This is a genomic window from Pseudoalteromonas sp. Z1A2 (assembly GCF_011378755.1).
Taxonomy (GTDB): domain Bacteria; phylum Pseudomonadota; class Gammaproteobacteria; order Enterobacterales; family Alteromonadaceae; genus Pseudoalteromonas; species Pseudoalteromonas distincta.
The window spans coordinates 12,462-70,132 of the sequence record NZ_WTKX01000003.1; the positions used below are offsets into that span (position 1 = coordinate 12,462).

Below are 57,671 nucleotides of genomic sequence, written 5' to 3' on the forward strand. Positions count from 1 at the left end.
CCCAAAACAAGTTATGCACTTACAATTTGAATCCAGGTTAAAAAAAACCAACTATTATTTGTTTTATTAATATACAACAAGATTACTATTTATTCAGAATACACATGTAAATAATTTATTACAATTTTATTGTGAATTAATTAATTTAATTATTACTCGCATTTAGGCTGTATTTGTTATTTCCAAAATAAAGCATATGCGGCTATTTCAACCTTCTTCAGCGCATAACATCTGTTTTAAAATCATCCAAAAACACACAAAAAACCATACTAAAATCACATTTCAGTCTAATTGCTAACACTTAAGTTACATGATATTAATGTCGTCGCTTGTTATATCAATCCGCTTAAATATGGGATTTATTTAACAATTTAAAAAGGATTGGTATAGAGCAACTAAATTTATAACATATCAACAAGGACTTAAGGATGAAGCAATCAACTGCATTTACACCTAGCTTAATTGCAGGTGCTACAATCGCACTTTCAGCAGGTTTTACAACAACAACTTACGCTGCTGAAGAAGCTAAAAAAGTAGAGCGCATTGAAGTAACTGGCTCACGAATCAAACGTTCAGATATCGAAGGACCTTCTCCGGTTCAATCAATCGCAAGAGCTGATATTGAGAACATGGGTTATGACAACCTACAACAACTCCTCGAAAGAATGCCTGTCGCGGGTAGCGGTACTTTCTCAACACGTGGTAACAACCAAGACTCAACTGCAAATGGGTCTGCTGCTGTTAGTTTACGTGGCTTAGGTGCTGATGCTACGCTCGTACTAATCAATGGCCGTCGTGTATCTATTAGTGCATTTGCCGAAGGTATCACAAACTCATTTGTAGATATTAACAGTATCCCAGTTTCTGCCATTGAGCGAATCGATATACTAAAAGATGGTGCTTCAGCTATCTACGGCTCAGACGCAGTGGCGGGTGTGGTAAACGTAATCTTGAAAAAAGACATTGACGGTGTTGAAGTTAATTTGGGCTACGGTGGTACTGATGGTCCCAATTATGAAGAAACAACAGCAAGTTTAGTATGGGGTACTACTAGCGAGAAAAGTAGCGCGTCAGTTATTATCGATTACTTTAAAAATACATCTCTTTCTTCTGATGAAATGGGCAGCTTAGGTACAGCAAATCAATCACCTTATGGTGGTGAAGATTTTCGCTCATCTCGTGGCTTCCCTGGATATTTTTATGTAGACGGTGTTAAAACAATTGATCCGGCTTGTCCTGCTGAAAATGCAACTTCAAGCGGCAGTTGTTTATTTGATTACGGCCCCTACGGTTATATCGCACCAGCGTCTGAACGCGTGGGTGCTATTTCTCAATTTGAATATAACTTTGATAATGGCATTACGGGCTTTTTAGAAATGGCAGTACAGCACAATACGTCTGTTGCGGCCGGAGCCCCTACTCCACTTGATGAAGATGCAGGCTTAACTGTCCCAGCTAGCCACCCTAACAATCCATTTGGTGAAGACATTCAAATTGGTCGTTACCGTACAGTTGATGCTGGCGCACGCCAATGGGATATTGAATCAGATACTCTTCGCTTTGTTGCAGGGCTTAGAGGTGAGTTTAATGACTGGAGCTGGGAAACCGCTGTACAAAAAGGCCGAAGTAAATCTTTGCAAACAGGTGATAGAACACAAGGTTGGGTGCGTACTGATTTCTTACAACAAGAAATTGATGCAGGAAACTACAATCCATTTGGTGGCACATACAACGACCCTGCTGTAATTGATCGTATTACAACAAGCTTAGTGCGTCGTGGTGAGTCTCACATGACTTCCTTTGATGCAAACATTACAGGTGAAGCATTTAGTTTTGGCGATGATGTAGTAATGATGGCTGCAGGTATTGAGTACCGTGAAGAAGACGTTAATGACATTCCAGATGATCAATTTCAACGTGGTTTAATATTTGGCACAGAGTCTGTATCTGCATCTGCAGATCGTGAACAATACGCAGCCTATGTCGAGTTTTCTATCCCTCTTGCTGATAATTTAGAGCTACAACTTGCTGGCCGTTACGATGACTACAGTGACTTCGGTACAACAACAAACCCTAAAGTAGCTCTTCGCTGGGCGCCTACTGATGAAATCACAGTGCGTGGCTCTTGGGCACAAGGCTTTAGAGCGCCTTCTTTGGCACAAGTTGGTTTAGGTCCATCTCAAGAAAGCCAATTCTTTGTAGATACATACCGATGTGAAGCAACGGGCCTTGATTGTGATGCACTTGATTACAACATTGAATTTGCTGGTAACCCTGACCTTGAAGCTGAAGAATCAGAATCATGGAATGTCGGCTTTATTTGGGCGCCTTCTGCTGAGTTTGGTTTAAGTGTCGATGTGTGGAGCATCACTCAAGATAACAAAATTGATGAGCAAGAGTTTGGTCCAATTTATAACTCTGAGTGTAATAACCAAGATAGTACTGTATGTGTGCGCTTAACACCTACAGGTGGCGATAGCTTAGGAACAATTCAAAAAATTTACAGCACATTTGAAAACGTTTCTTCGCAAGAAGTATCTGGGGTCGATGTTTCAGCTAACTACAATCACTCACTTGATGACTTAGGTTTATTGAAATTTAATTTAGAATGGGCATACCAAGATAAATTTGAAAAAGATGGCCGCGATTACACCGGTGAGTATGGCTATCCAGAGCACCGCTGGATTTTCTCTACAAACTGGGAAATTGGCGAGTTTAATACAAACGTAAACATCAGTTATGTAGGTGAGTTTGAAGATACCCCAGATATTGATTTTGACGGTAATTTAGACTTTGATAGCAATACATCACGTATGGTTGATTCGCAAACATTGGTAGATTTACAAACATCTTATCGTGTTACTGACTCAACTAAAGTATCGCTAGGTGTAAATAACTTATTTGATGAAGAGCCACCATTTGCAATTGGTGATGGCGACGCTGATCTATACGGTTATGCTTCAGGTGTACACAATCCTAGAGGCCGATACTTCTATACTAAAGTTAGCTTCTCGTTTTAACTTTGCGAGCTTATTTTAAAGTGAGCTAACGCTACAAATAAAAAAACCGCCAATTGGCGGTTTTTTTTATTTAAAACTAAGGGCTAAATTATAGCTCGCCTTCGTTTTCAGATAAGAACTTAGCAACGCCTTCAGGGCTTGCGTCCATACCTTTTTTACCTTCAGTCCAACCAGCAGGACATACTTCACCGTGCTCAGTATGGAACGCTAGCGCGTCAACCATGCGAAGCATTTCGTCTATGTTACGACCTAGTGGTAAATCGTTCACTACTTGGTGACGTACGTTACCTTCTTCATCAATTAAGAAAGAACCACGGAACGCAACACCCGCTTCAGGATGCTCAACGTCGTATGCTTTACAAATTTCGTGTTTAACGTCTGCAACTAGTGCGTATTGAACTTTACCAATACCGCCGTCTGCTACAGCAGTGTTACGCCATGCGTTATGTGAGAATTGTGAATCGATAGAAACACCAATTACTTCTACGCCACGCTTTTGAAACTCTTCAAAACGCTTATCAAATGCAATAAGTTCAGAAGGACATACAAACGTGAAATCTAGTGGGTAAAAGAAGATAACTGCTTTTTTACCTTTAATTGTTTCATGAAGGTTATAGCTATCTACAATTTCACCGTTACCAAGAACAGCTGCAGCGGTAAAGTCTGGTGCCTGGCGGCCTACTAATACACCCATTTTATTCTCCAAATATTTTGAGTTTGTTTTCAATTGCTTTCGCAATGCTGGTACTTATATGGGCGCTAAAAATTAAAAACCAATAGCGCATACATATAATTAATTGGCATTCTAAAGTTATTCACTACAAAAGAACAATCGCATTTAACGATGTGAGCAATCGAAAATAACGAACACTTGCAACTTGCGCTAATATGCTTAAATAATAGGTCTAATTTAAAGTGTAAGTTGCGTTGTAACTAAGTAGAAATTTTAAAAATATCGAAGTGGTTTATGCATTAAACTTTTTAGAATTTCATATACGGTGGCGCTAAATTTTACAGATATAAAAAAACCTGCAAATGCAGGTTTCTCGCTTAGACTTAGTCCATTATATCTGAGGGCATATCACCACGGATTTTTTGCCAAATCTCACCCGTTTGATGACCGTATTTACGCATCATAGAAATAGCACCATCATGCTCTTTCTTTTCTGCCAAAATGGTTAAATCTTTATAAAACTGACGAGCAAGTTCACGAGTTCCAGCATCAGAGAAGTAATGACAACCAATCTTTGAATAAAAGCCTCTAAAGCCGTTAAGTATTAATACATAAATACGGTTATTACCCGCAACGGCTAATTCGTGATGCACTTTATAATCATAGTCAGCAAATGCTTGAGCGGTGTCTTCTAGCTCATGGCTTTGTGATAAAATTTCAATCACGCGTTCAGGATTTAACTTAATTGCAGCACGTGTATAAATAGCACTAATATTAGTACGTGCAGATAAAAGCTGATCTGTCAGCTCTGGCATCTTGTCTTCATCTAAGCGCGCTAATGTTTCAAGAATGTTTAAGCCAGACGTTTCCCAAAAGTTATTTACTTTTGTAGGTTTACCATGCTGAATTGTTAGCCAACCATCACGTGCTAAACGCTGTAATACTTCTCTCAAGGTTGTTCTTGTAACACCAATTAACTCTGAAAGTTCTCGCTCGGCAGGTAAAATTGAACCTGGAGGGAAATCGCCGTTCCAAATGGACTCAACTATATATTCTTCAGCAAATCCTGCTGGGCTTTTCGCTTTAAAAATTCTCATCCAGTTCCCATTCGAATTAATCAACACTCATCGTTTTACACGAATAACTGACTGATTGTACCAGACGAAGCACAACTAACAAGTAAAGTAATATATATTAATAAAGCAAATGGGTAGAAATTTAAAATTAATAAATAATTAAATTTGGGTCTCTCTAATTTAGCTACAATGCATGAATATCTAGAGTAATATTCATTGTAGGTACATTGTTATTATGGAGATATTTTTATTTACGCAGCGCCTGAGCTTAATTAACTTATCCCGCACTTGCCATAAGAAAAAGTACAAAAAAGTGCAACCATAAAAAATTCTTTAGATGATGCATCACCTTAGTATAAGTAAGCAATATAACTGAGCTTATGTATCGATGGGAAAATAATAGAACGTCATTTAACCTTTGCTAAGGCTGAATTGAGTAGTCATTAATTTCATCTTATAAAAAGCGACTTCGGTAGCTTTTTTTTCCTTTTTGTTGCTGCATACTTTATCCTACGTCATAATCTAACGTCCTATTAAAACGCGGAATTTTTATGAACTGGCTTGCACAATTACCTACCCAACGAACCCCGTGGCTTTTATTTACAGCTATCGTTTTTTTACTTGAAGTTACCGCTCTTTTCTTTCAATACAAAATGGGGTTAGCGCCTTGCATAATGTGTATATATCAACGCACTGCAGTATTGGGGTTATTAGGCGCAGGGATTGTAGGCTCAAGTAAACCACAAAGTAAAACTGTGCGTATGATAGCGTATGTTATTTGGGGAATATCGAGTGTTTGGGGATACTTAATTGCTCGCGAACATATTGATATGCAGACCACCACAGACCCTTTTGCATTTAGCTGCGAGTTTGAACCAAATTTCCCATCATTTATGCCACTACATGAATGGATACCTAGCTTTTTTCAAGCTACCGGGGATTGTGGAAATATAGATTGGCAGTTTGTTGGCATGAGCATGCCTGCTTGGATGGAAGTGATATTTGGGATTTTCTCACTAACGCTATTTATTATAATTATTGCCCGTTTATCAATTAAAAAGTCGATTTGATATGTTTACATTTTTTTCAAGCCAATTAGACCAGCTTAAGCATTTAAAAGTACGCCAGCGTCAAGACGTAATTGCGCTTGCATTAAGTCAGCTATCGCCAACTGATAAAGTTCTATTGCGTATTATAAAGTTGCTATTACTTAGCCCACTATTTTTAATATTCACTGTATTTAAAGGTTGGATATTAATACCATTTTTGATATTTGGCGGATTGTGCTATCCACTATTAACTACACCTATTGAAATTAACTTTGCTAAAAAGCACTTAAGCGATGCGCTAAAACAATTTAATCAGGGCGCCTAGCACCCTGATTACTTTTTAGAAATATTAAAGTGAAAGTTTCCCCTCTAATTTAGCTAAAAGTTTTTTGCCAATCCCTTTAACTTGCGATAAATCACTAACGCTTTTAAATTCGCCATTTTCTTCACGATAATCCACAATTGCCTGCGCTTTTTTCTTACCTATACCAGGTAACTTAGCAAGCATCTCTGCATCAGCATTATTTATACTAATTGTCTCAGCTTGAGGCATTTGCTTAGTTACTTCTGATAATTGTGCATACGCGGTAGTCGCGGGTAGTAAACATAATAAACTTATGATGAGTAAATTTTTTAACGTTTTCATTAAACTTGCCCTTATTCTTCTTTTCTTAATTTTGAGTATTGCTCAGGAAATCAATAAATAAGGAACTGTAAAGTTCATCACTTAAAGTGTACCTAAACGCATTACCACTATGATCCGAAATCCTGAAAATGCAGCTGGTACAACAAAGTGATTGCTTAACTAAAGTAAAGTTACCGTTTTTTGTCAAATTTAAGACACCTAAAAATTAATACTTCGCGCTTGCAAATTTACTTACAAACCATTACTGTACATAAAAACAGTAATCTAATGGTTTTTTAAAAACCACGGTGCCAAGCAATTTTGCAGGAGAAATCATGGCTGTTGTTGTTAAATATGTTGTAGAACGAAACGGAGTCGAGCGTATGACGTTTACTACCAAAAAAGAAGCGGATGCTTATGACAAGATGCTCGATATAGCAGAATCACTTGAGCTGATGCTAGAAAAGGTAGACGTACCGCTTAGTGAGCAACAAATTGAATCACTTGCTTTAGAAATAGCGAAAAGCAAAGATGATTTTATGACCATATTAAAAGGTGGCAAAGATCCAGCTGTTACCAAAGCGCCAGCAAAAAGTAAAAAGTCAGATAACGTTGCATCAATTGAAGATAACAACGATAAAAAAGTAAGTTAATTCATAGAATGCTCCCTCCTCGAACGGGACAAACTAAATAAAAAAGGGAGCAACTAAGTTGCTCCCTTTTTTATTATACCAATTCGCTTAATTAAATGATCTCTTTGAGGGTGGAAAAACGTGTTGATAGCTAGGCAAAAATTCGATATTTAGTTGTTCTAAATGAGAATTTTTTAACGCCGGTAGCAACACGTTTAGCCCCGCAAAATGATTAAGTATTATTGCGGATTGGTATTAATTACTACTCATTTTAAAATAAATAGTAATTGCTAATTAAAGCTCTTTTTCTACTTCATCAAATAAAGCAGTGATGTTTTGCTCAGGCTCTTTTGTTACTAAGCTAACAACAACAATTGCAATACTCGCTAAAATAAAGCCCGGTACTATTTCGTACATAAAGCTACTTAAGCTTTCACCATTGATAGTAAATGGTCCATATATCCAAATTAGCACAGTAAATGCGCCTACTAACATACCAGCTAACGCACCAGCAAAGTTCATGCGTTTCCAATAAAGGCTAAACAATACAAGAGGTCCAAACGCAGCACCAAAGCCAGCCCACGCATTACTTACTAGGTCTAAAATAGAGCTATCTCTATCGTAAGCTAAATAAATAGCGAACATAGCAACTACGGCAACACTAATACGGCCAACAGCAACTAGCTCTTTATCACTGGCATCTTTACGTAAGAATGTTTTATAGAAATCTTCTGTTAATGAACTTGAACTAACCAATAATTGAGATGAGATAGTACTCATAATCGCAGCCAAAATTGCAGCAAGTAAAAAGCCAGCAATAAGTGGGTGGAACAGCAACTCAGAAAGAATTAAGAAAATTGTTTCAGGGTCTTCAACTACAATGTTGTTCTCATAAGTATAAGCTGCACCAAATATACCAGTACCAACAGCACCAATGGCAGCAACAATCATCCATGTCATACCAATACGGCGTGCTTTAGGCATATCTTTAACACTACGTACCGACATAAAACGAACAATGATATGTGGTTGGCCAAAATAACCTAAACCCCAAGCCATTGCAGAAATAATACCTAATGCAGAACCTGCACCAATCCAGTTAAGCATATCTGGATTTACGCTATTTAAAGTTGATTCTAAAGGTTGTTCAAGCAAAGAGTATGCAACCGTTGGTACTAGAATAAGTGCAATGAACATAATACAACCTTGCACAAAGTCAGTTAAGCTTACAGCTAAAAAACCACCAAACAAGGTATATAAAACAACTACGCCCGTTGTAATGTATAAACCCATTTCATAAGTTAAACCAAATGAGCTTTCAAACAATTTACCACCAGCGACAACACCAGATGAAGTATAAAGAGTAAAGAAAACAATAATTACCACAGCTGATACAACACGTAATAGGTTGGATTTATCATTGAAGCGATTTGAAAAGTAGTCTGGGATGGTTATAGAGTCATTTGCTTTTTCAGTGTAAACACGTAATCTCGGTGCAACTAACAGATAATTTAACCAAGCACCAATCACCAAGCCAATTGCTATCCATGTACTACTAAAACCAGTAACAAACATCGCACCAGGTAGGCCCATTAAAATCCAGCCACTCATATCAGATGCACCTGCAGACAGTGCAGCTACACTTGGAGATAGATTTCGTCCACCTAACATGTAACCAGATACATCGTCAGTAGATTGCTTATATGCATATAGTCCGATACCTAACATTACAATAAAATATAATGCTAGTGAAATAATCATTCCTGTTTCCAAATTAGCCTCCGCATAATTATTAATAATAGGCTTTAATCCAAATAATGACTCTTAAAATTTTATAGTTAAGACACTATTGGGGTAAAAACCATTCTCGCTGACTATATCATGCTTGATAATAAAATCTCCAACTTGTTGCCCTCACCTGATACAAAAATACTCATGTTGAATAATTTTAAAGCGAATTGGTGAAATATAATAAATTAAATACTAGAAAGACCTTAATTTTTAATGATAATTTATTAATCTAGCAAATATACGTAATGCTATTTTGAGTCTTTTGCCATATATTATTACAATAACTAATTAGATTACTCTTACGGAACTGTTTATGTATTTTTACGCTGCACGCCAACCTATTTTAGACAGAGATAAAAAGCTCATCGGATATGAACTTTTATTTCGCGATGGCGTTGATAACGTATTTCCCGATATAGACGGTGACGAGGCAACTACACGACTAATTGAAGGTAGTCAGTTTAATTTCGGCTTAGAAGATTTAACCGACAATAAACCCGCCTATATAAATTTCACCCTAGAAACGCTATCAAAGGGCTACCCAACACTACTGGGCAAAGATACTGTAGTTGTAGAAATCCTTGAAACTGTGCAACCTGGGAAGCGATTATTAGCCATAGTGAAAGATCTAAAAGATAAAGGTTACACTATTGCTCTTGATGACTATATTCATCAGCCTGTTTGGCGCCACTTTTATCCATTTATTGATATTATTAAAATAGACTTTTTAGCATCTGATATAGATACAATAAAAACGGTTCTTAATGATTTAAAACTGCACTCGCATATTAAGTTACTTGCCGAAAAAGTAGAAACCTATGAAATTTACCAACAAGCTCTAGAGCTTGGTTTTGATTATTTCCAAGGATTTTTCTTCTCCAAACCGGAAATGGTACAAAGTAAGGCTCTACCGCCTTCAGAAATGGCATTAGCTGAATTACTTTACGAAACATCAAGCGTTGATATGGATCTTAAAAAAATCACTGATGTGTTTGAGCGTGATGTAAACCTATCTTACAAATTACTTAGGTATTCAAATTCTGCTGCCTTTGCAAGGCGTGCTGAAATAAGTACCATTAAGCAAGCCCTTATAGTGCTTGGCGCTAACGAAATTAAAAAACTATTATCATTATTATTTGCAGCGCAAGTATCAGCAGATAAACCTATAGAGCTAATTAGGCTATCGCTTACGCGCGCTCGTTTTGGTGAGTTACTCGCTATATCCCATGGACAATTTAAAGATACCGGCATGGCATTTTTAACCGGTATGATGTCTCTTATGGATGCTATTTTAGATGAGAGTATGGAAAGCGTTATGAAAAAGCTTCCACTTTCGAATGACATAAAAGCAGCCTTATTAAACGATGAAGGCTTGCTGGCAAAATATTTAAACTTAGTTAAGTATTATGAACAAGCTAACTGGTCAGCCGCAAACGAATTAACGAAAGAGCTAAACCTAGGTGAAAAAGTTCCTGATGCCTATCATGAAGCACTGACTTGGGTTAATGAGCAAATGCAGTTAGTAGTTAACGAAAAATAAGTAACCCGAACTCTGGTTAAGATATTTACTAATTTATTGAATTATAATGATATCTAAGTTTATTTTTCTCTAGCCAAAGTTCAGATTATATAAACAGTCAATAAAAACGCCAGCATTTAGCTGGCGTTTTTATCATTGGCTTCAATTATAAACTTTCTAAAAAGTCTTCATCAAAATCAGCTGGCTCTTCTTTTATAGGTGGGTTGCCATCGTACAGCTCATAAATTTGACGCTGGAAGTAAATATCTTTTACAAATAAGTACGGATCAAGTGAATCATTTAATAGCCCTTCTTGTGGTATTAAAGCTGCACGCGCCTCAACTGCTTTTAAAACAAATACTAAAATAGTTTGTGGAGTCGTTAGCGCAACTTCAGGTAATACAAAGTTATCGACTACATCACCGGTCAGGTTACGTGCTGTTGTTGGCCCCATACCTGGTAGCATTAAATAGGCGCCATCACCTACGCCCCATACACCCAACGTTTGTCCAAAGTCTTCATCGACTATTTCAAGACCTAGTGAGCTTGCAACATCAAAGATACCAAACAGACCGACAGTAGAGTTAACTAAAAAGCGTGCTAAGCTCACACTTGCATTACCCGGTTTACCTTGCAAACCCGCATTGATCATATCTACAGGTGCGGTGATATTACCTGTAAAATTAACAATACCGTTTCTTACCGGTACAGGCGTTACTTCAACATAACCTACAGCAACTGGGCGCAATAAATAAGCATCCAGTACATCCATATTAAAGTCATATAATGGACGATTAATACTTTGCAGCGGATCTCTGTCATCTACTTTGCTTTGAGGTACTTGAGCACAGCCGGCTAGTATCAATAAACATAAAAAAGTAAAACTGTGTTTTAACATCTAACGTCCTTAAGGTATTAATGTATCAATTTGAAGTTGGTAGTCACTTACACTTTCACGCTTTAACGCCTGTGAATGACCTTCTAGCTCACCAGAGCTTGGCATAACAGAGTCATCGATAGAAATACGCGCCGAAATAATAATATTTTCTGCACTAGATAAGTTAAGCCCTGCAACCATTGCACTACTATCACTCAACTCAACTGTAATTGGAAATGAATATTTAGTCAGCTTAACAGCAGCTAATGGCATAGGTGAGCCAGTTGCAGCTTTTGCAAATATAAACAAAATACCGTCTTTTGGCTGTTTATCAATAAGCTCTTTTGCAATGTCGACTGTAACTGCAATAGCACCCGTTGTAGTAGTAACTGGCATAACTGAGCCTTCACTTTGCATTTGTTGCTCAATATCAGCAATACGTTCGGAGATCATGTTATAACGTGAATCATTTTTTTCCATGCTCGCCAATAAAACTTCAAATGCAGTTTTAGCTTGCGGCCAATCTTTACGTTCATACGCTATCAGGGCTAGTAACGAAATAGCATCTAAATTAGTAGGCTCAACGTTTAGCACTTTTGAAAGCATACCTGCCGCGCGAGTCATATTAGCTTCGCTACCTTCAAGTAATAAAACCTGACTGTAACTAATAAGAACCTGCATATTATCAGGGTTCATACGTAGTGCTTTATCAAATGACTGCTGCGCCATGTCAAATTCATTAAGCGACATAGCCACTCGACCAAGTAGCATCCAAGCAACTTCATCATCGCCAGAGCGGCTAAGTTTAGTACGAAGCGCCAATGCAAAAGCCTGCAGCTCATTTTGACTAAGCGGCTCACCTTTTTGCATTACAGCACGCTCGCCATAATCAGCTAAATTATCCATTGCGTCATGCCAAGCCGAAATTTGCTGCTGACTGCCTGTAAAACTATAAAAAATCCCTGTAAGCGCAAGAACAAATGCACCGCCTGTTAAAGCAAAAATACGATTATTACCTTTGCTGTTAAGTGATTTCTCTGGTGATAGCTCGTTCAATAAGCGACGTTTTAATTCAACAATTGATTCTGCGTGATTTACGCTATCAATGCGTTGATTATCTAAATCAGTTTGCAAATCGACTAAACGCTGCTCATAAATACTAATTAATTCAGCATTGGCGTTATGAGTAATCGTTTGAACACGCTCTTTTTTTAAAAAAGGTATCATAACAAAGCTAAGAGCAACCAGTGTGAGTAAGGCAAAACACGCCCACATTAAAATCATTTAGCTTTGCTCCTGACGTTTATTTTGTTCAATTAGCTTCGCTAGCAGCATTTCATCGTCGCTGCTCCATGTTTGTTTTACTGATGCTTTTCGTTGGCGAATAACAATAAAACCAAAGCCAACAATTACAATTAACACAGGTAGTACCCACAGCACTAAAGTCGCTGGTGTAACAGGTGGGTCGTAATGAACAAAATAGCCAAAGCGGTCAATCATATAATCAATCACTTCGTCTTTACTTTTACCTTCTTTAACCAATACGAGTACTTTATCGCGCAAGTCTTTAGCAACAACAGCGTCGGAGTCCGCAATGTTTTGATTTTGACACTTAGGGCAACGTAGCTCTTTGGTTAACTCTTCAAACAATATTGCTTGTTTGTTGTTATCAAATTGATAGCGATCTTGCTGTGCAAACGCACCCATGCTTACAAAAAGGCTAAGCGTAAGTAGTAACCACTTCATTATTTAAGCTCCTGCATAATTGGCGCAAATTTAGCTCGCCATACTCGCGGATTTATATCACCGGTGTGATGTAACAAAATAGTGCCGTTTTTATCGACTAAAAAAGTTTCTGGCGCACCCGACACGCCTAAATCCAACGACAAAGTACGGTGTAAATCTAAAATATTAAATTGGTAAGGGTCACCTGCACGTTGCAGCATATCAGTGACTTCGCTGCGAAGTGATTGCATATCAAACGGGCCATCAAAATCAGAGTCGTAACCTTGTACGTAATATAGTCCAATAATTTTAACGCCTTGCTCACGTAACTTAGTTAAATAACCAAGTTCGACTAAACATGTTGGGCACCACGTACCCCATACATTTAATAAGTAAACTTCACCTTTTAACGACTCGTTGGTCCACTGCTTATTGTCTTGCATTAAATCAGGTAAATTAAACGCTGGCATTTCTTGACCTATCCGCCCTGTTTGAATTTCACGAGGGTTGGCAAAAAGACCTTGGTATAAAAATACACACACAAAAGCAAACACTAAAAGCGGCGCAATAGCTAAAATTTTACGGTTCATAAAACACTCTCCGGTACATCTTTACGGGCTGTTTTAGCTGATGTACGGTAACGTTTATCAAACAAAATCATGAAACCTGCAAATGACATAAGCACGCCACCAATCCATATCCAGCGTACAAATGGTTTATGATAAATGCGAAGTGACCATGCATCACCACTTAATTGCTCACCTAATGCTAAATATAAATCACGTTTAAAACCGGCATCTATTGCCGCCTCAGTCATAAACTGCATACCAATGTCATATTTACGTTTTTCGGCGTGTAAACGTGTTACTAGCTCATTATTTTTAAGCACAGATACAACGCCCGCATGACCGCTGTAGTTTGGCCCACGAATAGTTTTAACGCCATCAAAGCGATATTCATACTCATTAAGCTGTGCTATTTCACCCGGTTTCATCGATACATCACGCTCTACTGAATAAGCCGAGGTAAGTGTTACGCCCGCAATAATAAATGCAATACCAATATGCCCAAGTACCATAGCCCAGTAACTTACAGTAAAGCGTTTTAAGCCTTCTTTTAAGCTCCCGTGCACAGCTGCTTTGGTGTAAATATCAATCCCTGTTGATATTGCAATCCAAACCGCCAGTGTTGTCGCTAATAACGTAAGTGGTTTTACTAAATCGTAACTTGAGAATAACCAAGCGCAGGTAATCACAACACTTGCTAATACGCCCATTAATATTTTGTTTTGCAAAAAAGCCCACTTGTTTTGCTTCCAACGTAAAAGTGGTCCGATCCCCATCAAAATAGCAAACGGTACTAAAATTATTGCAAACATCTTATTAAAAAACGGTTCGCCAATAGAAATGCTACCTAAGCCCATTTCTTTATGAACCATTGGCAACAATGTACCTAACATAACAATTAATGTAGCAACAACTAAAAATATATTATTGAGCCATAAGGCCACTTCGCGCGATACCAGCTTGTATCGTCCTTCACTGTGAACTTGTGACACACGCATTGCATATAACGCCAAGCCACCACCGACCACTATGCCTAAAAAGGCGAGTATAAATAAGCCTCTATCGGGGTCTGTAGCAAACGCATGTACCGATACAATAATACCCGAGCGTACAATAAACGTACCTAGCAAACTTAAAGAGAATGCTGCAATTGCGAGTAATACGGTCCATGATTTAAATATACCGCGCTTTTCTGTCACACTTAATGAATGCAGTAATGCGGTTGCAACAAGCCAAGGCATAAGCGCTGCGTTTTCTACTGGATCCCAAAACCACCAGCCGCCCCAGCCTAGTTCTGAATACGCCCACCAGCTACCAATAGTAAGACCTAAACCTAAGAAACCCCACGCAGTCATCGTCCACGGGCGTGACCATTTAGCCCATGTGTTATCAAGTTTACCTGTTAACAATGCAGCTATAGCAAAAGAGAAAGCAACCGACAGCCCCACATAACCCATGTACAGTAATGGTGGATGAATAATCATACCTGGATCTTGAAGCAGCGGATTCAAGTCACGCCCTTCTACCGGAAAATAAGGAAGTAGGCGCTCAAACGGGCTTGAAAGCAGTAAGGTGTACATCATAAAACCTACACCTAAAAAGCCAAGTACACCCAGTACGCGAGCACGTAATACCCAAGGTAATGATTTAGAACGCGCTGCTACAGCAGCAGTCCAACCCGCTTGCATTACTAACCATAATAAAATAGCACCTTCATGACCGCCCCACGTAGAGGTGATTTTATAGTACCAAGGCAGCGTACTACTTGAATGATACGCTACGTAAGATACGGTAAAGTCGTCTGTTAAACTTGCATAAATAAGTGCAGCAAAAGAGATTAGTACAAAAGCAAACTGGCCTATTGCTAAAGATGGAGCCGCACGCATTAACCGAAGATTACCAGTATGCGCGCCCCAAAGAGGAAAAATACACAGTAAAACGCTTAGCACCATGGCAAGCGTTAAAGAAAAATAACCAATTTCTGGGATCATAGCTAATTACCACTATCTAAGTTGTATTTTGGTTTTTCGTGCTTAATACCTTTAACTGCCTCTGCAACTTCTGCTGGCATATATTCTTCGTCATGCTTTGCTAGCACTTCAAATGCTTCAATAACATTAGGCTCGACTAATACGCCCTGCGCTACAATGCCTTGCCCCTCACGAAACAAGTCTGGCAATATGCCTTGATAACGCACAGTCACTAATGGACCTGTATCTATTAGCTTAAAGCTTACTTGTAAGCTTTGTTCATTACGCTCAACCGTGCCTGGCACAACCATGCCGCCAATACGTAACTTTTGACCTATATGTGGTTTTTCTTTGTTAGGGCCTTTGCCATCAATTAATTCGCTTGGCGTATAAAAAAGATTAATATTTTCTTGCAGTGCATAAAGCACTAAACCAATTGACCCACCAATACCAAACAGTACGGCAATAATTACCAATAGTCGCTTTTTACGTCTTGGATTCATGAGATTTGTTCCTGCTTAGCTTTTTTAATTCGCGCTTCACGTATTATTTGTTGCTCCACTGAAGCCATAATACGTTTGGTGTCTCTCAAAGAGTTCACTAAAATACCGAGTAAAATAAGTGCGCATGTACCAAAAGAAAGCCAGACATAAAATCCATAACCTCCCATTGCAATAAAATCAGAAAAAGAGTCAAACTGCATAATTACCCCTTATTTAACAACGAGCGAACCCACGGTCGGTGCTTTTCTCGTTGCAAAATTTCATTTTTAAGACGAATTAAAGTCACTGTTCCAACAAAAGCAGCAAAGGCTAAAATATTAACCATAAGAGGCCAAAACATACTTGGATCTATTGCTTTTGTATCTAGCTTTGTAATGCTTGCACCTTGGTGTAACGTATTCCACCACTCAACAGAGTAATGAATAATAGGTAAATTAATTACGCCAACAATTGCTAAAATAGAAGCCGCACGCCCTGCTGACTTCTTATCTTCAAATGCATGGTAAAGCGAAAGCACGCCAAGATATAAAAATAATAAAATAAGTTCAGACGTTAAACGCGCATCCCATACCCACCAAGCACCCCACATAGGTTTACCCCATGCAGCGCCAGTAATAAGCGCTATAGCAGTAATACATGCACCAACAGGCGCAATAGCAATAACAGCAAGCTCGGCATTTCGTAGCTGCCATACAAGTGCAACGATAGCGGCAATCGCCATTGATGAGTAAGCCCCCATAGATAAAATGGCAGAAGGCACATGAATAAAGATGATACGGTAGCTGTCTTTTTGTTGGTAATCGGCAGGTGCAAAACCAAGCCCCCATACCCATCCAACAATCATACTAACTACGGTAACTACGGCAAAATATGGCAGTAACGTATTGCATAACTGGTATGCACGCTCTGCTTTAGCATAGGGATGTAACCACTTCCACATTAACTTACACTCACTTTTAAAGCTGACGATATGGCAATTGGTGCGCTAATAATAGCAATAAGTAACATTGCACCAAGGATGGCAAGCTGCCCACTATAATCCAGTGACATTGTACTGGTATCGATAGCCGACGTTGCAAAAATCAAAACAGGAATATACAAAGGCAGTACGAGTAAACTCATCAAAATACCCCCTTTTTGTAATCCTACAGTAAGCCCTGCGCCTATTGCGCCAATAAAGCTCAATAGTGGAGTGCCTAATAATAATGTTAAAACAGTTGCTGTTAACGCCGTACTTTCTAGGTTTAACAACAATGCAAATAGCGGGGTCATTAATACAAGCGGTAAACCTGTTACCACCCAATGAGCAGCCACTTTAGCAAGTACGGTTAGCGATAATGGATAAGAGGATGCAATTAACTGCTCCAACGAGCCATCGTTAAAATCATCCCTAAACAACTTATCTAAACCCAACATGGTAGAGAGTAATGCGGCAACCCAAATAATACCTGGCGCCATTCTCGCAAGTAGACTGGGCTCAGGCCCTATTGCTAACGGAAATAATGAAATTACAATTAAGAAGAATAAAATAGGATTTACAATTTCGGCGCGCTGGCGAAACGCAAGTTTTACATCTTTGGTAAATACCGCACTAAATAGCAACCAATAAGAGTGTTGACGAGTCATTAGTGGCGATACTCCAGTGTAACCGTTTGTAAGTTACTAAAGTGGGTCGTTAAGTCTTGGTGGGTCGTTAATAAAATGGCACCACCGCTTTGTAAGTGTTCAGTAAATCGCTGCTGTAAAAAGGCGACACCGCTTTTATCAAGCGCGGTAAATGGCTCATCAAGTACCCATAATTTAGCATCACTTAACCAAAGCCTAACAAGCGCTACACGTCTTTGTTGTCCAGCAGATAACATTCTAACGGGTACATCTTCGAGTCCAACAAGGCCAAGTTGCGCTAAAATAGGATATAAATCAGGCTCATTTATGTAGCCATTAATTTGTAACCAGTGGCGAACATTTTCAACTGCACTAAGCTGAGTACTTACACCTGTTTTATGCCCTATAAAAAGCAGCTCTCTGGCATACTCTTCATAGTACTTAGATATAGGTTGATCTTGGAACAGAACAGACCCTTCATCAGGCACAGAAAAGCCAGCAATAATACGCAATAGCGATGTTTTACCAGCCCCATTAGGACCCGCTAATTGCATGATTTGACCGCTATTAAGGCTAAAATTAAGATCCGCAAACAAACAACGATCTTGCTTGATGCAGGTGACGGACTTAATGTGTAACAAGATGACGATTCTCTCTGCCAAAAATTAGGCGTTAGTCTACCATAATGATAGGGTAATACGAATATTGCTTTATAATCGATTAACAAAAACTTGATTTAAAATAATGAATACACCAACGCAAATAACATTATCTAACTCATTGGTTATCAATCAATCTGCTCACAGCCAGACCAATGAGTTACCACAGTTACCTAGTGAGGTACTTGCGGCTAAAAACATCCAATTTTCGAAAGACTCGATTACGCTTGATGTATTTATTGATAAGCATTGGCAAACATTAAGGCTTGGCACTACAAGCGCACCACAAAACCTGCAAAAAATAGTCAGTGCTAACATACAAATCAGCCCTGATGGTAAGCAGCTCAACATATCGCCAAACAGTACAACCTTTACTTTAAATCAGCCGGTACAATTGCAGCGCTTGTTAAATTATGTAAGCACGGGCACTGAGGTACAAAGCCAACCAATGGATGTACAAGTTGCTGTATCCCCTTCTCCCAAGTTAGTTATTGATAAACTCAACGCAAGTATTGCCATAAATAAAGACGTAGCCCAGTTACTTACAACAGAACAGCCTTTAAAAGTAGTTGTTAGTACGACTAATAAAGGCGCGCAGATTAATGTTATTAACCGCTTTGCTGATACGGTTCACTCGCAACCACTTAGCCAAACTAAACTTACTAATTTGCTCGCGGCCTTATTACCCAGTGCGCAACTTCAAGCAACACCAAAACTGGCTATTTTAACTCATCCTCAAAAGTCAGGTTCATTTACAACACCTATTACTAATCAACAACTTGCCGAACTACCTAATACACCTATTAAAGTAAATTTAGTGAACCAGGCAGATAAATTATTTATTAAAACCGATACAAACAATATAAAAGTAACGCTTAACAACTCATTCTCAAAACCATTTAACGAGTTACTTTTAGCGCAAAAAAGCAATGCACCTGAAGTAGCCGTTTCTGCGAGTAATATTAAAGTAAATCCATTATTGACCCTAAATAGTCCAATAAAATCGTGGTTACAAAATAGTTTTAGTGATTTAAAAACGCGAATTAATGATGCGGTTAAATATTTTGAAAATAAGCCTTTTGCTACAATAAGTAAATCTGAGTTAACGCAGCTATCAACTTCGCCCGCGCAACAAAAAACGTCTTTAGCTATACAACTGAGTGAATCACCGCTAAATAGAGTTAACATTACTCAAAGTGTGAGTACTGCGTTAAATAACAATACGAGCAATATTTTGCCAGAGCACTTTTCAAGGCTCCCGCCGATTGTACAATTAGCGCAACTAGTAAAAGGAAGTGTTAGTGTTTGGCAAACACCTGCAAACACAGCAACAACCTACACGCCAATAACAAATAATTCTACCCCAGGTGAAGTGGCGAGCGCTAAGCTAAGTGATTTAAAAGCAAGCCAATTAAAACCCCTTATTACTAGTGAAAGCAGTAAATCGAACACCTTGCTTAACCCTACCAATGAAGTAGTCACTAAGGGACTTACCACCTCCTCAGCACAGCTTGCAATAAACGATAATAATCAAAACAACACTAGCACAGTGAACACTAAAAGCATTACCTTGTTAACTGAGCCGTTATCTAATGCGCCCTCTCGTAGTCAAATGCTACAACCAATAGAAGCAAAACTATTAAGTACATTATTAAAGCTTCCTGATGCCACAACCCCTACAGATAGGCTGGCTTACAATAAACAACTTTTAAGCAGTCAAATTACTGATATTACAGATAAGGCAACAAAAGACACCCCTGATTTAACTCGCTTAATTAATCAGGCATTTAACCGTATGGTTTCAAGTAATAACATAAACCCTGCAACCATACAGCGTGAGATACTTGCTACTTTACAGCCCACTCAACTAGCGGGTGATATGCTGCAAAGTAGTTTCACTAAAGGGCTTGAACAGGTGGCTGTGAGTATTTTAGCTGCGCCTCTGATTAGCCAATCAGTAACGCCTATCAGTTTTAATAATCAAACTGGCTTAGATGCTCTCTTACAAGTACTTATACCTACTTTTAAAATGGGTAACACGGGAGCAAAAATGCTTGAACAGCTTCAACAAGCTCAAGTACAAGCTTTGGCCAGCGAAATCGTACACGTTAAAAACACACTTACCCAAGTAAGTGTCTCAACACCAAATCAACAGCCAGACACAAACCCGCTTGCACAATTTTTATTACCGATGAGATTACCTCCAGAAGCAGCCCAAACAGAAATAACACTTGGACAGTATAAAAAGCCAAGCGCCGGTAAATTAGAAGATAAAAATGTATGGTTTGTCAGATTAAACTTTGATTATGCCCAACTTGGGCAGCTACAAATTACTGCAGAGTTAATGGATAAAGCACTCGATTGCCAGCTATTAGCCTCGAGCCAAGAAGTAAGTGCAATTGCTCACCCTCACTTAGATAATTTAAGATCAAAACTAGCTAAACATGGCTTACAAGTTGGCGAGCTCAATTTAAGGCGAGGCGATGCCAACAATCAGGCATTCTATAAATCTCACGCAATTATTAATATTAAGGTTTAGCTATGAGTGATACACCGATTAATAAATCAGCCATTGGGCTTTTGTACGAAGCTGGTAACACACCCACTGTAAGTGTTAAGGGGTTTGGTGAATTAGCTGATGAAATAATAGCAGCGGCTAAACTAAAAGGAATTATGATCCACGAAGATGCAGCACTTGCTAAAACGTTGTCGCATTTAGAGTTAGGAGAAGAAATTCCTAAAGAGCTTTATTATGTTATTGCAGAGCTTATTGCGTTTTCGTATGTATTAAGAGGTCAATTTCCGCCAGGTTGGCAGGATTTTCAAGGTAAGTTAAATATTAAGGCTTGAGCCAATTTATCCGCACATAAAAAAAGGCGCTAAGCACCTTTTTGTTTATGTAATGAAAATAGTAATTCGGCTTCTGCTCGTGGTAGTTCGCACTCGCGTATTACTTCATCAAGGTCTGCACCTAACTCAACCATTTTTACAGCACGAGAGTAAATTTTAGCATCAGGGTCATCGTATTTTTGCGCCGCTTGCTGTTGCATTAAATCTTGGTTTTGTTGTTCAACTTCAAGCACTCGCTTACCAATACTTAAGAGCCCGGTTCTAATCTCCGAAATTTCACTGCGCAAAATATGAGTCTGCTCAGAGCTATCTTTAAGCTGCTGCGATACAGCATTAATTTCATTCGCGTGTTTATTTTTTAATGCAATAATTAACGCCAGCGATATAAGTCCTACCGCTAACGCTGATATAGCTATACTAAGTAACACCATAATTTATTTGGTAAAGCTTATATATCGCTTAACTCATCCCATTCGTCATCACTGAGTAACTTATTTAAATCAACCAAAATCAGTAATTCATTATCGCGGTTACAAACACCTTGAATAAACTTAGCGCTTTCTTCAGTACCAACATTTGGCGCACTGTCGATTTCAGAGCTGCGCAAGTAAACCACTTCCGATACGCTGTCGGCTAAAATACCAATAACTTGCTCTTCTGCTTCAATAATTAAGATGCGAGAGTTGTCAGTTGCATCAGCAGCTAGCAAACCAAAACGTGCGCGAGTATCAATAACGGTAACAACGTTGCCGCGTAAGTTAATAATACCAATCACATATGAAGGTGCACCTGGTACAGGAGCTATCTCTGTATAACGAAGTATTTCTTGTACTTGCATTACATTTACGCCGTAGGTTTCTTCCTCTAGCTTAAACGTAACCCACTGTAAAATTTCATCGTTATTATCTGCGTTTTTATTTGCTGACAGTAATTTATCTTGATTCATGCTATTACCCCGTAATGGTCATTACTACTGACGGCTATCTAAGCCTTTCTCTAATAATATATTTAAATTATCTACGTCTATCAAAGCACACATTTTTTCTTTTATAACGCCAGCAAGCCATGGGCGCTTGCTTTTATTTGTACGCCATTTTACATCTTCTTTACTCAATGTAATGTTATTTATCAACTTTTCAGCTAATAAACCCCACTGGCTATCACCTAGTGTAATCAAATATTGATAATCTAAAGACGCCTCTAATTTATCATCATATTTTTCTGGCATAACCCAACGCGCAGTATCAACAACATTAAGCTTTTCTTCTCTGTTGAGCATAACGCCTTTAAACCATTTCGGCTTACCAAACAAATGATTTACTTCACCTAATTGATGTATTCCACCAAGTGCTTTTAATGGCACAGCCAAGGTCAAGCCAGCAACTTCAAAAAACAATGCCTGAAATTCACCATCAAAATAGTCTGATTGGCTAGTAGTTACAATCTCCAGCTCTGGCTTTTCTATAGTAGTAATTGCAGGTGCTATTACTTCCTCGTCAACCACTTCATTAACTTTTTCAGTTTCAAACGCTGGCTCAGCTATTGGCTCAATTTCAACATTGAGCAAGTCATTATCAAATGTACTCTCTGCTGCTTTTAATTGCTCTTTAAGTTTTGAATGAATATGCTGTTGTGAATCATCTGGGATTTGCTCAAGTAATTTTGCAACTGGCTCAAGGTTATCTACAGGCTCATCTTCACATAACAAAGCCCCAAGGTATTGTTTCATTACTTTTTCATTAGCAAACAATTGCTTACTCATTCATTAACCTTGTTCAATTAAATATTCTAGCAGTGCTTTATATGCGTATACACCGCGCGAGCGAGGACAATACTCTACAGGTACTTTTTGTGCAAAGCTTGCATCTCTAAATTTGGTATCCACCGGTATCACACCTGGCCAAACTTTATCACCATATGTACTTTGCAATGTTTTGTATGCTTCTAACGATGCTTTAGTACGTTTGTCGTACATGGTAGGAATTATAGTATATTGATAATCTTTTGCTTGAGAGGATTGCATCAAATCCATAGTACGCATCATTCTATCAAGCCCTTTGAGTGCTAAAAACTCCGTTTGCACTGGCACTAAAATTCGCTCACTTGCTGCAAGCGCATTGACCATTAACACCCCTAAAACTGGAGGGCAATCTAAAATGGCATAATCGTAATGTTCGCTAATTTTTGCAAGCGCTTTTTTTAGTATTAACCCCATCCCTGTTTTATTACCCATACTTCGGTCAAGCGTAGCTATTGCCATAGTCGCAGGTAAAATATCCAGGTTTTGAAGTGTTGATGGACACAAAGCTTGGAGTATCTCTTCACTTTGCATACTTGTACCTCGGGAAAAAATATCGTACACACTGACTTCTAAATCCTCTGAATCAATGCCAAAGTAATAAGTGAGTGACGCATGAGGGTCTGTATCTATAAGCAACACACGTTTACCTTGTAATGCCAAAATACCGGCAAGGCTCACTGCGGTTGTTGTTTTACCAACCCCTCCTTTTTGATTAGCGACAGTCCAAATCTTCACATTACATCCTAATTACTGTTCATTGCGCGTTGTTATGCGAATACCACCATGAGGCAAACGAATTATTTTTATTGTATCGTCATCTGAAGGAAGTTCAATTTCAGGTTCAATCACTGCAGGCTCATCAGCTTGCCCGTCACTTTTAACCTCTTGTTTTGGCGGTAATCCATACTTAGAAAGTGCGATAACAACTTTACGATTTTCTGCGCGCCCTTGCTCTGTATCGTTACTTGCAAAAGGTGAATATTGACCATAACCTTCTATCGCCATTCTAGCTGAATTAATGCCTAATGCTTCCAGCTCTACTAATATTGACGTGGCTCTAGATACCGACAGTTCCCAATTTGAGCGAAATATTTCATTGCGAATACTTTCATCATCAGTATAACCTCGTACTCTTACATAGTTATCTACTGGTGCAATAATATCTTTAACAATCTTGACGACCTGTTTTGCTCGAGAGTGTGCAACTGAACTACCACTTGAAAATAACATACCTGAGCTTAGCTCTATAATCAGCCAATCTTGGTTAAGCTCTAAACTGGCTTCTCCATCACGGATTTCATCAATAAGCGCTGACTGTAATTTAATTAATAAACTATCAAGAGGGTTGCCTAAATACTTTTGCTGGATGTTGCTTGTATCACTTTGGCCGTCGAGTAGCTCAGGACCTTGCTCTTCTTTTAATATACTTTCGCCATAAAGGACTTCTTGTTCAGGTGTCACTCTATCTGTCAATATTCCATTACCGTTGACACCTTCACCTTGCTGGGAGTATTGGCGAGCTGACTTATCAAAAACGTGTTCAAGGGAATCTGACAATATTTGGAATTGTTCTTCTTTATTAATCGCTATCGCATACAGAACCACAAAAAAAGCAAACATAATAGTCATGTAATCGGCATACGATACAAGCCAACGTTCGGTATGTTGACTTTTAGCAGCAGAGTGACGAAGTCGTCGGCGTAACATGTTATTCGTCCACTAAATTAGGGCGCTCTACACGATAGGCTTCAAGCTTTAATTCTATATTTACTGGGCTTTCACCTATGCTTATTGCAATAACGCCTTCAGCAAGCATTTCATGGTAAAGCATTTTTTGCTCTACACGCTGTTTTAACTTATTTGCCATAGGTAAAAACAATAAATTAGCTAAACCAACACCATAAATGGTCGCAATAAATGCCGTTGCAACGCCGGCGCCAAGCATTTGTGGATCGGTAATAAACGACATTGCCTGTATTAAGCCAAGCACCGCACCTAAAATACCAATGGTAGGGCTGTAACCCCCCATTGCTTCATAAACACGCGCGGCTTCAAGCAAACGATCGCGCTCTAGCAGTAAATCAATTTCAAGCGTGTCACGTAGTTTTTGCTCTGAGCAGCCATCGACAAGTAAGCTTAAACCTTTTGCTGCATACGCATCTGGGTGAGCTAAGGCTTCATTCTCAAGCGCTAAGTAACCTTCTTGACGTGCTTTATGAGACCATCGTTTAACTTGCTCTATTGCGTCTTCAATATCGTATTGTGGTGCAACAAAAACCCACGAGCTCATATTTAGCATCTTTTTGAATGTGCTAGCAGAGGTTTGCAACATAGCAGCGCCAAGCGTGCCACCTAGTACAATAATAAGCGCAGGGCCATTAAATAAAGCTGAAACAACACCGCCTTCTAAAGAATAACCTAGACCTATTGCACTAAGTGCTACCAATAGTCCAAATATTGAGAGTTTATCCACAACCTACCTCTCTCATTATACGCGCTGCAACATCGCTCAATGCTAAGCTTTCACTTGAAAGCCCCGCATTAGCAATTGCTTGGGGCATTCCATAAACGACACAGCTTTTCTCATCCTGTGCCCAAATAGTTGCCCCCGTTTGTTTTAACATTCTTGCACCATCACGACCATCAGCGCCCATACCTGTTAAAACAATAGCAAGTACATCACCTTGGTACGTTTTAGCTGCACTAGCAAACGTTACATCTACGCTTGGTTTATAACTTATTCTCTCGCTATGATCTTCAAATACGCGCAGCGTTCTATTAGCTCCACGCCCCTCTACCATCATCTGCTGCCCGCCAGGCGCTAAATAAGCAGTTCCTGGTTGTAAGCGATCGCCCTGTTGTGCTTCTTTCACTTTTATTTGGCACAAACCATTTAAGCGCGCTGCAAACGCGGGTGTAAATGCAGCTGGCATGTGCTGAATAAGTAAAATAGGGTGAGGAAAATTAGCAGGCAATTGAGTCAATATAGTTTGCAAAGCAACAGGACCACCTGTAGAAGTACCAATAGCTAAAAGTTGATATTGTTTTCCACTTGCTCGCATTGAGGCAACATTTGAACTTGTCGATGCAGCAGGCGCAGCTCTTTGAAAGCTTCTATCAGGCTGCTTGATTTGAGTTGTTGATGTGCTTGTGCTTTGCGAAAGTGAACTTGTTGGTTTCGTTGAAATGACTGGTTTAGCTGGTGTTGCCGCTCTAAATGTTCGCGGTAAACGTCTTCGTCCTATATCTTTTACTTTACTTTGCAAAAGCTTAATTGCATCTTCATTATTGCGTGCAATATCTTCAAATTTTTTCGGTAAAAAATCCATTGCGCCAGCATCTAACGCATCAAACGTTGCTGTTGCACCATCACGTGTAAGTGATGAAAACATTAAGATAGGAGTTGGGTTACTCGCCATTATCTCTTTAACTGCGCTAATACCATCAAGCACAGGCATTTCGACATCCATGGTGATCATGTCAGGACGCAATTGAGCTGCTTTCTCAACAGCCTCTCTGCCATTAACAGCAAAGCCTATAACTTGTATATCGCTATCTTGCTCAAGGATTTCGCTTACTCTACGGCGAAAAAAGCTTGAATCATCAACAACTAAAACTTTAACGGCCATTTAGCTCTCTTATTAAATTTATGCGTAGGTATATATTAAATATATACCTACTTTATTATTAGCCTGCGTAATGTTTTAACATGTTTGGAACGTCTAAAATCAGTGCAATGCCGCCATCTGAAGTTATTGTAGCGCCTGCCATACCTGGCGTTCCTTGAAGTAACGCATCAAGCGGCTTAATCACTACTTCTTCTTGGCCAATTAATGAATCAACAACAAAACCAATTTGTTGCGTACCAATTTGTACAATAACGACGTGACCTTTAGATTTTCGCTGAGAACGATCTGAGCCTTTTACTAACCAATGCTCAAGGTAAAATAACGGTATCGCCTTTTTACGCACAATAATTGTTAATTGCCCATCAACTACATTCGTCTTCGTTAAATCTAAATTGAATATCTCACTAACACCAGCCAGTGGTAACGCAAATGTTTGTGCGCCAACAATGACCATTAATGTCGGTAATATAGCCAAGGTAAGTGGTACTTTTATTTCTAAAATAGTACCAACACCAAGTTCAGACTGAATGCTTACTGAGCCATTAAGTTGCGTGATCTTAGTTTTAACTACGTCCATTCCTACACCACGGCCTGAAATATCAGATATTTCTTCTTTTGTAGAAAAGCCAGGTGCAAAAATCAGGTTATATGCTTCGGTGTCAGAAAGTCGACTCGCTTGGTCATGATCGAGTACGCCTTTACTAATTGCAATTTTTTTCAGTTTTTCAGCATCCATACCTGCACCATCATCTTTGATGGTTAGCAAAATATGGTCGCCCTCTTGAGACGCTGATAAAGTAACATTACCTGTTCTAGGCTTACCAGCTGCTTCACGAACAGCGGGCATTTCAATACCATGGTCAACTGAGTTTCTAACTAAATGCACAAGCGGGTCGGCAAGTGCTTCAACTAAGTTTTTATCTAGATCGGTTTCTTCACCAATAAGTTTTAAATCAATATCTTTATTTAAGCTACGTGCTAAGTCGCGTACAACGCGAGGGAAGCGACCAAATACCTTCTTAATTGGTTGCATTCGCGTTTGCATAACCGCACCTTGAATATCCGCAGTCACTACATCTAAGTTAGAGATTGCTTTACCCATCGCTTCACTGTCTGAGTTAGTCGCTAAACTAACCAAACGATTTCGTACAAGAACTAACTCACCAACCATATTCATAATTTGATCGAGTCGTTTTGTATCTACGCGAACAGTGGTCTCTGCTGCTGGTGGCGCTGATTTTTTTGGAGCTGCTGGTGGTACTTTAGCTACTGGCTTCTCTGGCGCTTTTTCAACTGGTTTTGGAGTAGGAGCTTTAGCTGGCTCAGCTTTTTTTACTGGTTCACTCACTTGTTTAGCTGGCGGTGAAACAGGTTCAGGTTGTTTTGCAGCTGGCGCACTTTCTATCGATTTAGGAGCAGTGCCTTTACCATGAAGTTCATCAAGAAGCGCTTCAAATTCGTCATCACTAATTTCATCATCTGATGAATTAACTGTATTTACAGCTGGTATAGCAGATTCTACAGGTGTTTTATTGGCATCATTTTGTTCAGGTTTGCTCGTAACTTCACCAAAACTGCCAACACCATGTAACTCGTCTAATAAGCTGTCAAATTCATCATCAGTAATATCACCACTAAAATCACTACTACTTGCTACTGGTTTTTCAACTGCAGGACCTTGTCCTTTACCGTGCAGCTCATCAAGTAAGCTTTCAAATTCGTCTTCAGTGATTTCATCTATTTCAGCATCGCTAACCGAAGGCGCTCCGCTAAATAGTTCATCAAATGCAAACGGATCTTCATCATCAGCTACCGGTGTATCCACCACTTCATTATGAGGTTGTTCAACCTCTGTTTGTGAAGAGGCTTCAGTGGCTTCGGCCTCTGTTGGAGGTAGACCTAAGATATGAAGAGTATGAAGTAATTCAGGATCTGCAGGTTCAGGCTTGTCTCTGTTTTGGATAGTCGCAAACATCTCATTAATGGTGTCTAGTGCTTGTAAAATAACATCCATTAACTCTGAGTTGACTGTTCGCACGCCTTGACGTAGTAAATCAAATACGTTTTCAGCACCGTGACAAGCATCAACAAGTTCTGTCATAGCTAAAAAGCCTGCACCACCTTTTACAGTGTGAAAACCTCTAAATATAGCGTTTAGTAACTCGGTATCTTCTGGATTATTTTCCAGCTCAACTAACTGTTCAGATAAAAGCTCTAGGATTTCTCCAGCCTCTACAAGAAAGTCTTGTAAAATATCTTCATCGACTTCAAACATGCAGTTACTCTCCTCTTAGAAGCCCAAACTTGATAAAAGATCATCAACTTCATCTTGATCAGATACAACATCATTACGCGATTCTTTATCAATAATAGGGCCTTCAGGACCTGCTAAAGTTTGTGTGGCAACTGGTTCTTTTATTTTTTGTTGTTCTACTTTATTCGCGGTGCTGTTAGTGTCGTCTTGTTCAGCAAACGCAGTTAAAAGATGAAGTAAACTTTCTTCTACTTCCCTAACAAGTTCGATAACACGGCGAATAACTTGACCTGTTAAGTCTTGATAGTCTTGAGCCATTAATACATTTGTCATTAAGTTTTGAAGCTCATCAGTCTTATGATGAGAGTTGTTCATAAACTTATCGATGCTATGGCAAAGTTGCTTAAACTCACCAAGCTCAATCTCGCGGCTCATTAAACGATCCCATGTCGGTTTGATATGAGATATTTCGTCCGCTAACTGTTGGGCTATAGGTAAACTGGCCTCCACTGCATCCATTGTTTTATTAGCCGCATTTTCTGTCATTTCTATAACATAATTAAGCCGCTTTTTAGCATCTGGAATCGCATCTGTCGTTATATCAGTTAAGCGAGTATCAAGCTCAAAACTTTTAAGGGCTTCGTGCAGTTGACGAGTCAACTTTCCAACTTCAGCAAATAATTCAGACTGCTCTTTAGATGCAGCCTCTAAAATCAACTGATTTGCTTTGTCTTGCTCATCATTTTCTAAAAAAACAACGAGCTGACGAGCTTGTTCTAACGTTATTTGAGGCGCAGCTGGTGCTGGCATAAGCCTCTCCCCCATCATTAGCCTAAGCGTTCAAATACTTTTTCTAATTTAGTTTTTAATGTTCCAGCCGTAAATGGCTTAACAATATAACCATTAACACCAGCTTGCGCTGCAGCTATTATTTGTTCTTTTTTAGCCTCTGCCGTTACCATTAATACAGGGATATGTTTTAACTTATCGTCTGCACGTATTGCTCTTAAAAGATCAATACCCTGCATTCCAGGCATATTCCAATCCGTAACTACAAAATCAAACACTTGATTTTGCAACATAGGCAAAGCTGTAGACCCATCATCAGCTTCTTGAACGTTAGTGAAACCTAAGTCACGTAACAGGTTTTTTATAATGCGTCTCATCGTTGAAAAATCATCAACTACAAGAATTTTCATGTTTTTATCCAAAACATCCCCCAGTGAGGTATTAACCTTTGTTTACTTACTACTAATTTATCCAGTCATTGATTTTAGCTTTAAGCTTAATCATCGCCTGACCATGTATCTGACTTACACGCGATTCACTTACATCGAGTATATGTCCTATTTCTTTTAAATTCATTTCATCGTTGTAGTACAAAGAAAGCACCATTGCATCACGCTCTGGTAATGACTTAATTGCACTTAGCAAAGACTCATTAAACCTATCATTTTTAACATTATTAAAAGGTTTATCTTGTGCTAAATCTTGGCCTACAGGAGTAATAACATCCTCATCTACACCAAGGTCTTCAATGCCTAATATTTTGCTCGTATTCGCATCATTTAAAATATGATGGTACTCATTGAGCGAAATTTCAAGTTTTTCAGCAACTTCTATGTCCGTTGGTTCGCGGTTCAGACTACTTTCGAGCTCAGTAATTGCTTCTGCAACTTGCCTGTTTTTACGGTGAACTGAACGAGGAGCCCAATCACCACGGCGCATTTCATCAAGCATAGCACCGCGAATACGAATACCTGCAAAAGTTTCAAAGCTTGCGCCTTTTGTTGCATCAAAGTTTTTCGAAGCTTCTATTAAGCCTATCATTCCTGATTGAATTAAATCATCAAGTTGAACGCTAGGTGGTAATCGAGCAATTAGATGACATGCCACTTTTTTAACAAGTGATGCATGCTTCTCAACAATCACATTTAAATTTTGTGTTGATTGATATCCCATAGCTCTATTCACCAGTGTTGTCATAATTAACCGTTTACTAGTTTCTCAATGAAAAACTCTAAATGCCCAGATGGTTGGTTGGGTATTGGCCATTTAACTGCTTTTGTTGCCAGCGTTTTAAACGCAAGAGCGGCTGGCGAATTTGGAAAGAGCTCTACTATTACTTTTTGACGACGTGTTGCTTTGCGCATATTTTCATCATAAGGAACCGTTGCTACTAGCTCCATTGATACATCTAAAAAGCGGTCGGTAACTTTAGATAGCTTTGCAAACAATTCAGTGCCTTCACGCATACTGCGCACCATATTGGCAACAATTTTAAATTTATAAACGCCGTGCTCACGACTTAATACTTTAATAAGTGCGTAAGCGTCGGTGATTGATGTCGGCTCATCGCATACAACAACCATTACATCTTGCGCTGCACGCGAGAAGCTCAGTACCATGTCTGAAATACCAGCAGCTGTATCTACAATTAAAATATCAAATTCGGTATTCAATTCGCTAAACGCACGAATTAGCCCAGCATGCTCAGATGGTGATAATTCAACCATACTTTGCGAACCCGATGTAGCGGGTACAATTTTAATTCCTGCAGGGCCTTCAACTAAAATTTCATCAAGCTCACATTCACCAGACAAGACATGTGACAAGTTACGCTCTACACGTAAACCAAGCATCACATCACAGTTTGCTAAACCCAAGTCAGCATCCAGCACTAATACTCGATTACCTTGCTGCCCAAGTGCAATAGCTGTATTTAGAGAAACATTTGTTTTCCCTACTCCACCTTTACCACCGGTTACAGCGATAACTTTTACGCCGTTGTTATTGTTTTGACTCATTTTGCGCAGGCCGCTTGCTTGATCTAATACTGTGTTAATCATACATCCCTACTGTGCTTGGCGCCACTGATTGGTGCCTTGAATGTTGTTCTTTTGTTCTTTTTAAATATAATTGCTCAGCCTTTTTAACTAGTTTCTCAGCATTTGCAACACGAATATCCTCTGGTACTCGTTGACCATTAGTAAGATACCCTATTGGAAGGCGATTTTGAATCGCAATACTAATAATCTCACCCAAACTTAATGATTCGTCTAACTTAGTGAAAATACAGCCACTTAACTGTACTTTTTTAAAGTGACGTACAGTTTCTTGCAATACATTAATTTGTGCTGTCGCGCTAAGTACTAAGTAGCTGCGAATATCTACACGTTGGTTACGCATTAACGTGTTTAATTGCTCAGTTAAACGTAAATCTCGCTGGCTCATACCTGCTGTGTCAATTAATACTAGACGTTTATTTCGTAAATGATATAAAACTTCAGCTAATTCATTAGCATCTTTAACTTGCTTAACACCACAACCAATAATACGACCATATGTTGCAAGTTGTTCATAAGCACCAATTCTGTATGTATCAGTGGTTATTAACGCCACTTTATCGGCACCATATTTTTGTGCGCCTAGAGCTGCAAGCTTAGCAACAGTCGTTGTTTTACCCACACCAGTTGGACCCACTAACGCATATACACCACCTTGGCGAAGTATTTCATTATTGGTTGTTTGCATTTGATCTTCGACCATAGTTAACAATGCTTTCCAACCTTGCTTACGAGACACATCATCAGGTACAAAACATGCCATTTGCTGTGCTACTTCTTTATCGATACCCATACCGACTAAACGGTCAACCATACAAGCGCGTGTTGGATCGCGACGCGCCATATCTTGCTGCATCAAGCCTGATACTTGGTGCTCAAGTAATTGACGAATTGCGTTCATTTCTTCACGCATTGTTGTCATTTCTTCGCTTTCATTATTAGGTGCTTGTTGGCGAGTGGTTACGGGGCTATCTAAATCATCAAAGTCGCGGTCTAAATCATCAAAACCTAAGCTATCCGCTTGAGTTTGTGGACGAACTGGCGCAGCAGCTTCAGGAGCAAACATATTTTTAGTACGCTGCCCCATATCTGGTTCTTGATAGTTATCAGTAGTATCAATACCCGATTGTGAAAACATTGATGCAAGCTCAGGAGAACGAGGACGCGGTGATTGACGCTCTAATAATGCTTGTAGGCTGTCAGCAACTTTTGCTTGAGGCTCAGGCTTGGCACGCTGTGGCTCTGGTTTTACAAAATTATGCATGCTTTGTTGTGGCGCCTGAGTACGCGGCTCTGCAGGGCGTTGTGGTTGCGCTGCTACTTTAGGGGCTGCTTTGTCATAATCAACTGCCGCTACAATTTCTACACCGTTAGCCAGTTTTTTATTTGACATAATAACCGCATCAACACCTAACTCATCTTTAACTTCTTTAAGTGCTGTGCGCATATCTTTAGCAAAAAAACGTTTAATTTTCATGATTCAACCCCTGTTAAAATCTTATTGTTGGCCTACCGAGCTTACAATTTTGATCTGTCTTTCGTCTGGTACCTCTTGATAAGACATCACTCTCAATCCTGGAATGGTGTACTTAACAAAACGAGATAACACAGTGCGTAACATTCCTGACGTTAGCAATATAGAAGGTTCGCCGGCCATTTCTTGATTTTGATGCGCTTGTGTCAATGACACTTGAAGTCGCTCTGCAAGTCCTGGCTCAATACCGGCACCTTCATCGCCTGCATTTTGTAATGACTGATGCAACATTTGTTCCAACTCAGGCGCCAAGGTTATGACAGGGATTTCTGATGACATGCCCACCGCATCTTGAACAATTAATCTACGCAGTGAAATACGCACTGCAGCCGTTAATACATCAGGGTCTTGACTACGTGGGCCATACTCAACAAGGGTTTGAACAATTGAGCGCATATCGCGAATAGCCACGCCTTCATTTAATAAATTTTGTAGTACTTTTACAATAGCAGTTAATGGCAATACATCAGGTACTAGTCCTTCCACTAAGCGAGGATGGCTTTTAGCAAGCATATCAAGTAGGTTTTGAACTTCTTCATGCCCTAGTAATAACGCTGCACTGTTAGTTAATAACTGGCTAATATGAGTGGCAACTACCGTGGCTGAATCTACAACGGTATAACCTAGTGATTGTGCTTCATCTTTTTGATCAGGCTTGATCCATACGGCATCAAGGCCAAACGCAGGATCTTTTGTTTCAACCCCTTTAATTGGACCAAATACTTGTCCTGGGTTAATCGCTAGCTCGTCGCCATGCTTAAGCTCGCTTTCACCGGTTGAAACCCCCATTAGTGTTATTCTGTAAGCGTTAGGGTCAAGCTCTAAGTTGTCGCGTATATGTACCGGCGGCACTAAAAAACCAAGCTCTTGAGAAAGCTTTTTACGCACCCCCTTAATACGATTAAGTAGCTCACCACCTTGTGATTGGTCCACTAACGGAATTAATCTATAACCGACTTCTAAGCCAATTACATCAACCTGCTGAACGTCATCCCAGCCTAGTTCTTTTTGTTCTTGTTTATTAGCAACACCCGTTGCAACGCTTCCGCCATTAGCGGCCTCTTCAGCTTCTGCCGCAGCAGCTTTTAATTTACTTTGCTGTGTGTAGTAAGCTAAGTAACCCAGTAACGCACCTAAACTTAAAAAAGCAATATGCGGCATACCAGGCACTAAGCCCATGATGATCAAAATACCAGATGCAATAAAGAGTGACTTTTCGTTGCCTAGTTGTTTCTTAAATTGGTCCCCCATATTGAGCGACTCATTTTGGCGTGTTACAACAATCGCGGTACCAATTGAAAGCAGTAAAGAAGGGAGTTGAGCAACTAAGCCATCGCCAATGGTAAGTAATGTATATACTTCCATTGCATTGCCAAAACTCAAATTGTGCTGGATCATACCGACAAATAAACCACCAACAATATTGATGATTAGTATAACAATACCTGCAATCGCATCACCTTTTACAAATTTACTCGCACCATCCATTGAGCCGTAAAAATCAGCTTCGCGAGTTACTTCCTCGCGGCGGTCACGCGCTTGTTCTGCGCTGATAAAGCCTGCGTTCAAATCGGCGTCAATTGCCATTTGTTTACCCGGCATTGCATCAAGGGTGAAACGCGCAGATACCTCAGAAATACGACCAGCACCTTTAGTAATTACTACAAAGTTAATAATGATCAGGATTAAAAACACAACCAAACCAACAGCGTAGTTACCACCAATAACAACTGAGCCAAACGCTTCAATTACTTTACCGGCAGAGTCACCACCATTGTGGCCTTCAAGTAACACAACTCGAGTACTGGCAACGTTAAGTGCTAAGCGCATAATTGTAGCGATTAGTAATACAGAGGGGAAAATACCAAATTCAACTGGCTTCATCGTGTAAACAGTTACAAGTAAAACCACTAACGCGAGAGCAATATTAAACGAGAAAAGGATATCGAGTAAAAATGGCGGTAGTGGTAAAATCACCATTCCCAAGGCAGCAAGCACAAGCAAAGGTGTACCTACCCCTTTGGCATAGTCTTTTTTGTCTCTGTTAAGTTGTTGTAATACCGCTTTAAAACTCATAATTCTACAATTTCAAAAAATTGACACTACGTAGAATTTGCAATAACTATTCCAAGTTACTCAGTTAACGGTTTAATACTTGTAGGCATCGGGGATTGGCAGCTTTTTATTGAGCTTAGTTGGACGTTTACCGCGCCCTTTATTAAAGCGCTTAAGCTGAAATACATACGCTAAAACTTGCGCTACTGCGGTAAATAGCTGATCGGGTATTTGCTCTCCTACTTCAGCCGTATGATAAAGCGCTCGGGTCAACATGGGGGATTCTAATATAGGTACTTCATTTCCTATTGCTACTTTTCGAATTTGCATCGCCATTTCATCAATGCCTTTAGCAAGCACTATAGGCGCACCTGCGCGCTCCGTGTCGTATTTTAATGCTACAGAGTAGTGAGTTGGGTTCGTAACAATAACATCAGCGTCAGGAACATCTTGCATCATGCGGTTTTGCGACATTTGCCTTTGTGTTTGCCTAATGCGCGCTTTTATTTGTGGGTCACCTTCAGAGTTTTTATACTCATCTTTAATTTCTTGCATTGTCATTTTAAGTTGTTTGTTATGGTTGTAACTTTGAAATGGTGCATCAATGGCGGCAATAACAATTAAAGTGCACGAAAGGCCTAAAAACATCCACCCTAAAATCTCTAAGGCATGAATAATATTACCCGGCGTACTTTCTAAACTTAAATGCAGTATTTCATCAAAATAAGTATTAATTAAAAACACTGCAAAACTTGCTACTAAACCAAATTTTAAAAGTGACTTTACAAGCTCAATAGCCGCTTGTGGGCCAAACATCCGCTTAAAGCCCTTCATTGGCGACATTTTACTTGCTTTAGGTGCAGCAGCTTCCCAGCTAAAATTAAAACCACCGAGTAACGTATTACCAATAAATGCAGCCAAAACGATAATTAACACAAACATAGCCATAGGAAACATCAACGCGTCTGCAACCTCTCCCCACACGGCAAACATTTTAGTGGTATCAAAGGCTTCGTTGCGGTTTAAGCTAAGGGTTCGGCCCATTACATTGTATAAACCTTTACCAATTTCAGGACCATACATCAAAAGCGATATAGCCGAAAAAATAAGTACAAACATGGTACCTAACTCTTTTGAGCGTGCTATTTGGCCTTTCTTTTTAGATTCTTCAAGCTTTTTGGATGTGGGTTCTTCTGTTTTTTCTTGTCCTGAGTCTTCAGACATGACTTTCTCCTAAGGTGAGCAACCAACTAAAGTACACATTAGCTCAACCATTTTTAACCATTGAAACTCAAACTGAGTAACAAAGTTACCTAGTGTCGCCCAAATAATAATAAGTCCCGCTACCAAGGTAAACGGAAAACCAATAGAGAAAATATTTAATTGTGGCGCTGCACGCGTCATAATCCCAAACGACATATTAATAACGAGCATTGCGGTAAGCGGTGCAAGTGAGAGTACCAGTGCTGTAGTAAACATCCAGCCGCCCCAAGTCACTATGTCCCAGTAATGATCTACAGACCACCATGTGCCATCAATGGGTAGCACTTGAAAGCTATGCACCACCATTTGAATCATCATTAAATGACCGTTAAAAGCAAAAAATAACAAAGTGGCCAAAATAAGGAAAAACTGACCAACCGCTGGAACGCTTGCGCCATTAGAGGGGTCAATAACCGAAGCAAAACCCAAACCGGTTTGCATCGCAAGTATTTGCCCTGCTAACACAAAAGTATTTAATAAAAGTATAGATGCAAAACCAATAGCAACACCAATCAGCATTTGTTGAATAACGACTAAAATCATCTCAAACGAAAATAAATTAGTGAATGTAGCGGGCGGCAGAACAGGAACAACAAGAAAAGTTACAACAACTGATAACCCCATTTTTATCCGTGTAGGTACATTTTTAGCCCCTAAACCAGCCATAATCATAATCATTGAGCTAATGCGTACCAGGGGCAGCAAAAAATCGCTCAACCATTGAATAACGACAGCAAAGGGGTATTCCACGTTTAACCTGCAATTTCAGGAATAAGTAATACTAGGCGAGTAAAAAAATCCATCAGTTCTTGAGTAAGCCAGTGCCCACCTACAATAAGCGCACTAATGGTAATTAATAAACGAGGTAAAAAGCTCAACGTTTGTTCATTGATTGATGTTGCCGCCTGAAACACAGCAACCACTAAACCAATAATTAGGCCTGGGACAACGATTGCAGACACCAATTTAATAACTAAAAACAGCGCGTCACTTAGAATATCAACAAAAATTTCCGGTTCCATGTTGTACTCCTATTGTTGGGTCATGTTAATGCTTTGCATACTAAGTCCCTAAACCAAAGCTTTTAGCTAGAGTCCCCATCACTAAGCTCCAACCATCAACAAGTACAAACAGCATAATTTTAAACGGTAAGGACACTATCATGGGGGAAAGCATCATCATACCCATCGCCATTAATACCGAAGCGACCACTAAATCAACAATTAAAAATGGGATAAAAAACATAAACCCAATTATAAATGCCGTTTGCAGTTCGCTGGTTACAAATGCCGGTATTAACACTATTAATGGCGTATCTTGTGGCGAATTTAGCTGATCGTAACCAGCAATTTTAGCGAACGTTTCTAAATCTTTTAAACGCACCTGTGAAAGCATAAATGCTTTCATTGGCTCTTTAGCAAGCTCTAAAGCCTCTACTGATGTAACCTGCTCATTTAAGTAAGGCTCTATAGCTCGCTCGTTTACCTGCTGATAAATAGGCGCCATTATAAAAATACTTAAAAAAAGTGACATACCTAATAACACTTGGTTTGACGGTGTTTGCTGTAAGCCAATTGCTTGGCGCAAAATGGCGAGTACAACAATAATTCGTGTAAAAGAGGTCATCATAATTATGGCGGCCGGTATAAAACTCAGCGCCGTCATAATTGCTAAAACTTGTAACGTTACTGAGTAATCTTGTGTGCCATCAGCGTTTGTTGTAATGGTAAGGGCATCAATTCCTTCTGCACTTACATTTGGTACAAACACCATGGCAAAAATAATAAGCAGCCACTTTGTCATAGGTTTAATTCTTTTTATTTTGGTTTGATTGCGGGTTTAAAAGTTTACCAAATCGTTTAGCGAGTTCAGGCAGTTCTTTTTCACTTAATGGGGTTTCTAACTTGTGTAAATAATTAATACTGTGGGGAGTTACACCAAGTAAATGCTGAGCATTATCTATCTCAACAACCATTAAACGCTCGCGAGAACCTAAAGGTAGACTTCTAACTACTTTAAACTCATCACTATTTGCTAAATTAGGGTTAAGCTTTTTAACAAAAAATGCCAGTACAATAATCAGTACTAGCACCATTACAAGCGACAGCACCATAGAGAGTATATCCCCAGTGGGTGTTGCCACATCTGCTTTTGAAAAAACGGTAGTCGTTAAAGCAACTAATAAGCTCATCGTAATTTTTTGATCCGCTCTACTTGGCTTATCACGTCAGTTAAGCGAATACCAAATTTGTCGTTTACTACAACTACTTCGCCATGAGCGATTAAAGTACCATTAACTAGCACGTCTAGCGGCTCACCCGCAACACGGTCAAGCTCAACAACAGAGCCTTGATTAAGTTGCAGTAGGTTACGAATATTGATTTTAGAGCGCCCTACTTCCATTGAGATAGTAACGGGAATATCTAAAATAGTGTCGAGTTTTCGTTTTTCATCACCACTCATTTCGTGTTTTGAATCACTTAACTCATCAAGCTCTGCAACATGTGCTTCGCCACTATCATCTGGGCCTTCGGCTTCTGCTAATGCTGCTGCCCATTCATCCATTGTGTCTTGATCATCGCTCATACTTTTAACCTTTTAATCAATTACCAGTCTAAGTCTACACCGTCAGAGAGGTGTAAATCATCTTCTAGTTCTGCTAATTCTGCATCTGAGTCAATTTTCTTGCCGCCTTTGGTAAATACATGCAGCTCAGATTTAACTGAATCAGGTCGTTTAATTTTTTCACTAATTTGAAGCGCAACATTATCGCGAGAGCGACCCATCTTGGCTCTAAATGTAGGGAGTTCCTCAACAAATACGGTTATATGCTCAGGCATTTCAACCGGAATAATATCACCTGCTTTTAATTCCATAATTTGCTTTAAGGTCAAATCAACTTCAAGTAACTGAGTCGACATATCAACCTCAACATCCATTATTTCATCGCGAAGTGCTTTGCTCCAACGTAAGTCGGTATCCTCTGTATCAGATTGAACACCCGCATCTAAAAGCTCTCGGATTGGCTCAAGCATCGAATACGGAAGTGCAATATGAAAATCGCCGCCACCGCCATCAAGCTCAATATGAAAAGAGCTAATAACCACAACCTCTGTTGGACTTACAATATTCGCCATAGCTGGGTTTACTTCTGAATCGAGATATTCAAACGATACATCCATAACCGGTGCCCATGCTTCTTTATAATCTTCAAAGATTATTTTAAGGAGCATTTGTACAATCCGGCGCTCTGTTGGGGTAAATTCTCGGCCCTCTATCTTTGCATGATAACGCCCGTCACCACCAAAAAAGTTATCTACCAAAATAAACACAAGTCGTGCTTCCATGGTAATCAGGCCAGTGCCTTTTAAAGGCCTAAAACGGACCATATTTAAACTGGTTGGAACAAATAAAGTATGAATATATTCGCCAAACTTAATCATTTGCACGCCGTTAATAGACACCTCTGCGGTGCGACGCATCATATTAAATAGGCTAATTCGCATATGACGAGCAAAGCGTTCGTTAACAATTTCCAGCGTCGGCATACGACCACGTACGATCCGATCTTGCGAAGAAAAATCGTACTGAAGCGTACTTCCTCCGCCATCTTCACCTTCGTGTATATCTTCCTCTTCAACGTCATCAACGCCATGTAATAGCGCATCAATTTCGTCTTGGGATAATAAATCGCTCACGCTAACCCCTTATTGCATCACAAAGCCGGTAAACAATACCCGCTCAATTACTTTACTGCCTTCAACATCCATTAAGGCTGTTTGTACCTTTTCAAGTGCAGAAAAACGAAGTGTTTCTTTACCAGAGCTCGTACTTAATTCATCAGCTGTTGTAGTAGAAAACACGCTTAATAGCGTCCCTTCTATTAGTGGTATATGTTTTTTGGCTGTTTCTTCATTTACTTCGCCACGTACTAATAATTGTACTTTAATTTGTACAATTCTATCGCGACTTGAGCCAGGCACGTTAAATACAAATGGGCGTGGCATAGCAACATATAAAGCACTACCAACTTCTGCTGATGAACCAGAAGCTGCAGGAGCAGCATCAGTCGACATCGCAGTCTCTTCATCTAAGGTTTCAACTGGCGCATCCGAACCTGACATAAAAAAGTAACCCGCAGCACCACCTGCAATAAGTAGTACAGCTACTATGATTATTATTAGTTTCTTTTTACTTTTACCGGTTTCTTCGATTTCTAAACTTGCTTCTTCAGCCATCATGATTCCTTTAATCGCAAAGGTACTTGCTTGTTTTAACTATTATAATAGCAGTACTTAGGCATAGTAATCTATTGATGATGAAGTTTGTTGTCGAGAACTTTGTGCAGTGTTATTTGCTTGCTCGTCATTTTCATCATTAACTGACTTATTATTAGCCAAATTACCTTGGGCTCCACTCTCACTTTGCTCAGCTGTTTCACCACCTGATTGCCCATAAGAAATAGTGCTTTCACCAAGCTCTAGCCCTTGTTGCGCTAACATTTCACGTAAGCGCGGCATTGATTGTTCAAGCGCTTCTTTGGCTTGCTGGTTTTGTACAACAAAGTTTATATGTGCTTGTTCTGCATCGCTACGAATACGTATTTGCATGCTGCCCATTTCTGGAGGATCGAGGCGAATTTCTGCTTCTTTATTATTAATGCTCAACATTGAGCTAACGCGCTCTTGCAGTAATTTAGCTGCATCACTTTTAACAATATTAATTGCCTGCATTACACCTGGATCAATACTTACTTGCTTAACTTGTGATGTACTTTGTAATTGTTGAGTTTGAATTATTTGGGTATCAAGTAAGCTCTGCTCGTAACTTAATGAGTCGTATTGGCTTAATGTGCTCGTTTGCTGAGTATTTAAAGCGGCTGTAATTTGCGTAAATACTTGTGCTACGCGTGCAGGAGTTTGTTCTGCCGTTATTTTTCTAAGCCCATCTTTTTGTAACTCTTCAAATGATTTTAATAAATCAGCACGCTTAGCTGAGGTTGCTACGGCTTTATTAATATCCGCGCCTTCGTTTGTAGATGCCTTTAAGCTTAACTTTTGTGGATCATATACTGTATTAGGAGTCTCTGAGGCCACAAACGTTTTTGAGTCTGATTTAGCGGTATCAGCAAGCCCAATTTCAATAGAAGCTTTTAACTCATTAACTGTTTGCTTAAGCACTGACAACTGCTCGCCTTTAGGCTGCTCTGTTTTAATATATGCGTTTAATTGCGTTAATAAACTTTGTTTTTCAGTTGTATTAAGTGAATTTATTTCTGCGCTAAAAGAGTGTTTTGTTACCGTGCTTTGCGCTTTTTCGTTATCAGTAATAAATTGTGCAAGCATTTGCTTAAGATTTGAAGTGTTACTAGTTGCGCTATTTGTTGAATCAGCGTTCTCTAATACCTTAACTTGCGCGTTAAGTTGTGAGCGCTGCTCAGACGTTAAACTAGCAATAACGCTATTAGCTTTAATTAAGCTCGCATCTTTAGTCATTAACGTATCTATTGCTGCATTATTATCACCTTCAGTTGTGGCTAAAGGAGACTGAGTAACGCTCGCTTTGTCGGCGGGTGTTGGCAAAACTGTATTATTTTTATCAGCAGACTTATTTTGTCCTAGCTGCTCTTTAGAACTCATTAATGCAAATTCAGGTTTTTCTAATGTAGAGCCAGGGCTGTCATCGGGCTTTTTATTTATAGAATTTAATGGCCCTTCAATAGCTTCGGCAACACCACTTTTCCGATGCTTGCCTTCATTTAATGGTAAAGAGTTCAAAGGTAGTGAGCTTAAGCTATCGCTTTTTGAATCAATTAATTTAGCCGTTTTAGAGTCTACATTAGTGGCAATTGGATTTTGCACCACACTCGATGTATTCGCTTCTTCAGTCGTTACTTCATCACTTGTATTAGCAGATAAAATTACTGAGGTGGTTTCTAACTCTGCATCTTCTGATTCTATACTTTTAGTTGCATCGAACGGCTTATTAATCGAGGTGCTCATTGCTTGTGCTGAATTAATTTGATCAAGCATCTCAACAGATACAAAAGTAACTTCGTCTGTTGTTATTTCATCTAGCTTTACGCTCAGATTTTCATTTTCTTCTGGCTGTTTATGCTTAGGTATGGCAATCGAGTTTTCGGCATCGGGATTTTTATTGCCCTTAAGCAAAGGCCCCATAGCGTTATGCGCTTCGTTTAGCTGGCTTAAAAATTCCTCACCTAAATTTCCTTCGCCATTAGCTAAGCTATTGTCTTTAAAAGCTAACAGTGAATCTTTTTCAGAAGAAACTAAAAACGAAATGTTATTCATCGCCATAAATCACCTAATACCATTACGGCAATATGCCACCGCATACCGCCAAAAGTTGAATTCCACTAAGTAATAAAGCAATTAGCGTGCCTGAATTACAAAGCTTTACGACGTTGAAAAAACTGATTAGCTGAAAATTCATCTAACATTTTTTGCTCATTTTTAGCCATTAACGCATTTGCTTTAAGTTTTTGATTTTCGATTAATTTGGCGACTGCCTTAGCTTTAATTTGCTGCTTGAGCCATAGCGTTTTACGTTGAGTAACAACTTGCTTAGCGGTATTTACCGTACTTGCTTGTTGGCGAATTGCTTCTTCAATTTTAGCTATAAAGGCATGATACTGCCCAAATCCGGCACTAGATAAGCCCGATTTTCCCTTAAGGTGTAACTGCTGAGAGTACTCAAGTCTAAAATTATTTAAACCTTGTAGCTTTTGTTGATTCGATTGCAAGTTTTGATTGGCTTGTAAGTAACTCATGCGCAAACTTTCTTCTTTGTCATTTTCAATTTTGAGCAATAAATCGAGTTTGTTTTTAGCCATTATGCTTGTCCTAGTAACTGAGCAAGCCCTTGCAGACCATCATCGTAACTAATGACATCTCGCATACCTTGTTGTAAAAATGCATTCACTCTTGGCATCATATTTATAGCTTGGTCGAGCATTTGATCGGTCCCTTTTTGATAAGCGCCTAACGTAATCATGTCTTTGTTTTGTTGGTACATTGAATACACTTGTTTAAGCACTCGGGCTTGTTGCATATGCGGCTCAGAAACAACTTGAGGCATAACACGCGAAATCGACTTTTCAATATCTATAGCGGGATAGTGCCCACTGTCAGCTAAATCACGCGATAGTACAATGTGGCCATCTAATATAGCTCGCGCTGCATCAGCAATAGGGTCTTGCATATCATCGCCTTCACTCAACACCGTAAAAAAGGCGGTAATTGAACCTTGCCCTTCACCGCCATTACCAGCACGTTCCACCAGCGCAGGTAATTTAGCAAACACCGAAGGCGGATAACCCTTTGTAGCAGGCGGCTCGCCTACAGCAAGTGCAATTTCACGTTGCGCCATTGCATAACGCGTTACCGAATCGAGTAACAATAATACGTTTAAACCCTGATCTCTAAAATACTCTGCAATAGTTACGGCGCTCTCACAGCCTTTTAAACGCATAAGCGGTGATGAATCAGCGGGCGCTGCGACAACAACTGAACGTTTGCGCCCCTCTACACCGAGTATTTCTTCAATAAATTCTTTTACTTCGCGACCACGCTCCCCCACTAAGCCAACAACAATTACATCAGCTTCGCTACCTCGGGTCATCATACCGAGAAGTACTGATTTACCCACACCAGAGCCTGCAAACAAGCCCATACGCTGGCCTTGCCCTACTGTGATAACCGAGTTAATAGCACGCACACCTACATCCATAGGCTTAGTGATTGGTCTTCTTGAAAGCGGGTTTATAGTATTTTGAGCAAACTTTAAATGATGCTCAGCATTAATTTTACCAAGGCCATCTAGCGGTCGCCCTAAACCATCCACCACGCGGCCTAATAAACTCATCCCTACAGGTAAACCTAAATTATTTACTTGAGGAATAACACGCGCACCAGGTAATACACCAGAGATGTGGTCGTTAGGCATTAAGTACAAAGTTTGATCGTTAAAACCGACTATTTCGGCGTCTACAAAGCCGTTCATAGTTTCTATTTTACATTGGCTACCAACGGGTGCACGTAAACCTCTAGCCTCAAGGGTAAGGCCAACAACACGCGTTAAAATACCTGCCACAGCAGGCGCTGGAGTTTTAATATGTTGTTGATATTGAGATAAGCGTTCGCTTAAAGGTGCACGTTGAGTTGACATAACACGCCAATAAAATAGTTAGATACCACTATTATGCAAAAAACTATCCAACGTTTCTCTGACACGTGTTTTAAGGGTCATGTCGAGTGACGATTGCGCTGTTTTAACTTCACAGCCACCGCGTTCAAGAGTGGGTTCTGCCATTAATTGCCAGTTATTATCAATAATGGTTTGTTCGCCATAGCTCTCTTTTATGAGTTCTAAGTCTTCGGGGTTTAAATGGATTCGTACTTTTTCTTGCTCCGCATTAAGTGAATCAATACTTTGCTTTAACGTATGTAAAATCGCATCTGGCGATGTTTTTACTTCTTGATAAATAACAGCTTCCGCTAACATGCTAGCAAGTTGTACTAATTGCTTCTCGGCTTGTTCGTCCACTTTATCTAGCGGTGCAGTTAGCCCCTCTAAAATGGCTTTTAAACTTGTTAACTGCTCTTCAATTAATGGTTTTACATCTTCAAGGCCTTGTGTTTTACCTTGCTCTAAGCCTTCTTTGTAGCCTGCTTCTTTACCTTCGCCAACGCCTTTTTCAAAGCCGTCTATGTAGCCTTGCTCATGACCTTGTTTAAGGCCTTCTTCGTACGCGTCTTGTCTAATGCGTTCAAGCTCAACCATGGTAAGCGCAGGGAGTTCTGGTTCTTGTGGCTCATCAATAGGCATTTCTTCGGCTAATTCTTTTTTGTACAACTCACTAAGCGGTGTGCCGTAAGCCGTAGAGCGATTGCCAAAGCTGCTCTCATCTGGTGCTACATCTGGAATAGCCCAGTTTTTTAATAATTCATCTGCTTCATCAGCGTGAAGTGTGCGTCCTTTGAGTTTGCTCATAGTTTACAGGAACTCCTCGCCACCGCCGCCGCCCAGCTGAATTTCACCTGAGTCAGATAAACGACGCGCTGTTGATAAAATCTCTTTTTGCGCCGCTTCTACTTCGCTTATACGTACCGGGGCCATAGCTTCTAAATCATCAGCAAGCATTTCGGCTGCACGCTTAGACATATTGCCCAGTATCTTATCTTTAAGGGCATCGTCGGTGCCTTTAATTGCTTTCATTAATACGTCTTGTTGTACTTCTCGTAGGATTGCTTGAATACCACGGTCTTCAACATCCATTAAGTTTTCAAACACAAACATTAAGTCTTGAATTTGCTGCGACATCTCTTCGTCATGTTCACGAATAGAATCCATTAACTGCCCTTCTACGTTGGTATCTAGGTAGTTCATAATATCTGCAGCAGCTTTTAAGCCGCCCATTTTAGCAGCTTGCGCACCAGCTTGACCGGCAAATTGTTTTTCCATGATTTCGTTTAGCTCTTGCAGTGCTGCTGGCTGAACTTCTTCAAGGTTTGCAATACGCATAGTTAAATCTAAGCGTACTTTTTCAGGGAACTGAGCAATAATCTCAGCTGACTGTTCTGGCTCTAAATACGATAATACAATAGTTTGAATTTGCGGATGCTCATTACGAATAATGTTTGCTACCTGCTTAGAGTCCATCCATTTTAATGAATCCAAGCCTTTAGCACCTGAGCCCATAACAATTTGGTCAATAAGGCTAGCAGCTTTGTCTTCACCAAGAGCGGCTGTAAGCGCTTTTTTAATAAAGTCTTCTGACTGAAAACCAATGGTACTAAAGCTTTGAATTTGTTCTATAAACAAGTTGTGTACAGCGCTAATTTTAGCTTGAGATAAATCCTGTAGCCCAGCCATTGCCATACCCACTTTTTGCACCTGTTTAGGTTCTAAGTGTTTAAGGATTTGCGCGGCATCTTCTTCTGATAAACTCAAAAGTAATATAGCGGCTTTATCTACCCCATCGAGCTTATCAACATCAAAGGCTGGCGGGAGTTGTTTTTGTTCTTGATCAGTCATCTTCTGTTAACCACGCTTTCACTACTTGTGATGATAGTTCTGGTTCGTTAGCTACAAGGGCACGAATTGCTTTAAGTAAATCTTCGTCGCCATGTAAATCCGGTAACTGCAGTGTACCATCACTTGAGAAACCAACCGAAGCAGAATCAAAGTCTTTATTTAGCATATCAAGTGTATTGTCGCCAATATCTACGCCGGAACTTAATGCATCTTCGTCGTATTCTTCTAGTGTATCGTCTGGGTAAATTAAGCGCTTAAGCATTGGTTTTACTACTGCCATTATCAATACAATGATAACTAAGGCGCCTAGTACAAGGCGGGCTATTTTCATAAACCAGTCTTGTTCCCACAGTGGCACTTCTATTGCTAAATTTGTTGCTTCACGTACAAACGGCACTGTTACTACTTCAAGTGCATCACCACGTTGCATATCAAAACCTACACCACCTTGTAGTAAGCGACGAATATTTGACAATGCCTCTACCGAGCGCGGGGCCATGGTTGTTTCGCCGTTTTCTCCCACTTTAGGAATATAGTCAACAGCAACTGATACGCTTATTCTGCGTATAACACCACTTTGTTGGCGCTTGTGCGAAATGGTTGTATCGAGTTCATAATTACGTGTAGCTTCTTTGTGGCTGCGTGTTGGAGACGTAGCAGTGCCTGCACCACCTTGCCCAGCAACCTCAGGAATATTTGAATTTAGCGGTGGCTGATTTGTAAGCGCACCTGGAATACCAACAGCTAGGCCGCCAATGTTATTTTCTTCAAATGTGGTTTCGCTTCTAACCGCTGGTAGGTCTGGGTTATAACGCTTTTGAGTTTCCTCAATCGAGCTGAAATCCATACTCAAATCAACTTGAGCTGTATAGTTTGCAAGCCCAACAACCGGTATTAAAATACTGTCTATTTTTTCAAGATACTCTTGTTCGCGCTTACGTTCTAAATCGTATTCTTTACGAGAGCGTGCTGCTAATGAGCTTTGCGAACCTGAATTTAATAATCGACCATTTTGGTCAGTGACTGTAACACGTGCAGGCTCTAAGCCTTGTACTGCTGAAGCAATCATATCAACAACAGAGTCTACTTCTTCACGGTCAAGTGAGCGGCCACGCTTAAGTGTTAATACAACAGTAGCGGATGGTTTTTTCTCTCTGCGGGCAAATACGTTTTCTTTAGGGATGGCTAACAATACTTTGGCGCGAGTAATGTTATTTAGCTCTTCAATGGTGCGTGCTAATTGCTGTTCACGACCATGTTTTAAACGTTCACGCTCCAAGCGTTGGCTTACACCAAAGCCCATATCTTGCATAATTATGTCAGAGCCAGATGCAGGGCCTTGCTCTAACCCTTCGCGGGTCATTAGCAATTTAATGTTTTGGTATTCGCTTTCATCAACCGATACAACATTGCCATCTAGTTGGTATTCAATTTTTTGCGCATCTAAAAAGTCTAATGTTTGAATAAGCTCTTCTGTTTGCATTTTGCCTAACGGGCGCATATCTGGCTGACGAGCCCAAATAATAATAAAAATCGCGATAGCTAAACAAATAGCCAATGCTATAACCAATGTTACTTGGCGCAATACATCAACACCACTTAAAGCACTTAAGTAGCCTGACTTTTGTTCTTGTTGATCATCACCACCACTTTGGTCGATACCGCCGCCAGCAAGTGCTAGGTCTGTAGATTGGTTAGATTGCGCCACAATAATTCTCCACTACCTAATTAAACAGGCATGTTCATGATTTCTTTATAAGCTTCAACAAGTTTATTACGAACCTGTACTGTAGCCTCAAAAGCAACTGACGATTTTTGAGAAGCAATCATCGCCTCAGCAAGCGATACACTTCGATCACCCATTTCAACCGCTTTTACTTTTTGACCTGCATCTTGCTGTAAACCGTGCACTGTATTTAGTGCATCACTTAGCATGTCGCCAAACTGGGAAGTAGAAGTAGGCTGAACTTGAGTCGGCAATTTATTTATTTGATTATTACGGCCGGCTTCTAAAGCCATTGATTGCATTTCTTGAAATACAGCACTGTTTTGAATTTTCATAATTTATCTCTGACACGCAGTGAACTCTTACAAGTAATAAAGCACAAAACATGCCAATTAATTAATCATTAAAATACAATAGGTTAACTTCAATTTGTGTTAGTCAGAGTTTTGACAACCCTAAGTTCGCAGCGCAAACTTAGGGTTTATAGGAGGTTAAGCTGGAAGTGAAATACCTAAATCGCGCATTTGCGCTAGTTTATAACGTAAAGTTCGTGGGCTTATGCCCAACGTTTCGGCAACGTCTTTACGCTTACCTTGGCAACGTGCAAGGGTTTCTAAAATAATGCGATGCTCTTTGTCTTTAAGCTCATCTTTATAGCTACCGGTATCTGCCGCTAGCAAACCTTGTTTAGGCTCATCCTCAGCATGCGACTTTTCATCATAATATGCAGAGCTTAAAGTGCTTTTATCAACACCTTTGTCTGCATGTGCTAATTCTGTTGGCGATACGGTTTGCGCCGGTGCCAATGAAGGCTCCATAACAAAGTTATTAGATACTAAGTTTTCGATAAAAATAGCATGCTCGTTTATTGTATCGCCACTTCGCAATATAAGTGCACGCTGTATAACGTTATCAAGCTCGCGCACATTACCAGGCCACGCATGAGCCAGTAACTTTTGCTCGGCAGCTTTATCTAAATACGCCATAGGCTCTTTGCTTTTACTTATATGGCGCTCAATTAAATGCTTAGCCAATACAATAATATCGCCTGGGCGTTGGCACAATGGTCGCCACATAAGTGGAAAAACATTAAGCCTGTAATATAAATCTTCTCTAAACTGATTATCTACTACAGCTTCTTTTAAATCACGATTACTGGTTGCCAAAATACGTACATCGAGCTGAATTGTTTTACGGCCCCCTAAACGCTCTACTTCACGCTCTTGCAGTACGCGTAAAAGTTTAGCTTGTAGCCCTAAGTCCATTTCAGTAATTTCATCAAGTAAAATAGTGCCGCCTTGTGCTTGCTCAAACTTACCCGGACATGCTTGAATCGCCCCCGTAAAAGCCCCTTTTTCATAACCAAATAACGTGGCTTCGAGCATATTTTCAGGTATGGCCGCACAGTTAATTGCCACAAATGGCTCATTACATCGGCTCGACTTATCATGAATATAACGCGCAAGTACTTCCTTACCCGAACCACTTGGGCCAAGTACCATTACACTTGCATCAGAGCGTGCTACTTTACTCGCAAGCTCTAATAATTGAATACTAGTTGGGTCGGCAACAATAGGTCCGTCGGTTTCTTTTGCTTTTTCAGGCAAATAACGGCTCACCATATTTAACAGCACTTCAGGTGCAAATGGTTTAGCCATGTAGTCAATTGCACCTAGGCGCATGGCTTCTACCGCATCGTCAATTGTGGCGTACGCCGTCATCATCAATACAGGTAAATCAGGGTGGTTTAATTTAATACTGCGTAGTAAATCAAGGCCACTCATTGCGCCCATTTGCACGTCGCTTACAACAAGCGAAAATTGATCTTTTTTAAGCAGTAACATTGCTTGCTCAGCACTGCTCGCTGCAACACATTCAATACCCGACATTTCAAGGGTATCTATTAAGGCTTCACGAAGCCCAGCGTCATCTTCGACAACTAAAATAGTATTACTCATAATGATCCCTCTAATTTAGATGTTGCCTTAATAGGCAGTAACAAACTAAAGCAGGCACCACCTTGCGTATTATTGGTCACATCAACACGGCCTTGGTGCGCACTAGCCACCGAACTCACTACAGCAAGCCCTAAACCTGTACCCTGACTTTTTGTAGTAAAAAATGGTTCAAAAATTTTATCGCTTTGGCTTAAATCAACACCTGGGCCATTGTCGCTCACACTAATACGAACCATATCTAAATATTTTAAATCTCTTTGTGCGCTAATTTTTACTTTTGCGCCGCTGCCAATAACTTGAATACTATTGTGCACAAGATTTTGAATAGCACTGGCCAATGCCGTTTTATTACCAACTATTTGTATATCGGGTTCTGGTAAGCTTACATCCAGTTCACTTTCATTAAGTGCGACCATCGCATCAGCACCTGCTTTAACTTCGGTTAAAAGCTGCTGCATTGAAACTTGCTCAACAACTTGCTGATCGCCACTTTTAGCAAATAACAGCATGTCGTTTACTTGAGTTTCTAAATCTTTTAAACGCGACATTAACTTTGTTTGAAAGTTATCGCGAGATGCTTCGGGTAAGCGCTTAGACCCTAAATTAGCTGCGTAAAGCATAGCGGCTGAAAGCGGCGTACGTACTTGATGCGCTAATGATGCAACCATTTTACCCAGCGCGCTTAATCGCTGCATATGTGCAACACGTTTTTGTAAGCGGCGAGTTTCGGTTAAATCCGTCATTAAAATAAGTTGCCCAGGCTCTGGTGCTAAAGCAGTAATATCAAGCTTTATTAGGCGTCCGTCTTTTAAAGACACTTCATGGCCATCATCTTGATGTGGCCTAAAAGAGCGCTGAATAACATTAAACCAGCGTTCGCCTTCAAGTGGCTCGCCAAGCATATCAATCGCTATTTGATTCGCTTTTGCAATCAACCCTTTGCCATCAAGTACAACCACGCCTGCAGGCATGGTATCAACCAAATGCGAAAGCCAACTTGCTTGCTTGCGCAGATCGCTTAATTCACCAATGTACTCCTCTTGAAGTAAACATGGGTTATACTGATTTGCAGAAAAAAACTGTGGTTTTAGCACGCTGGCAAGGGCCATAATCAAATCTCGAATTGATGTAGATACATGTCTAAATGCACGATTTATACCAAAATTTATTTACATACTTATCATTAAGTTACATCAATAATTTGAGCGACATAAAAATGACGCACACAAAAAGGAATAATAATGAGTGAGCAAATAAAGTGCCGTTGCCCGTGGCTCGACACCACTAAACCCGACTACGTTATTTACCATGATGAAGAATGGGACGTCCCCCTTTATGATGATACAAAGCTGTTTGAATTTATCACGCTTGAATCCGCGCAAGCCGGCTTAAGCTGGTACACAATTTTAAAAAAGCGTAGCGGTTACAAAAAAGCATTTGCTAATTTTGATGTAGATAAAGTGGCACAATTCACACAAGATGACGTTGAGAGACTAATGCTTGATGAAGGGATTGTGCGCAACCGATTAAAAATTGCGGCAACTGTTAACAACGCAAAGTGCTTTATAGAAATACAAAAAGAATTTGGAAGTTTTAGTAACTACCAATGGCAGTTTGTCGATAATAAACCGATTATAAGTAATTTAAATAACGCTGAGGACTACCCAGCAATTACAGAGGCATCAACTGCATTTGCTAAAGATTTAAAAAAACGGGGTTTTAAGTTTTTAGGCCCTACAACGGTTTACGCTCATATGCAGGCCTGCGGTATGGTTAACGATCACAGTAATGATTGTTTTAGAAAAGAAGAAATTATTAAGACTTTTAGTGAGTAAGCGATTTATAACCATAAAAGTGATTAATTCACAAAGAGGTTAAGAGACGCTGCGCTTTAGAGAAGTAAAGCGTAAGTTGACTATGGTTTCTCATTTACCTTCGTTTTTCTCTTTGTGAAATAACGTTTTATTTAAATGATTAAAAGCTTCGCTTTTCACACGAGCAAGATCTACGTCTACCGCCAAGGTTTAAGTTTGGGTTATCTTGTAGACGCCAAGCTTGCTTGCGTGACGGGCAAAGCCCCTAAAGTGATTGACCACAAATGAATAATAAATAACGAAAAGCATTTCACCATTTTCGTACTTCTAATCTCGTGAAAGATTATACTTTTTCATTTTCTCAACGAGTGTTGTTCTGCGAACCCCTAATATCTCTGCAGCGCGAGCTACAACGTAATCATAGCGCTCTAACGCTTGGGTAATTAAGCTTATTTCAAGTTCGGCTAAATAATCTTTAAGTTCAATACCATCATCAGGTAATAACCCACTACCCGTTTGGCTAAACTCAGCGTCTGGCTCACTTTCGTAATCACTAAAGCCTGTGCTAAATATATCGTTAAAGGCGTCTTTTTCCATTAACTCTTCAGGGTATTCTGGCTCGTAGGCTTCAACTTCAATGTAACGATATTTGTTAGGTAAATCAGGAATATCGACCACTTTGTCAGGGAACATAATAACCATACGCTCCACCAAATTAGCAAGCTCACGAATATTACCAGGCCAAGCATGTTCTTTTAAGCTCTCAACAGCGCGCTCTGTAAACTTAGCGGTAGAACCAGTCTGGTCGTTAACTCGGCGCATTAACTCTTTTAAAAGCAGCGGTATATCATCAGCACGTTCACTAAGCGATGGGTTTTCGATAGGAAATACATTTAAACGGTAATATAAATCTTCCCTAAAACTACCCTCTTCAATCATTGTTTCAAGATTACGATGCGTGGCCGCAATAACGCGTACATCAGCTTGGATTGCCTTTGTACCACCAACACGTTCGTAGCTGCGTTCTTGCAATACTCGCAGCAACTTAACTTGCATTTGCAGTGGCATATCGCCTATTTCATCTAAAAATAGCGTCCCACCTTGAGCTAGTTCAAAGCGCCCTTTACGAGCCGATATAGCACCAGTAAACGCGCCTTTTTCGTGGCCAAATAGTTCACTTTCGAGCAGCTCTGCCGGAATAGCACCACAGTTTACAGGTACAAACGGTCCATTAATACGCTTTGAAAGCAAGTGTACATTACGGGCAACCACTTCTTTACCTGTGCCTGATTCGCCTAAAATTAAAACATTAGCGTCGGTTTTTGCCACTTGCTCAATTAAAAAGCGAACATCTTTTACGGCTTCTGTTTCACCAACAAGTCCGTCAAAAGTTTTATGTGGTTTAGTATGCTTATGCTCATTAGGCAACATGCGCTGATACTGCTGGCAATCGTGAAGTAACTGCGTTGTCACTTCGTGATTAAATGGCTCGCAAATAAGTCCCACCACATTAGCGATACTTAATAGTGGTTTTAGCGTTTCGCCAATCAATAAAAACGGTAATGTTGGATAGCGTTTAATTAAGCTTTCGTGGTCAAGTGATTGCAACGCACCTAAAATAATCATGCATTCTTGCTGCTGATATTTTTTGCATTCTTGTTCAAAGCAGTCTTCGCTTAATAGTTGTACAGCTTCACCAATAAAGCCAAGTGAAGCATTTAATCCTATTGCGCGGTTGTTATTATTATCTAAAATCAAGATCATATTTAGCGAGCCGTACTTTCACTAATTTGTATAATTAGTTAAATTGTAAGCCAGTTCAGCATGGATGCAAGTGATAGCGGCAGTTTTTTGACATAAACGCCAAAAAACAGACGGATTGGTTAACTTAATAATACTTAATGATTATTAAGTTAGAGTAAACTCAAAATAGACTCAGCAGATTGATTAGCTTGTCCAAGAAGAGCAATAGATGCATTCGTCAAAAAATCGTTTGAAGCTTGTCGTGAAACTGCTTGCGCATAATCAGTATCTTGAATACGACTTTGGCTCGCAACAATATTTTCTTGCTATGTACCTAGCCCTTTAATAGTGCTCGCTAAGGTATTTTGAAAAGCGCCTAGTTCAGCACGCTGAGCATTAATTTCGTCGCTCGCTTGATCACTAATATCAATAGCAGCTTGTGCGCCTGCTTGAGTTGAAATATCAATAGTTGCAATCGCAGCAGCAAAGCTACCGTCGGAAGGTGTAGTTTTTTGTGTTGTATTGGCATCTGGCCCCACTTGAAACGACACTGACCGACCATCGAACAAAGGTTTACCGCCAAAAGACGCGTTTTCAAACGTCTCTGTAATTTGACTTTGTAACTGCACCACTTCTTCTTGTAATGCAGCACGATCATTATCACTTAACGCACCATTCCCCGCCTGAAGAGACAATTCCCGAATACGTGACACTGCATCATTAACCCCAGATAAACTTGACTCAGTCACTTGCGAATAAGAGATACCGTCGTAAGCATTGCGAACCGCTTGCCCATAACCCTCTTGTTGGGAGGTTAACCGGTCAATAATTTGTAATGCCGCGGCGTCATCCGCCGCAGAGTTTACTTTTTTACCGGTAGCGAGCTGTTCTGCAAGCTTATTGCTGGTTTGCTGGGTTTGGTTTAAATGCAGGTTTGAGTTATCAATTTTCATATATAACTCCAGAAAGTGGCTGTTAAAAACTAAGTATAGACTATTTAAACAACAGTCCAGCCTCCATCAAGAAATAAACTTTGCCCTGTCATATAATTTGAAAGTTCTGAGCTAAGGTAAGCAATCGCGCCTTTTACATCTTCTTCAGTTGCCATTCTTGCTAATGGAACCTTAGCATTGTATTTTTTAAAAAAACTCTCCGGTTGACCACGTTCGATACCACCTAACACTATATTATTCACTCTTACATGAGGTGCAACTGATGACGCCATCCAACGCGTTAATTGCATTAAACCCGCTTTACTTGCAGCATACGCCGCTGGGTTCCCCATATCAGTACCTTCATATAAATCCATTTGTGGGCCAACAACCCCATAAATAGAAGAAATGTTAATGATACTGCGACTTCCGAATTCTTGTTTCTTCATTAACTCATACGCAAGCTGACTCAATAAAAATGGCGCAGAAAGGTTCACATTTAAACAATCATTGAATGTATCTATGGATTGCTTTTCAAAAGGGACACACCAACCCGTTAGCTTATCCGTCCCTACAAATGCGGCATTATTAATAAGGATATTAAGCTTACCATCGGCAATTTTAGCAACGCTCTGCATCGCTTTAACGATGGCTTGCTTATCAGCTAAATCGCAAACCAAAGTGTGGACTCTTGGGCTGTTGTTATAAGTCTCTTGGTGAAGTTTATGCAAACATTTTTCATTACGATCTAATAAAATGACATGCGCCCCTAATTCCAACAACGTATCTGCGGCAGCTTGTCCTACATGCCCACTTCCACCAGTGATCAAGGCCCAACAACCTTGAAGGCTTTGTAATTGTGCTAGGGTTCTCATTGTTGCTCCATTTTTTGCACAAGTAACTTCGCGAAATCAAAGTCTATTTGCGTATCGATATCTACAGCCCTTTCTTTAGGTACACATACACTCGTTACTTTACCTGTCATTACTCCGCTACTTTGACGAATAAAGGCAGGAGTTGTAACGTAAGCAACCGTTGTAATATCAAATACTTTTGGGGCATCTTGGCGCCTTGATACTTGTTCATCTGTTTTGATCACCAACTCAACGAGGTCATCAGTTGCGTGTTTGATCATATTAAAAAATGGGCTACGATCTGAGGGTGTCACTGTGATACAAATATCGGCAAATGTTGATTTTAATTTATCAATGGCAGCCTCTACATCAGCCACACTTCTCAAAGGGCTAGTTGCAGGCAAGCTAATAAAACAATCAAATTTGCCATATTTTTTCTCTACCCACTCAACAGCATGTTGCCACGATAGCCACTCAGCGGATGTATCAGACGCTAACTCTTCAGGCCTGTCGATAATTTCTGCACCTGCAGACTTTGCAACATGGGCAATTTCGCTATCGTCTGTAGAGACAAATATACGGTCAATGATTGGCACCGCCTTCGCGGTATCAATTGACCAGTTTAATAACGGTTTCCCAGCAAGTGGTAAAATATTTTTTCTTGGTAACCCTTTTGAGCCGCCTCTTGCAAAAATAAAAGCATAATGACTCATCATGTACTCTTTTTAATGATATCTATTAGTTTTAAAGTATCAGCCGCTTGTGCTAAATCTACCGTGTTATGCTCTTTACCTAAACACAGACTTTCAAAATCTTTAATTAAGTCTAGGTACATATCATTGGCTTCCCAGTCTGTAAACTCTAGACATTGATGCTGTTGATAATTTAAAAAGACGTCGACTTTACTTTTCAATAAATCCCAATGAATCCGTCCATTGGACCCTTTAATTGTACAGTAACGCTGTGGTTGCTGCTGTAGGAAATCAAGATGCACATGCACCTGAGTACCACTTTTAGTACTAAAAATAACATCCACTAAATCCTCAACGTCTAAGTTCAACTCTTTAGAACTTCGTAATGCCGCGTGCTCCACACTGAGTGGGCCGAATAACCACTGGGCATAGTCAAATTCATGACTTAACTCTAATAATGCGCCGCCACCAAGATGTTGTTGTGCCGATACAGAATCACGATAATCGATAGTTTGACGCCAATCTGGCAAATACTGGCCGACCTCAATGATGATATTATAAATTTCCCCAAGAACATTCTTATTAATTAGTTCTTGCATTTTCTTTGCAGCCGGCATGTACCTTAGACAGTAGCCAACTGCAGAGGGTGTTAATGTTTGCTGACTTAATTTAAGCAAAGATTCAGCTTCGAGAAAGTTGATACACAAGGGCTTTTCAATCAAACAAGGTATTCCTGCCTGCATCAGTGTTTTAGCATGTTGTAAATGCATGCTCGCCGGCGAAGCAATAATCACAAAGTAAGGCTTTAGCTTGATTAGCTCAGCTATCCCTGACACAGTAAAATCGGCGTTATCAGGTAATTCGGTCAATGCGTTCCCTCTTGCAGAGAGCGCAATCACATTTGACTCTGGGTACAGGAGTTTAAGGTTCTTGCGGTGGCGTTGAGAGATATTGCCAAGCCCAATTACGGCAAAGCGTCGCATTAACTCATGCCCAAACTACGAATATCAACTTGCGCACGGTTAAAATCATCCATGCGGCCAATATCAAGCCAATACTCATGAATAGGAAACATCAATACATTTTTTTGGAATGTAATTTGCTGCTCTAAAATTGTTGGCATATCAATATTTAAATCACGCGGCACTGCATTAACAACACTTGGCGATAACACATAAATTCCCGCATTAACAAAAAATCGTTGAATTGGTTTTTCCACCATTTCAGTGATACGATTTCCTTCACCGCTGATCACACCATACGGTATTTGATATTCGTATTCCCGTACACACATTGTGGCGTCAGCACTGTTATCACAATGAAATTCTAACAAACGTGTAAAATCAACTTTAGTAAGTACGTCCCCATTCATCA

General features: G+C 39.8%; 58 protein-coding genes and 1 pseudogene (1 of these 59 only partly in view). 8 read left to right on the top strand and 51 right to left on the bottom strand.

Annotation, left to right across the window (positions count from 1 at the left end; genetic code table 11):
• The first annotated feature begins 428 nt into the window (after positions 1-428).
• Positions 429-3,020, top strand: a complete 2,592-nt coding sequence (locus tag GQR47_RS02940) for a TonB-dependent receptor (RefSeq protein ID WP_165723513.1) — start codon at positions 429-431, stop codon at positions 3,018-3,020.
• Positions 3,021-3,108: 88 nt separating this feature from the next.
• Here the strand turns inward: GQR47_RS02940 and GQR47_RS02945 are convergent, their stop codons facing one another.
• Entirely contained in the window at positions 3,109-3,714 is a 606-nt protein-coding gene (locus tag GQR47_RS02945) for a peroxiredoxin C (protein WP_007378637.1), read from the bottom strand.
• Between the two features lie 362 nt (positions 3,715-4,076).
• Positions 4,077-4,790, bottom strand: a complete 714-nt coding sequence (gene fadR / locus GQR47_RS02950) for a fatty acid metabolism transcriptional regulator FadR (RefSeq protein ID WP_024606190.1) — start codon at positions 4,788-4,790, stop codon at positions 4,077-4,079.
• Positions 4,791-5,320: 530 nt separating this feature from the next.
• On the opposite strand from fadR, the gene dsbB reads away from it, so the two are divergent.
• Positions 5,321-5,839, top strand: a complete 519-nt coding sequence (dsbB, locus tag GQR47_RS02955; RefSeq protein WP_024595347.1) for a disulfide bond formation protein DsbB — start codon at positions 5,321-5,323, stop codon at positions 5,837-5,839.
• A 1-nt stretch (position 5,840) separates the two neighbouring features.
• A complete protein-coding gene (locus GQR47_RS02960; RefSeq protein ID WP_165723514.1) occupies positions 5,841-6,143 on the top strand; it encodes a DUF6170 family protein in 303 nt (100 codons plus the stop codon).
• Positions 6,144-6,167: 24 nt separating this feature from the next.
• Here the strand turns inward: GQR47_RS02960 and GQR47_RS02965 are convergent, their stop codons facing one another.
• Positions 6,168-6,464 carry a helix-hairpin-helix domain-containing protein gene (locus tag GQR47_RS02965; protein WP_165723515.1) on the bottom strand — a complete coding sequence of 99 codons (297 nt, stop codon included), beginning with the start codon at positions 6,462-6,464 and terminating at the stop codon, positions 6,168-6,170.
• Between the two features lie 314 nt (positions 6,465-6,778).
• Between GQR47_RS02965 and GQR47_RS02970 the strand changes: the two genes are divergently transcribed.
• Positions 6,779-7,096, top strand: coding sequence for a YebG family protein (locus tag GQR47_RS02970; protein ID WP_004335683.1), 318 nt, complete (start codon positions 6,779-6,781; stop codon positions 7,094-7,096).
• A gap of 273 nt (positions 7,097-7,369) precedes the next feature.
• Here GQR47_RS02970 and putP read toward each other — a convergent pair whose 3' ends face one another.
• Complete coding sequence (gene putP / locus GQR47_RS02975) at positions 7,370-8,848, bottom strand: sodium/proline symporter PutP (protein WP_165723516.1); 1,479 nt, start codon at positions 8,846-8,848, stop codon at positions 7,370-7,372.
• A 331-nt stretch (positions 8,849-9,179) separates the two neighbouring features.
• On the opposite strand from putP, the gene GQR47_RS02980 reads away from it, so the two are divergent.
• On the top strand, positions 9,180-10,406 hold the full coding sequence (locus tag GQR47_RS02980) for an HDOD domain-containing protein (RefSeq protein ID WP_165723517.1): 1,227 nt from the start codon (positions 9,180-9,182) through the stop codon (positions 10,404-10,406).
• Positions 10,407-10,551: 145 nt separating this feature from the next.
• On the opposite strand, the gene GQR47_RS02985 is transcribed toward GQR47_RS02980, so the two are convergent.
• From GQR47_RS02985 to ccmA, 10 genes are read right to left on the bottom strand one after another with little or no spacing between them, the layout of a single operon-like run.
• Positions 10,552-11,283 carry a VacJ family lipoprotein gene (locus tag GQR47_RS02985; RefSeq protein ID WP_165723518.1) on the bottom strand — a complete coding sequence of 244 codons (732 nt, stop codon included), beginning with the start codon at positions 11,281-11,283 and terminating at the stop codon, positions 10,552-10,554.
• A 9-nt stretch (positions 11,284-11,292) separates the two neighbouring features.
• Positions 11,293-12,546, bottom strand: coding sequence for a c-type cytochrome biogenesis protein CcmI (ccmI, locus tag GQR47_RS02990; RefSeq protein ID WP_024595353.1), 1,254 nt, complete (start codon positions 12,544-12,546; stop codon positions 11,293-11,295).
• The gene (locus GQR47_RS02995; RefSeq protein WP_002959280.1) at positions 12,547-13,008 is read right to left on the bottom strand and encodes a cytochrome c-type biogenesis protein; all 462 of its coding nucleotides are present in this window, start codon (positions 13,006-13,008) and stop codon (positions 12,547-12,549) included.
• Positions 13,008-13,577, bottom strand: a complete 570-nt coding sequence (locus tag GQR47_RS03000; protein WP_024595354.1) for a redoxin family protein — start codon at positions 13,575-13,577, stop codon at positions 13,008-13,010. The genes GQR47_RS02995 and GQR47_RS03000 overlap by 1 nt, the downstream gene beginning before the upstream one ends.
• A complete protein-coding gene (locus tag GQR47_RS03005) occupies positions 13,574-15,544 on the bottom strand; it encodes a heme lyase CcmF/NrfE family subunit (RefSeq protein WP_002959282.1) in 1,971 nt (656 codons plus the stop codon). The genes GQR47_RS03000 and GQR47_RS03005 overlap by 4 nt, the downstream gene beginning before the upstream one ends.
• A gap of 2 nt (positions 15,545-15,546) precedes the next feature.
• Positions 15,547-16,026, bottom strand: coding sequence for a cytochrome c maturation protein CcmE (gene ccmE / locus GQR47_RS03010; RefSeq protein ID WP_002959283.1), 480 nt, complete (start codon positions 16,024-16,026; stop codon positions 15,547-15,549).
• Positions 16,023-16,226, bottom strand: a complete 204-nt coding sequence (gene ccmD / locus GQR47_RS03015) for a heme exporter protein CcmD (protein ID WP_002959284.1) — start codon at positions 16,224-16,226, stop codon at positions 16,023-16,025. The genes ccmE and ccmD overlap by 4 nt, the downstream gene beginning before the upstream one ends.
• Before the next feature lie 2 nt (positions 16,227-16,228).
• Complete coding sequence (locus GQR47_RS03020; protein WP_002959285.1) at positions 16,229-16,966, bottom strand: heme ABC transporter permease; 738 nt, start codon at positions 16,964-16,966, stop codon at positions 16,229-16,231.
• Positions 16,966-17,652, bottom strand: coding sequence for a heme exporter protein CcmB (gene ccmB, locus GQR47_RS03025; protein ID WP_165723519.1), 687 nt, complete (start codon positions 17,650-17,652; stop codon positions 16,966-16,968). Before ccmB ends, GQR47_RS03020 begins: the two co-directional genes overlap by 1 nt.
• Positions 17,652-18,272, bottom strand: coding sequence for a cytochrome c biogenesis heme-transporting ATPase CcmA (ccmA, locus tag GQR47_RS03030; RefSeq protein ID WP_152609331.1), 621 nt, complete (start codon positions 18,270-18,272; stop codon positions 17,652-17,654). The genes ccmB and ccmA overlap by 1 nt, the downstream gene beginning before the upstream one ends.
• A gap of 103 nt (positions 18,273-18,375) precedes the next feature.
• Here ccmA and GQR47_RS03035 point away from each other — a divergent pair, with 103 nt between their 5' ends.
• Positions 18,376-20,829, top strand: coding sequence for a flagellar hook-length control protein FliK (locus GQR47_RS03035; RefSeq protein ID WP_165723520.1), 2,454 nt, complete (start codon positions 18,376-18,378; stop codon positions 20,827-20,829).
• Positions 20,830-20,831: 2 nt separating this feature from the next.
• Positions 20,832-21,140, top strand: a complete 309-nt coding sequence (locus GQR47_RS03040; RefSeq protein ID WP_007377933.1) for an EscU/YscU/HrcU family type III secretion system export apparatus switch protein — start codon at positions 20,832-20,834, stop codon at positions 21,138-21,140.
• 29 nt (positions 21,141-21,169) lie between these two features.
• On the opposite strand, the gene GQR47_RS03045 is transcribed toward GQR47_RS03040, so the two are convergent.
• The 31 genes from GQR47_RS03045 to GQR47_RS03195 form a co-directional block, all read right to left on the bottom strand.
• Entirely contained in the window at positions 21,170-21,571 is a 402-nt protein-coding gene (locus GQR47_RS03045; protein WP_024595394.1) for a DUF2802 domain-containing protein, read from the bottom strand.
• Between the two features lie 17 nt (positions 21,572-21,588).
• Positions 21,589-22,086: a chemotaxis protein CheW gene (locus GQR47_RS03050; RefSeq protein WP_002959294.1), complete on the bottom strand. Its 498-nt coding sequence runs from the start codon at positions 22,084-22,086 to the stop codon at positions 21,589-21,591.
• Positions 22,087-22,110: 24 nt separating this feature from the next.
• Positions 22,111-22,902 (bottom strand): chemotaxis protein CheW, encoded by a 792-nt coding sequence (locus GQR47_RS03055; RefSeq protein WP_165723521.1) that lies wholly within the window; start codon positions 22,900-22,902, stop codon positions 22,111-22,113.
• Between the two features lie 3 nt (positions 22,903-22,905).
• Positions 22,906-23,676, bottom strand: a complete 771-nt coding sequence (locus GQR47_RS03060) for a ParA family protein (RefSeq protein ID WP_165723522.1) — start codon at positions 23,674-23,676, stop codon at positions 22,906-22,908.
• Positions 23,677-23,688: 12 nt separating this feature from the next.
• A complete protein-coding gene (locus GQR47_RS03065) occupies positions 23,689-24,648 on the bottom strand; it encodes a flagellar motor protein MotB (RefSeq protein ID WP_165723523.1) in 960 nt (319 codons plus the stop codon).
• 1 nt (position 24,649) lies between these two features.
• Positions 24,650-25,414, bottom strand: a complete 765-nt coding sequence (locus tag GQR47_RS03070; RefSeq protein ID WP_165723524.1) for a flagellar motor protein — start codon at positions 25,412-25,414, stop codon at positions 24,650-24,652.
• Entirely contained in the window at positions 25,407-26,570 is a 1,164-nt protein-coding gene (locus GQR47_RS03075) for a chemotaxis response regulator protein-glutamate methylesterase (RefSeq protein ID WP_165723525.1), read from the bottom strand. The genes GQR47_RS03070 and GQR47_RS03075 overlap by 8 nt, the downstream gene beginning before the upstream one ends.
• Positions 26,571-26,628: 58 nt before the next feature.
• Positions 26,629-28,845, bottom strand: a complete 2,217-nt coding sequence (locus GQR47_RS03080) for a chemotaxis protein CheA (RefSeq protein WP_165723526.1) — start codon at positions 28,843-28,845, stop codon at positions 26,629-26,631.
• A gap of 15 nt (positions 28,846-28,860) precedes the next feature.
• On the bottom strand, positions 28,861-29,634 hold the full coding sequence (locus GQR47_RS03085) for a protein phosphatase CheZ (RefSeq protein WP_024595388.1): 774 nt from the start codon (positions 29,632-29,634) through the stop codon (positions 28,861-28,863).
• Positions 29,635-29,651: 17 nt separating this feature from the next.
• Entirely contained in the window at positions 29,652-30,035 is a 384-nt protein-coding gene (gene cheY / locus GQR47_RS03090) for a chemotaxis response regulator CheY (RefSeq protein WP_008132609.1), read from the bottom strand.
• 40 nt (positions 30,036-30,075) lie between these two features.
• Entirely contained in the window at positions 30,076-30,786 is a 711-nt protein-coding gene (locus GQR47_RS03095; protein ID WP_002959310.1) for an RNA polymerase sigma factor FliA, read from the bottom strand.
• Between the two features lie 26 nt (positions 30,787-30,812).
• On the bottom strand, positions 30,813-31,673 hold the full coding sequence (locus tag GQR47_RS03100) for a MinD/ParA family protein (protein WP_002959312.1): 861 nt from the start codon (positions 31,671-31,673) through the stop codon (positions 30,813-30,815).
• Positions 31,666-33,147, bottom strand: coding sequence for a flagellar biosynthesis protein FlhF (gene flhF / locus GQR47_RS03105; protein ID WP_165723527.1), 1,482 nt, complete (start codon positions 33,145-33,147; stop codon positions 31,666-31,668). The genes GQR47_RS03100 and flhF overlap by 8 nt, the downstream gene beginning before the upstream one ends.
• 21 nt (positions 33,148-33,168) lie before the next feature.
• Positions 33,169-35,280: a flagellar biosynthesis protein FlhA gene (flhA, locus tag GQR47_RS03110; RefSeq protein WP_039484610.1), complete on the bottom strand. Its 2,112-nt coding sequence runs from the start codon at positions 35,278-35,280 to the stop codon at positions 33,169-33,171.
• Positions 35,281-35,352: 72 nt separating this feature from the next.
• Complete coding sequence (gene flhB, locus GQR47_RS03115) at positions 35,353-36,483, bottom strand: flagellar biosynthesis protein FlhB (RefSeq protein ID WP_165723528.1); 1,131 nt, start codon at positions 36,481-36,483, stop codon at positions 35,353-35,355.
• Between the two features lie 9 nt (positions 36,484-36,492).
• Entirely contained in the window at positions 36,493-37,272 is a 780-nt protein-coding gene (gene fliR, locus GQR47_RS03120) for a flagellar biosynthetic protein FliR (RefSeq protein WP_024596364.1), read from the bottom strand.
• Positions 37,273-37,274: 2 nt separating this feature from the next.
• Complete coding sequence (gene fliQ / locus GQR47_RS03125; protein WP_002959325.1) at positions 37,275-37,544, bottom strand: flagellar biosynthesis protein FliQ; 270 nt, start codon at positions 37,542-37,544, stop codon at positions 37,275-37,277.
• 40 nt (positions 37,545-37,584) lie between these two features.
• Complete coding sequence (fliP, locus tag GQR47_RS03130) at positions 37,585-38,325, bottom strand: flagellar type III secretion system pore protein FliP (protein WP_002959327.1); 741 nt, start codon at positions 38,323-38,325, stop codon at positions 37,585-37,587.
• A gap of 4 nt (positions 38,326-38,329) precedes the next feature.
• Entirely contained in the window at positions 38,330-38,713 is a 384-nt protein-coding gene (gene fliO / locus GQR47_RS03135) for a flagellar biosynthetic protein FliO (protein ID WP_002959331.1), read from the bottom strand.
• On the bottom strand, positions 38,710-39,108 hold the full coding sequence (fliN, locus tag GQR47_RS03140; RefSeq protein WP_002959332.1) for a flagellar motor switch protein FliN: 399 nt from the start codon (positions 39,106-39,108) through the stop codon (positions 38,710-38,712). The genes fliO and fliN overlap by 4 nt, the downstream gene beginning before the upstream one ends.
• Before the next feature lie 20 nt (positions 39,109-39,128).
• Positions 39,129-40,220, bottom strand: a complete 1,092-nt coding sequence (fliM, locus tag GQR47_RS03145; protein ID WP_002959334.1) for a flagellar motor switch protein FliM — start codon at positions 40,218-40,220, stop codon at positions 39,129-39,131.
• Positions 40,221-40,229: 9 nt separating this feature from the next.
• Positions 40,230-40,760: a flagellar basal body-associated protein FliL gene (fliL, locus tag GQR47_RS03150; protein ID WP_024596363.1), complete on the bottom strand. Its 531-nt coding sequence runs from the start codon at positions 40,758-40,760 to the stop codon at positions 40,230-40,232.
• A 57-nt stretch (positions 40,761-40,817) separates the two neighbouring features.
• Positions 40,818-42,839, bottom strand: coding sequence for a flagellar hook-length control protein FliK (locus GQR47_RS03155; protein WP_029753269.1), 2,022 nt, complete (start codon positions 42,837-42,839; stop codon positions 40,818-40,820).
• A gap of 89 nt (positions 42,840-42,928) precedes the next feature.
• Positions 42,929-43,375, bottom strand: coding sequence for a flagellar export protein FliJ (fliJ, locus tag GQR47_RS03160; RefSeq protein ID WP_010553907.1), 447 nt, complete (start codon positions 43,373-43,375; stop codon positions 42,929-42,931).
• The gene (fliI, locus tag GQR47_RS03165) at positions 43,375-44,709 is read right to left on the bottom strand and encodes a flagellar protein export ATPase FliI (RefSeq protein ID WP_002959338.1); all 1,335 of its coding nucleotides are present in this window, start codon (positions 44,707-44,709) and stop codon (positions 43,375-43,377) included. Before fliI ends, fliJ begins: the two co-directional genes overlap by 1 nt.
• An 18-nt stretch (positions 44,710-44,727) precedes the next feature.
• The gene (gene fliH / locus GQR47_RS03170; protein WP_024594885.1) at positions 44,728-45,534 is read right to left on the bottom strand and encodes a flagellar assembly protein FliH; all 807 of its coding nucleotides are present in this window, start codon (positions 45,532-45,534) and stop codon (positions 44,728-44,730) included.
• Between the two features lie 3 nt (positions 45,535-45,537).
• The gene (gene fliG, locus GQR47_RS03175) at positions 45,538-46,578 is read right to left on the bottom strand and encodes a flagellar motor switch protein FliG (RefSeq protein WP_007581881.1); all 1,041 of its coding nucleotides are present in this window, start codon (positions 46,576-46,578) and stop codon (positions 45,538-45,540) included.
• Positions 46,571-48,286, bottom strand: coding sequence for a flagellar basal-body MS-ring/collar protein FliF (fliF, locus tag GQR47_RS03180; protein WP_024594884.1), 1,716 nt, complete (start codon positions 48,284-48,286; stop codon positions 46,571-46,573). Before fliF ends, fliG begins: the two co-directional genes overlap by 8 nt.
• Positions 48,287-48,306: 20 nt before the next feature.
• A complete protein-coding gene (gene fliE / locus GQR47_RS03185) occupies positions 48,307-48,639 on the bottom strand; it encodes a flagellar hook-basal body complex protein FliE (protein ID WP_008168784.1) in 333 nt (110 codons plus the stop codon).
• Positions 48,640-48,795: 156 nt separating this feature from the next.
• A complete protein-coding gene (locus tag GQR47_RS03190) occupies positions 48,796-50,262 on the bottom strand; it encodes a sigma-54 dependent transcriptional regulator (protein WP_154903544.1) in 1,467 nt (488 codons plus the stop codon).
• On the bottom strand, positions 50,259-51,371 hold the full coding sequence (locus GQR47_RS03195; protein ID WP_154903543.1) for an ATP-binding protein: 1,113 nt from the start codon (positions 51,369-51,371) through the stop codon (positions 50,259-50,261). Before GQR47_RS03195 ends, GQR47_RS03190 begins: the two co-directional genes overlap by 4 nt.
• Positions 51,372-51,503: 132 nt before the next feature.
• On the opposite strand from GQR47_RS03195, the gene GQR47_RS03200 reads away from it, so the two are divergent.
• Entirely contained in the window at positions 51,504-52,097 is a 594-nt protein-coding gene (locus GQR47_RS03200) for a DNA-3-methyladenine glycosylase I (protein WP_165723529.1), read from the top strand.
• A gap of 306 nt (positions 52,098-52,403) precedes the next feature.
• Here GQR47_RS03200 and GQR47_RS03205 read toward each other — a convergent pair whose 3' ends face one another.
• The 6 genes and pseudogenes from GQR47_RS03205 to GQR47_RS03230 form a co-directional block, all read right to left on the bottom strand.
• Positions 52,404-53,840, bottom strand: coding sequence for a sigma-54-dependent Fis family transcriptional regulator (locus tag GQR47_RS03205; RefSeq protein WP_165723530.1), 1,437 nt, complete (start codon positions 53,838-53,840; stop codon positions 52,404-52,406).
• Between the two features lie 149 nt (positions 53,841-53,989).
• Positions 53,990-54,772, bottom strand: a pseudogene (locus GQR47_RS03210) (flagellin).
• Between the two features lie 44 nt (positions 54,773-54,816).
• Complete coding sequence (locus GQR47_RS03215; protein ID WP_165723531.1) at positions 54,817-55,626, bottom strand: SDR family oxidoreductase; 810 nt, start codon at positions 55,624-55,626, stop codon at positions 54,817-54,819.
• On the bottom strand, positions 55,623-56,321 hold the full coding sequence (locus GQR47_RS03220; protein ID WP_341464767.1) for an acylneuraminate cytidylyltransferase family protein: 699 nt from the start codon (positions 56,319-56,321) through the stop codon (positions 55,623-55,625). Before GQR47_RS03220 ends, GQR47_RS03215 begins: the two co-directional genes overlap by 4 nt.
• Positions 56,318-57,280 carry a Gfo/Idh/MocA family oxidoreductase gene (locus GQR47_RS03225; RefSeq protein ID WP_165723532.1) on the bottom strand — a complete coding sequence of 321 codons (963 nt, stop codon included), beginning with the start codon at positions 57,278-57,280 and terminating at the stop codon, positions 56,318-56,320. The genes GQR47_RS03220 and GQR47_RS03225 overlap by 4 nt, the downstream gene beginning before the upstream one ends.
• Positions 57,280-57,671: the 3' portion of a nucleotidyltransferase family protein gene (locus GQR47_RS03230; protein WP_165723533.1), read on the bottom strand. The gene runs 667 nt beyond the window's last position; 392 of the gene's 1,059 nt are visible here — the last part of the coding sequence; its start codon lies off the right edge, out of view; its stop codon occupies positions 57,280-57,282. The genes GQR47_RS03225 and GQR47_RS03230 overlap by 1 nt, the downstream gene beginning before the upstream one ends.

Bases quoted from the DNA above. Each gene is read 5' to 3' on its own strand.
- ccmD (WP_002959284.1), bottom strand. From the start codon at position 16,226: ATGCAGTTTGACTCTTTTTCTGATTTTATTGCAATGGGAGGTTATGGA.
- flhB (WP_165723528.1), bottom strand. From the start codon at position 36,483: ATGTCTGAAGACTCAGGACAAGAAAAAACAGAAGAACCCACATCCAAA.
- GQR47_RS03155 (WP_029753269.1), bottom strand. From the start codon at position 42,839: ATGGCGATGAATAACATTTCGTTTTTAGTTTCTTCTGAAAAAGATTCA.
- fliQ (WP_002959325.1), bottom strand. From the start codon at position 37,544: ATGGAACCGGAAATTTTTGTTGATATTCTAAGTGACGCGCTGTTTTTA.
- GQR47_RS03075 (WP_165723525.1), bottom strand. From the start codon at position 26,570: ATGGCCGTTAAAGTTTTAGTTGTTGATGATTCAAGCTTTTTTCGCCGT.
- fliI (WP_002959338.1), bottom strand. From the start codon at position 44,709: ATGTCAACTCAACGTGCACCTTTAAGCGAACGCTTATCTCAATATCAA.
- GQR47_RS02970 (WP_004335683.1), top strand. From the start codon at position 6,779: ATGGCTGTTGTTGTTAAATATGTTGTAGAACGAAACGGAGTCGAGCGT.
- GQR47_RS03005 (WP_002959282.1), bottom strand. From the start codon at position 15,544: ATGATCCCAGAAATTGGTTATTTTTCTTTAACGCTTGCCATGGTGCTA.
- GQR47_RS02985 (WP_165723518.1), bottom strand. From the start codon at position 11,283: ATGTTAAAACACAGTTTTACTTTTTTATGTTTATTGATACTAGCCGGC.
- GQR47_RS03220 (WP_341464767.1), bottom strand. From the start codon at position 56,321: ATGATGAGTCATTATGCTTTTATTTTTGCAAGAGGCGGCTCAAAAGGG.
- GQR47_RS03020 (WP_002959285.1), bottom strand. From the start codon at position 16,966: ATGTGGAAGTGGTTACATCCCTATGCTAAAGCAGAGCGTGCATACCAG.
- fliG (WP_007581881.1), bottom strand. From the start codon at position 46,578: ATGACTGATCAAGAACAAAAACAACTCCCGCCAGCCTTTGATGTTGAT.
- GQR47_RS03195 (WP_154903543.1), bottom strand. From the start codon at position 51,371: ATGGCCCTTGCCAGCGTGCTAAAACCACAGTTTTTTTCTGCAAATCAG.
- GQR47_RS03045 (WP_024595394.1), bottom strand. From the start codon at position 21,571: ATGGTGTTACTTAGTATAGCTATATCAGCGTTAGCGGTAGGACTTATA.
- GQR47_RS02940 (WP_165723513.1), top strand. From the start codon at position 429: ATGAAGCAATCAACTGCATTTACACCTAGCTTAATTGCAGGTGCTACA.
- ccmI (WP_024595353.1), bottom strand. From the start codon at position 12,546: ATGATTTTAATGTGGGCGTGTTTTGCCTTACTCACACTGGTTGCTCTT.
- fliL (WP_024596363.1), bottom strand. From the start codon at position 40,760: ATGGCTGAAGAAGCAAGTTTAGAAATCGAAGAAACCGGTAAAAGTAAA.
- GQR47_RS02980 (WP_165723517.1), top strand. From the start codon at position 9,180: ATGTATTTTTACGCTGCACGCCAACCTATTTTAGACAGAGATAAAAAG.
- GQR47_RS02995 (WP_002959280.1), bottom strand. From the start codon at position 13,008: ATGAAGTGGTTACTACTTACGCTTAGCCTTTTTGTAAGCATGGGTGCG.
- ccmE (WP_002959283.1), bottom strand. From the start codon at position 16,026: ATGAATCCAAGACGTAAAAAGCGACTATTGGTAATTATTGCCGTACTG.
- fliN (WP_002959332.1), bottom strand. From the start codon at position 39,108: ATGAGCGATGATCAAGACACAATGGATGAATGGGCAGCAGCATTAGCA.
- GQR47_RS03065 (WP_165723523.1), bottom strand. From the start codon at position 24,648: ATGTTACGCCGACGACTTCGTCACTCTGCTGCTAAAAGTCAACATACC.
- GQR47_RS02965 (WP_165723515.1), bottom strand. From the start codon at position 6,464: ATGAAAACGTTAAAAAATTTACTCATCATAAGTTTATTATGTTTACTA.
- GQR47_RS03085 (WP_024595388.1), bottom strand. From the start codon at position 29,634: ATGCCAGCACCAGCTGCGCCTCAAATAACGTTAGAACAAGCTCGTCAG.
- GQR47_RS03200 (WP_165723529.1), top strand. From the start codon at position 51,504: ATGAGTGAGCAAATAAAGTGCCGTTGCCCGTGGCTCGACACCACTAAA.
- GQR47_RS03215 (WP_165723531.1), bottom strand. From the start codon at position 55,626: ATGAGAACCCTAGCACAATTACAAAGCCTTCAAGGTTGTTGGGCCTTG.
- GQR47_RS03000 (WP_024595354.1), bottom strand. From the start codon at position 13,577: ATGAACCGTAAAATTTTAGCTATTGCGCCGCTTTTAGTGTTTGCTTTT.
- GQR47_RS03225 (WP_165723532.1), bottom strand. From the start codon at position 57,280: ATGCGACGCTTTGCCGTAATTGGGCTTGGCAATATCTCTCAACGCCAC.
- GQR47_RS03080 (WP_165723526.1), bottom strand. From the start codon at position 28,845: ATGTTTGAAGTCGATGAAGATATTTTACAAGACTTTCTTGTAGAGGCT.
- ccmB (WP_165723519.1), bottom strand. From the start codon at position 17,652: ATGACTCGTCAACACTCTTATTGGTTGCTATTTAGTGCGGTATTTACC.
- fliO (WP_002959331.1), bottom strand. From the start codon at position 38,713: ATGAGCTTATTAGTTGCTTTAACGACTACCGTTTTTTCAAAAGCAGAT.
- flhA (WP_039484610.1), bottom strand. From the start codon at position 35,280: ATGAGTTTTAAAGCGGTATTACAACAACTTAACAGAGACAAAAAAGAC.
- GQR47_RS03205 (WP_165723530.1), bottom strand. From the start codon at position 53,840: ATGATCTTGATTTTAGATAATAATAACAACCGCGCAATAGGATTAAAT.
- GQR47_RS03040 (WP_007377933.1), top strand. From the start codon at position 20,832: ATGAGTGATACACCGATTAATAAATCAGCCATTGGGCTTTTGTACGAA.
- GQR47_RS03190 (WP_154903544.1), bottom strand. From the start codon at position 50,262: ATGAGTAATACTATTTTAGTTGTCGAAGATGACGCTGGGCTTCGTGAA.
- fliH (WP_024594885.1), bottom strand. From the start codon at position 45,534: ATGAGCAAACTCAAAGGACGCACACTTCACGCTGATGAAGCAGATGAA.
- GQR47_RS03055 (WP_165723521.1), bottom strand. From the start codon at position 22,902: ATGAGTAAGCAATTGTTTGCTAATGAAAAAGTAATGAAACAATACCTT.
- flhF (WP_165723527.1), bottom strand. From the start codon at position 33,147: ATGAAAATTAAACGTTTTTTTGCTAAAGATATGCGCACAGCACTTAAA.
- fliJ (WP_010553907.1), bottom strand. From the start codon at position 43,375: ATGGCTAAAAACAAACTCGATTTATTGCTCAAAATTGAAAATGACAAA.
- fliE (WP_008168784.1), bottom strand. From the start codon at position 48,639: ATGAAAATTCAAAACAGTGCTGTATTTCAAGAAATGCAATCAATGGCT.
- GQR47_RS02960 (WP_165723514.1), top strand. From the start codon at position 5,841: ATGTTTACATTTTTTTCAAGCCAATTAGACCAGCTTAAGCATTTAAAA.
- GQR47_RS03100 (WP_002959312.1), bottom strand. From the start codon at position 31,673: ATGATTAACACAGTATTAGATCAAGCAAGCGGCCTGCGCAAAATGAGT.
- GQR47_RS03035 (WP_165723520.1), top strand. From the start codon at position 18,376: ATGAATACACCAACGCAAATAACATTATCTAACTCATTGGTTATCAAT.
- fadR (WP_024606190.1), bottom strand. From the start codon at position 4,790: ATGAGAATTTTTAAAGCGAAAAGCCCAGCAGGATTTGCTGAAGAATAT.
- GQR47_RS03095 (WP_002959310.1), bottom strand. From the start codon at position 30,786: ATGGGATATCAATCAACACAAAATTTAAATGTGATTGTTGAGAAGCAT.
- fliP (WP_002959327.1), bottom strand. From the start codon at position 38,325: ATGACAAAGTGGCTGCTTATTATTTTTGCCATGGTGTTTGTACCAAAT.
- GQR47_RS02945 (WP_007378637.1), bottom strand. From the start codon at position 3,714: ATGGGTGTATTAGTAGGCCGCCAGGCACCAGACTTTACCGCTGCAGCT.
- GQR47_RS03050 (WP_002959294.1), bottom strand. From the start codon at position 22,086: ATGAATCAAGATAAATTACTGTCAGCAAATAAAAACGCAGATAATAAC.
- dsbB (WP_024595347.1), top strand. From the start codon at position 5,321: ATGAACTGGCTTGCACAATTACCTACCCAACGAACCCCGTGGCTTTTA.